Here is a 57,671-nt window from a genome sequence, read left to right as displayed (position 1 = left end):
ATATCTATAGCAATGTTGCAAATCAAACACAATATTTGTCATTACGGAGGAATAACTTGATGTTATAAACGGAGTGGTAAGTATCTTTTGGAGCGGTAAATTGGAAGTTCTTGGCTTGTGTGAGACGCTTTCAGCGTGACAAACTTTGAGGAAAACGATATTTTGGAAAAGAGAGAGTTGTTATTTACCACGAGTCCGCATGAGGGATAGGAGCAAGCTACCGAAGTAGCGCGGATAGCCCGACGGCAGAAAGGATAAGGGGCTTATAGCACGGCTGTATGTTGCCCCTTATCGTTACTGGCGGCATGCCCAAATAAAAATCGAAAACCCCAATTCAAATACATGAATTGGGGCTTTCTATAAATAAACCTTTAGTAAACTAAGATCTGATTACTCTTTTCTTTCCTCACGTGGAGGTCTTGGCATAAGTGCTTTTCTTGACACTTTTTCTTTTCTTGTTTTTGGATCCATACCTAAGTATTTCACTTGGAAAACATCGCCCATGTTCACAACGTCAGAAACATTTTCAGTACGTTCCCATGCAAGCTCAGATACGTGAAGCAATACTTCATTTCCTGGAGCTTCTAGGTATTCAACTACTGCACCAAAATCTAACATTTTGATTACTTTCACTTCATACGACTCATTCATTTGAGGTTTGAAAGTGATGGATTTGATTTTAGCCAATACAGCTTCAATTCCAGCAGGATCAGTTCCTAAAATTTCGATAACTCCTTCTTCCGTAGTTGGATCTTCATTGATAACAATTGTCGTTCCTGTTGTTTTTTGTAATTCTTGAATCACTTTTCCACCAGGTCCGATCAATGCGCCAATAAACGCATTAGGAATTCTTCTTGTAATAATTTTTGGAGCGTACGCTTTAACGTCTTCTTTAGGTGATGCTAAAGTTTCGATTAATTTTCCAAGGATATGCAAACGACCATCACGAGCTTGCGCCAATGCTGCTTCCATAATCTCGTATTTCAATCCATCAATTTTGATGTCCATTTGACAAGCTGTAATTCCTTCTGCAGTTCCAGTTACTTTAAAATCCATATCGCCTAAATGATCTTCATCACCAAGAATATCAGACAATACAGCATAACGATCTCCGTCAGTAATTAATCCCATTGCAATTCCAGAAACGGGACGAATCATTTGGATACCAGCATCCATTAATGCTAATGTTCCAGCACAAACGGTTGCCATAGAAGAAGAACCGTTAGATTCTAATACTTCAGAAACCACACGGATTGTATAAGGACAATCAGTAGGAATCATGTTTTTCAACGCTCTTTGCGCTAAGTTTCCGTGACCTACTTCTCTTCTTGAAGTTCCTCTTAAAGGACGAGCTTCACCAGTTGAGAAAGGAGGGAAGTTATAGTGTAGATAGAAACGCTCTTCTCCTTGTTGAGATGGAGAATCAATTTGGTTTGCTTCTCTAGAGGTTCCTAAAGTAGCTGTTGCCAAGGCTTGAGTTTCTCCACGAGTAAACAATGCAGATCCGTGTACCGATGGAAGATAATCTACTTCACACCAGATATCTCTAATTTCTGTAGTTTTTCTTCCGTCTAAACGTGTTCCTAAATCTAGGGTTACGTTCCGAACTGCTTCTTTGTTAGTTTTGTAAAAATATTTAGAAACTAAATCACCATTTTCAGCTAATTCTTCTTCTGTGAATAATGTTTTTACTTCTTCTTTTACTTCTGCAAATGCAGCTGTACGCTCTTGTTTAGAAGAACCTTTGCTAGCAATAGCGTAAATTTTATCGTAAGAGGCGTCTTTTACTTTTGTGTAAATAGCTTCATCTTCTCTTTCTCCTTCGTAAGTACGAGTTTCTTTTTTACCAAAAGCAGCTTGTAAACGCAGTTGAGCAGCAATTTGATTTTTGATGTGTTCGTGTGCGAATTTAATTGCTTCCAACATTTCTGCTTCTGAAATCTCTTTCATTTCACCTTCTACCATGGCAATAGAATCCATAGAGGCGCCAATCATCATATCGATATCTGATACTTCTAATTGAGCACGTGATGGGTTGATGATGAATTTTCCGTCAACTCTTCCAACTCTAGCCTCAGAAATTAATGTTTCGAAAGGAATGTCAGACAAAGCTAAAGCTGCTGATGCTGCTAAACCTGCTAATGCATCTGGCATTACGTCTTCGTCGTGAGACATCAATTGAATCATCACCTGAACTTCAGCGTGGTAATCATCTGGGAACAGCGGACGCAATACTCGGTCAACTAAACGCATGGTTAATACTTCGTTATCACTTGGTCTTGCTTCTCTTTTGAAGAAACCACCAGGAAAACGTCCTGCTGCAGCAAATTTTTCACGATAATCTACCGTAAGTGGAAGAAAATCGATCCCTGGACTTGCTTTTCTTGAAGATACAACCGTACCTAAAATAACAGTTTTACCTATTCTTACTACTACAGATCCATCCGCTTGTTTGGCTAAACGACCTGTCTCGATTGTGATGTTTCTGCCATCACCTAAATCGATACTTTCTACAAATAATTGTGGAATCATAAATTTAATTTATTAGTTAAACATGGGTTCTAGTTGTGTTGTAGTTGTTGTTTTGCGTAGTTAATGCCTAAAACCCAATGAAAAACCAAACTTTTTTTTATTTGTCATTTACGAAATGGTAAAGACTTTGTGGAGGAGTATTGATTCTAATCCCTTTTGTGTCAGGATCGAAATAGAATTTTTAGACTCTAAATTATAAAATAAAAAAGAGGCACTTTCGCACCTCTTTTCTATTGATTATTTTCTGATATTCAATACTTTGATAATTTCACGGTATCTGTTGATTTCTGTTTTCTTCAAGTAATCCAACAAAGACCTTCTTTTACCTACTAGCAATACTAATGAACGCTCTGTATTGTAATCATGACGATTTTTTTTCAAGTGCTCCGTTAAATGGCTAATTCTGAAAGTGAACAAAGCAATTTGAGCTTCTGATTTTCCAGTGTTTGTTTTTTCTCCGTGTTTAGCGAAGATTTCTTCTTTAATCTCTTTAGTTAAATACATTCCAATATTTGTTTAATGATTTTTATGTATGTCATACATCTATTGTACGACGGGTGCAAAAGTACCATTTATTTTCTAAATCTAAAATTAAACTTTGATAAACTTTTAAAAACTTTATTCTCAAGTATTTAATATTATATTGCTTTAACTGTAATGGGCAATGAGTATAGAAATCGAACAGGAATTCCCCTTATTTTGCCGGGAATCCAATTTTTAGCTTCCCTTATAACTCGCAAAGCCTCAGAACCCGTTCCAAAACCTAGATCACGTAGTACCTTAGGCTCTACTAGTTTTCCATCTTTATCCACAACAAAAGTCAAATAAATTTTGCCAATAAGACCTTGTTTTTTTGGTGTTTTAAAGTTTCTACCCACGTATTTATAAAAATCATTTATTCCATTTTTAGGAGCTGCTTTTTGGCTTACTTCGGTATAACTATATTGGGTGTTATTTTTATCAGTACTGGTTCCCGTGATCAATTTACCATTTTCGTATTCTTCAATAAATGTAATTTTTGGATGGGAAGAATTTCCTTTCCAAACTCCATGTCTAAATCCATTCTTGATTTCTCCTTTCTCATAGAGTGTATCTTTTTCGGTATTACCTTTATTATAATTTTCAATTAATGCATCATATTTTCCACTGCCATCAATAACTTGCTGTAATTTATTTGTATCCCAATACTGCATCAGCTTTTCATTGCTTTCCATTTTTATTTTGTCAAATGTAAAATCTTTTTCAAATTGCATTACTCCATTTTCATACCATTGAAATTGTTTTCCTTCTAAACGGGAATCAACATAATTTGAAATTTGCTTTTTATTGCCATTTTCATAATATGACACCGCAGTTCCATCTAATATTATCCTGTCTCGGTCTTTGGTTGTTCCCGTTAATGCCACTATACCAGATTTGTAGTAATCTGAAAATTCATACTCTTTTTTAGGTAGGTAGTATTCTTTTACTGATCTTATGAATTTGTAATTAAATTCTTCACCTATATTGCCTAAAGAGTCAATATAGAATGCGGCATCTTTATTGTCTTGCGCAAATGAAGGAGTTAAAAGTAATAAAAGGAGCAAAGAAAAAAGTAATATTTCATATTAGGATGGTTGTACTGATGTTTAATACCAATAGTTTTAATACAATTTCGCTATTGTCGCACAAACAAATTCTAAGAATAATTCATCCTCTTTAGTAAAGGGATCTAGTACATGACTGTCAATATCTATTTGCCCTATGTTTTCGCCATTTACAAATAGAGGGACAACAATTTCAGATTTTACGGTAAAACTACAAGCAATATAATTGTCTTGTGCAGCAACATCAGGCACGACAAAGTTCTCATTTGAAACTGCCACTTGTCCGCAAATTCCTTTTCCAAAAGGAATTACAGTATGATCCGTTTCGGCTCCTACATAAGGGCCTAGATGTAACGTTTTCTCTTGGTGATTGGCAAAATAAAATCCAACCCAGTTGTAGTACGAGATGGAGTCGCTAAGCAGTTGACAAATTGACAATAGTTTTTCGTCTCTCGATTGTGTTGTATTCAACGTTATTTCGGTTACTTTTGGATGTAATTCTTGAAATGTCATGGTTTTATGTTTATTTCTACAAAAGTATTAAAGCCAGTTTTAAAATTTGTATAAATTTGTTAAAAAAATAGACGTTGAAAAAATATTTAATTCTGTACAAACCTTTTTTGCTTTTTCTGGCAGTCTTTTTTTTGACTTACATCGTTCTTACCTTTTTGTATCAAAACTATTTGAACAGTTTTGAGGAAAATAAAACGGATTCCATCACAAAAATGGTAGGTAAAAATACAGAACAAGTACTATTGTTGTTTGTTGATGATGCGGCAATTGAAGAGAGTACGGCGCACCCTTACATGAAGCTGTTTTATAACACTAAATATGTAGCGCGAATTGTTGAAGGCTGTAATGCAGTTAGTGTGATAATTTTATTCCTTTCATTTGTGATTGCTTTTTCAGGAAAGCTTATAACGACAGTGCTTTATATAGTTGGCGGAAGCCTGGTTATTTATCTATTAAATGTTTTGAGGATAGCGGCTTTAAGTGCGCTTATTTTTTATTTTCCAAAACAGGAGGCATTATTGCATGAAGTTCTTTTTCCATTGTATATTTATGGTGTGGTATTTATTTTATGGTTGATTTGGGTTCGTAAATTCTCACGATATGCTTCAAACGGTAATTAAAAATAAAGTTCGACTGATGCAACTCCTTTTTTTGGTGTTGTTGCTAATACTAATCCGTGCTTTTGAAAACCAGTTGTTTTATGATCCTTTTTTGGATTTTTTTAAAAAAGATTTTACTAGCCTGAGATTGCCAGCTCTAAACTCCTTTTCTTTATTTTTAAGCTTGCTTCTGCGATATACCTTAAATACTTCTATATCACTCGGTATTATTTACGTGCTTTTTAAAGAGCCAGCTATGGTGAAATTTGCTTTTGTCTTGTATTATTTTTTCTTTTTGATCTTGATAGTTGCTTTTTTCTACATTGTTCACTTCACTAGTGAAAATCACAACTGGATTCTTTTTTATATTCGTCGTTTTTTAATTCAGCCTATTTTTCTGTTGTTATTCGTTCCTGGATTTTATTACCAAAAGCAACATCAATAGTTTTTTTTGCGTATCTTTAATTTACTAACTATCAGTATTGTAAAGGCATGAAAATCATCAAGCATTCTGGGGATATTGTCGAATTTAGTTCGGAGAAACTTAAAAAATCACTACTGAAATCAGGGGCAAATACCGGTACAGTAGATGAGATTTTGGAAACCATAAAAAAACAGATGTATGAGGGCATCTCTACAAAGCAAATCTATAAAATGGCTTTTTCATTATTAAAAAAAACAGCTAATGCTCATGCGGCTCGTTACAATCTAAGAGAAGCCATTCGCTTGTTGGGTCCAGCAGGTTTTTTCTTTGAAAGATACGTTGCGCGACTTTTTGCCTCTGAACATTATACGACCATTATTAATTTAACATTGCTTGGGAAGTGTGTATCTCATGAAATTGATGTTTTAGTGAAAAAAAATGAAGTGATAGCAATGGTGGAATGCAAGTATCATGCGGGTAGGGAAGCAGCGTCTGATGTCAAAGTTCCCTTGTATATCTTGTCTCGATTTAATGATTTGAAAGATAGAAATCATCCCATTTTTAATGTAAAAGATATTGTTTCCAGTTGTTGGATTGTCACTAATAATCGGTTCACTTCTGATGCGATCAAATTTGCAAAATGTTCTGGATTAAATTTGTTGAGTTGGAATTATCCTGAAGATAACAATTTGAAAACTAAGAATGATAGCAATTCCCTTTATCCCGTAACCTGCTTAACGACATTGTCTATCGCTGAAAAAGATAAATTATTAATCTTGGATGTTATTTTAGTAAAAGAAATTATAAACAATTCAGAATGTTTAAATAGAATCGGATTGAGTCCAAATCGGATGAAAAACGTTTTAAAAGAAGCGTCAGAATTATGCAGGTATATTTAGAAGAAATGATTATTGAGAGTGTTAAATTTTAAATTCAAATCAAATGAAAGTTAAATTTATAGGTGGAGCGGGAACCGTAACTGGTTCTAAAACATTAATAGAAAGCAATGGGATTCGGATTTTGATTGATTGTGGATTATTCCAAGGATTAAAACCTCTACGGGAGCTTAATTGGGATCCGTTGCCAGTTTTACCTTCCACCATAGATTTTGTCTTGTTGACTCATGGTCATTTAGATCATTGTGGGTGGTTGCCTAGGCTAGTCAATCAGGGTTTTAAGGGGAAGATATATTGCACCAGTCCCACAAAAGACATAACGAAATTAATCCTTTTAGATAGCGCTAAAATTCAGGAAGAAGAAGCCAGTAAAGCCAATGAGGGCAAATATTCTAAACATGAAGTTGCCGAGCCACTTTATACAGTTGAACAAGCCGAAAAAGTTTTTCCGTTGTTTAGAGTGATCAAAATTCAGGAGCCTATCGCTTTAGATGCTGAAATTGAAGCTATTTTTACTAATGCGGGACATATTTTAGGTGCTTGCAGTATTGCTTTGACGCTTGAAAATAAAACATTAGTTTTCTCGGGAGATATTGGTCGGGATGATGATGTGTTGATGTATCCGCCAACTAAACCTAATAATGCCAATTATGTTTTTCTTGAAAGCACCTATGGCAATCGGATTCATCCTAAAACGGACACTAAATTAGAACTAGAAATGTATATCAATAATACGGTTAATAAAGGCGGAACGATTATTATTCCGAGTTTTGCCGTAGAGCGTGCCCAAACCATCATGTATTTGTTATGGCAACTCAGGGAGGAAGATAGAATTCCAAATATCCCCTATATCATTGATACACCAATGGGTATTAATGCCCTAAATATCTTTTCCAATAATCCAAAATGGCATAAATTATCGTTAGAGGAATGTGCTGAAATGAGTAAAATGTTTTCTTTAGTTTCTGATTATCAAGAAACAATGGAGTTAATACTAGATGATCGTCCTAAGGTGGTTATTGCTGCTAGTGGAATGGTTACCGGTGGAAGAGTTTTGAGTTATCTGGAACATTATATTGGTCTTCCGGAAACTACGTTGATTATTGTAGGGTATCAAGCCGAAGGAACACGTGGAAGAAAATTACTCGAAGGGGCAAAAGAAATTAAAATTCATGGGCAATATTATCCGGTAAAAGCAAAAATATTAGAAATACAGGGGTTGTCAGCACATGGAGATCAAAAAGATTTGTTGAATTGGTTGTCAGAATTGGAGAATAAACCAACCAGAGTGTTTTTAGTTCATGGTGAAAATGAGCCATTAGATGAACTCCGCATAAAAGTACAGGAAAAATATGGTTTTGATTGTAAAGTTCCATTGATGGGGCAAGAATTTGAATTGTGATATTGCTTGCTTAAAGAAGTATGCCTGTCAGTAGAAGTAGTTTTGTGAAAAAAGAGGCAATTTTGTAGGTGTATTTTACAAATTTAAATTTCTTGTACATTTCTAAAATTGAGTTACAGTATTAACCGTTAATAAAACTTTAAAATAGCGACATAAATTGTGGTTAAGATATATTATCCGTACTTTCACACACGAATAATTTTAGCATAAAACACCGTAGAATGAACGATTTTGATTGGAAGAATTTAATTGACCCACTTTTTTATATTCATTTTGATGTTAATGGAATTAAGTTGGGGATTTATATAGTTTTATTTATTGTATTTGCTGAAACAGGTCTTTTTGCGGGTTTCTTTTTACCAGGAGATAGTTTGTTGTTTTTAGCAGGAATTTATAGCCGGGAATTAATAGAAAATATTTTATTTATTAATAATGACTTTCTTAATGTTGTCCTTTTATCAACATTTGTAGCGTTGTCTGGAATTTTAGGAAACGTTGTTGGGTATTGGTTTGGTTCAAAAAGTGGATACTATTTGTATAATAAACAGGATAGTTTTTGGTTCAAGAGAAAGTACTTAGTTCAATCCAAAGATTTTTTCGAAAAATACGGTGGAAAAGCAATCATCTTTGCTCGTTTTCTTCCAATATTTAGAACTTTTGCACCTATTGTAGCTGGAATTGTATCCATGGACAAACAAAAATTTATGTTCTATAATGTTCTAAGTTCATTCATCTGGTCTTTTACGTTAATTTTTGCCGGACATTATTTATATGGTTTCTTGCTTGATAATTATCAAATTGATTTGAAAGAGCATATTGAATTAATTGTATTAGCTTTAGTAGGAATTACTGTTTTACCCGTAATTTACAAGTTTAGTAAAAAATCGAAAGTTCAAGAATAAATCTAATTTAAAAATCAAAAATGCCCCCAATTAGTGTAGAGAACTATTTGGGGGCATTTTAGTGTTGCTTAGTTTTACTGTAATTGAGCCACCTTTTCTTCATGGAAAATTTGTCCGTCTGTAGTCATACCTTCAATGATAATTTTGCAGTTTTTTTTGTTATAATCTAGAATATCAAATGTGAAATTACCATTTGAATCTGAAATTGTTTTTGTAAACCAACTAATTATGCCAAAATTATTAAAACCATTACTAGAAGCACCGGCGTAATCTAAATTTTGAAAAGTACTACTTTTTGAAAACGCATCTTTTACAAAAAACGAATTTGGATTTGGTTTTTTGGAGTAAGCATTTTGTTGTTTTTTGGTGTAAATTCTAATTATTCCAAGATTATTGTTAATGCTAGGCACTATAGCTAGAGAATTAATATAGATTTCATCAAGTTCATCCATTTTTATAAATTCAAGTTCTTGATAATCAAAGTAGAGTTGCCTATTATCAATATAAACAATAGGTGTGGGTAGTTGTGCTACACCAGGCAATCTAGTATATATATTTATCTTGCCAATGGTTCGATCTACCTTGAACCCATTTGCTTCTATAAAATTTAAAATACTTGAAAAGTTGTTGGTACTATCAATTTTATGACCACGAAGCATTCTGTTTGAAAGAATTTTGTTATATCTTAATTGTTTTTTTTTATTTTTTGATACAACTTCTTGAAGTTGAATTATTTTTTCCTTAAAGTCTGGTAAATCAAGATTTACGGTTTTAATAGTGTCATTTTCTGAATTGCAGTTCTCTTTATTAAGACCAGTAAATGCCTTATTATAGGGTTTTTTTCTATTGACAATTTGTATCGCTAATTTTGCATCAACATATTCAAAATTTGGTAGTTTATGTAAGGATAAATTAACATAAGTAGAATCTGTTAAAAGTAGATTTTGGAATTCGAAAGTACCATTTTCTGTGACATCTGCTGATGCCATTATGAATTCTTTACTGCTTACTAGTTTTACTTTATGAAATGATTTACTTTTAAGTGGGTTAGCCATTGTTCCTTTTAAATTAATTCCAATGTCAAAAGAATAATCTGCAGTAGGTGGTTGCAGTTTCATGTATTCCCAATCATATTTTAGGCTTTCTTGATTCAGTAGAGCCAAATCTAATTCGTAATATTTTAATCTATTTAAATCATTTAAATAATAATTAGAATTTAGAAGAGTTGTCTTTATATAAGGGTTGATAGTCAATCCTGCAATGATAGAATTGTTGTCGTCGATACTTTTCGTTTCTGTAGGTAAAACAGAAATACTGATCATATTATTAGCTGCATTGGAGAATGCGGCAAGTTTTATAGTGTCTTCCTGTTGGTTATTTTTTATAACATCATAATTATTTTTTGCAATGGGACTAATGTATATTTGTCTTTCAGACCATTGTTTTAATTCATTATCAATTATTCTGATGGTATTAATTCCTGGATTTAGATCTGTATTATTGACAACAATTATTTGCTCTAAGTCATTAGGATTAATGTTTAACGGTTGAACGATGTAATTTTGGTCTTGATGAATGACTAAATTTAATCCACTTGATTGTAAACTATTGAAACTAGATTTATTTGTTTTTACTTTGATTGTAGTTTTGTTTTCTAGCATGAAGGAACTTGCTTCAATAGCTACGCCTATTAAATTAGCAGAGGGCATATTATTTTCGATAATTTTGTCTTCATATTTCACTACTACTTTTAGTACTTCTGTAGTTGGGATTGTGAAAAATTTCCCGAAGCCAAAATTATTTAATTTGACGGTTTGCAAAGCCTCTCCTTTGCTATTTTGTATAGTTGCTTCAAGATTTATAGGTGTATTATTATTGCAGTCTTTTACTTGTATCCCAATGGTAGTTGAAACTCCGCTAATAAGATTTTTTCCTTCTGGATTTAGGTAAATTTTAAGTGTTTCTTTAACTATTTTTTTTGTGTTGCGAATGCCTTGGTCTGGATTGATTATGTTTACTTTTACCAAAGTAGATTCGTTTTCTGTAAAGTTATTCATCCAGTTAGTATATACTTGTATGTAATAGTTTCCAGAATCCAGATTGGGGTCAAGTTTAATTTGACCCGAAAAAACACCATTATCAGCAAATACTAATTTTTCAGAGAGTTGTTTTCCATTCTCGTCAAATAGTAGTACAAAAACATTGGAAGTGTAAAATGGTTTAGTAGTCTTTCTATTAACTATGTATCCTTGATACCATATAGTCTCTTCGCTTAAGAATGTTGTTTTATTTAGATGAATATGGATTGCTTCTCTATCTAATTTAAAATAATGTTCAAGAACAGCACCAATCTTTGATTTGACGGTTTCTTCATTAGGCTGGCTAAAAATAACCGAAGAAACTAATAAAGTAACGAGTAGAAAAAAATGCTTTGGTTTTGTCATAAAAACAGGTTGTCTTAGTTGCTAATTTAGTAGTAAAAGTATGAAATTAATTCACTAATCCAATTTTAATTGTACAGGCAAAAAAAAATGAGCCCGAAATACAATCGAGCTCATTTTCTTTAAAAAATCTAAATATTTTTGGTTTATTTTAAATTTTAATCTAAAGGAAGTGATATTACATCATTCCTGGCATACCGCCACCCATTGGGTTTCCGCCACCATTATCTTCTTTGATATCAATCAATGCACATTCAGTAGTCAAGATCATTCCAGCCACCGAAGCAGCATTTTCTAATGCTACACGAGTTACTTTCTTCGGATCTATGATTCCTGCAGCAAGCATATCTACATATTCATCTGTTTTAGCATTGTATCCAAAATCTCCTGAACCTTCAGCCACCTTTGCAACAACAACAGAACCCTCAAGACCTGCATTTTCAACAATAGTTCTCAATGGAGATTCAATGGCACGAGATACAATTTGAATTCCTGTTGCTTCGTCAGCATTGTCTGCTTTAATTGCGCTAAGTGCAAGTTTAGCTCTTAAAAGTGCAACACCACCACCAGCAACAATTCCTTCTTCTACAGCAGCGCGAGTAGCGTGAAGTGCATCGTCAACTCTGTCTTTTTTCTCTTTCATTTCCACTTCAGAAGCAGCTCCAACATAAAGTACAGCAACTCCACCAGCTAATTTAGCCAAACGCTCTTGTAACTTTTCTTTGTCATAATCAGAAGTAGTAGCTTCCATTTGACCTTTAATTTGGTTGACACGGTTTTTGATGATATCTGCTTCGCCAGCACCACTTACAATTGTCGTGTTGTCTTTATTGATAGTCACTTTTTTAGCTGTTCCTAACATTTCGATAGTGGTATTCTCCAAAGTATATCCTCTTTCTTCTGAAATTACCGTTCCTCCAGTTAAAATAGCGATATCCTCCAACATAGCTTTTCTTCTATCGCCAAAACCAGGTGCTTTTACAGCAGCGATTTTCAAGGCTCCACGTAATTTGTTTACTACTAATGTAGACAATGCTTCACCATCTACGTCTTCAGCGATAATCAATAATGGTTTTCCGGATTGTGCAACTGGTTCTAAAACAGGTAACAACTCTTTTAAAGAAGAAACTTTTTTATCGTACAAAAGGATGTAAGGGTTTTCCAACTCTACTTCCATTTTTTCTGAATTGGTAACAAAATAAGGAGAAAGATATCCTCTGTCAAACTGCATACCTTCTACAACATCAACATAAGTATCTGTTCCTTTAGCTTCTTCAACGGTGATTACTCCTTCTTTTCCTACTTTTGCGAAAGCAGTAGCAATTAGTTCTCCAATTACTTCGTCATTATTAGCTGAAATAGAGGCGATTTGTTTGATTTTTTCAGAATCACTTCCTACTACTTTAGCTTGTTTCGCTAAATCAGCAACAATAGCTTCAACTGCTTTGTCAATACCACGTTTTAAATCCATAGGATTTGCTCCAGCAGCAACGTTTTTCAAACCTTCTTTTACTATAGCTTGCGCCAAAACAGTTGCAGTTGTGGTTCCGTCTCCAGCTAAATCATTGGTTTTAGAAGCAACTTCCTTTACCATTTGAGCACCCATATTTTCCAATGGATCCTTTAATTCTATTTCTTTTGCGACAGTAACACCATCTTTAGTAACCGTTGGTCCACCAAAAGCTTTTCCAATAATTACATTACGACCTTTTGGTCCAAGAGTTACTTTTACTGCATTTGCTAATGCATCTACACCGCGTTTTAATCCGTCACGTGCCTCAATATCAAATTTTATATCTTTTGCCATTTTAATTTTTGTTTAATGTTTAAAATTGTTTTTGTTCAACGATTAGGATTCTAACTTAAAACCCGAAACTTGAAACAAAATTTAAATAATTGCAAGAATATCGTCTTCACGCATGATCAAATAATCTTTTCCTTCTAGTTTCAATTCAGTTCCAGCATATTTTCCGTAAAGTACAGAATCTCCAATTTTCACTGTCATCGTATGTTCTTTTGTACCATTTCCAACTGCCACAACAGTTCCTTTTTGTGGTTTTTCTTTGGCTGTATCTGGAATAAAAATCCCTGACGCAGTTTTTGTCTCAGCTGCGACTGGTTCGATAAGAACTCTGTCTGAAAGTGGTTTGATGTTTAAAGCCATGATTTTATGTTTTTAGTATTATTTAATATATTAAAAGAATAAGATTTCAGAAATTATGCCAGCCTATGATAACTGACACATTTTCTTATAAAAAATGCCAGCTTTGACAAGCTGGCATTTTTAAAATAGGAAATGTATTTTTATTTTGCTGGATTTGTTGCAGCTGGTGTGTTTTGAATTGGGGCTACTGGTGCAGTTGTAGTTGTATTGTCAATGATTTTAGAATCAGTATCACTCAAAGTTCCAGTAAAGCTTAAGCTAGAAAGAAGAATAAGTGCTATAAGTATAGTTGCTAATGTCCAAGTGCTTTTGTCTAAAAAGTCAGTTGTTTTTTGTACGCCACCTAACATCTGAGAACCACCTATTGTAGAGGATAATCCACCACCTTTAGGGTTTTGAACCATGATAACTACGATTAATAGAAAACAAACGATAGTTATTAAAACTAAAAAAATTGAAAATGTGCTCATTGTTTAATTATTATTATGTTGTAAAATCTTAATATCCGATATGCGGTCCGCAAAGAAACTACTTTTTTCTGGATATTTCAAAATTAATATTTCATATGCTTGAATCGCTTTTTGATATTTTTTTTGTTCCAAGTAGACACGGGCTAAAGTCTCTGTCATCAAATAAGAATTATCAGCCGCATTTAGATCAAAAGTAACGGTAGAAGGCACGCCGTGCTTTACAGGTGAAATTTTCGGACTTGTTTCGATAAACTTATCTATTAATTCTATTTTTTTTCTTTTATCAGCATCTATAATAGGAGCTAGTTGATTTTTAGGGTCCTCAATTTCTCTATTGATAGGTTCCGTGCGGGACAGTTGTAGCCATTCTTGAAAGGAATGTTGTTCCTTTTTCGAAAAGTCTAATGGTTTTCCAATAGCGAGTTTTTCTTCAACTGATTTTGAATAAACTTCAGTTTCTACTGGTGCAGCTTCTTTTATTGAAGTCAGAATAGAGTGTTCTAACGAGTTTATTTTAATTTCTGATTTTCCTTCCGGAATAAGAATTTCGCTATCTACCACTTGGATTTCTAGAATTTCTAGTGCTTTTCTATCGTATAAACTTTTATGTATAGAAGTAAAGGTATCCGAAGTGATGAAGTCAAATAATATGGATCTGTCCGTGGTATGCGCTGCTGTTCTTTTTAAAGCAGTATTGTATCTGTAACTGTTTTGATTGTACAATCCTTTTAATTGAATCGCCCTAGCACTTTGAAAATAAGGAAATTCATTTAATACTATTTCTAAAGCTTCCGTTTGCTTTTCATGGATTGCATCGGGTTTGTTAATCAAATAGGTATAATCGGTTACATTCATTGTTTTGTATTTAATTGCCGTCTTATTTAACTGCTTAATTGAGTGAACAAAAAAACAGTTAAACAAACGAACTTCAATTTACCATTTAGCTAATGATTCATTAAAAATATCTTGTGTTATTCGTTCAAAAATTTCTTTTAAAGCAGCATTTAATGTGGCTCCCGTTAATTGCTGTTCTGCTGGATAATCAAAGAAAAAGGTAAATGGTTTTTCAAAATCATCAGTTTCTTTTTTCTTATTGGTGAAACGTACGTTTATCCGAATCGTTAATCTATTTTGAGCGGCCCTTTGATCTGCCGTTGCCGTCATTGGACTAACTCTATAATCTATGATTTCTCCCTCATAAGTTAAATCAGCACCGTTTTTGACTAAATTTAAATTCGTTTGATTCTGGATTAAATCTTGTAATTCTAATGTGAATGTTCGATCAATTCCAGGCTCAATTAACTCCGCATTATTTTGAAAAAATCCAACTTGAAAAGTTTCTGCGTCAATTTTTCCAGTTCCGGTAAAGTTATAAACCGAGCAACTATTGATGCTCAAAATAATTATTGAAAGGAGAATTAGTTTTATATGTTTCATTTTCTAATTTAAAAATTTCTTGGTCAGTTCTAAAGGTTGGGTCAAATATATTCATTTTCAATCAAACCACTTCCCACTTCGTGTCTTTATGAAAAAGCTACAAATCAAATTGCTTTATTTTACGATACAACGTCCTTTCTGAAATACCTAGTTCATCGGCGGCAGCTTTTCGTTTTCCTTTATTTTTTTCTAATGATTTTTTTATCATTTCAATTTCTTTTTGCTCTAAACGCAAGGTTTCTTCTTCCTCAATTGTTTCTGCAAAAAGATAATTATCATCATTCTCTTGGTATGCGTCTTCAGTATTTTGGGAAGCGATTAAGGCAGATCTTGGCTCTTCTTCAAAATCGATTTCACTATCATTTTCTTTGGAGCCGTATATTTTTTTAATCAAATTCTGATTGGTCTCTTGTACTTTTGAACTTCCGTTTTGAATCAGTTCCAGCGTTAGTTTTTTTAAATCATTCAAGTCACTTTTCATGTCAAAAAGAACTTTGTATAAGATTTCCCTTTCGGTGCTAAAATCACTTTCACTCTTTTTGTCTTTAATGACAGAAGGTAAATTACTTCCTTGTACTGGCAAATAGGATTGCAGGGTTACTGAGGAGATGTCTCTATTGGTTTCTAAAACCGAAATCTGTTCTGCAACATTTCGTAATTGTCTAATGTTTCCGCTCCAACGAAATTTCTGCAATAATTGAACTGCATTTTCGTCTAGTTTCAAAGGAGGCATTTTATATTTATGTGCAAAATCAGCAACAAATTTTCGAAACAATAAATGAATGTCATCTTTACGATCGCGTAATGGTGGTAAAGTAATGTCTACCGTACTTAAACGATAATACAAATCCTCACGAAACTTTCCTTTTTCAATGGCATCGAATAAATTAACATTGGTAGCAGCCACAATTCGGACATCTGTTTTTTGAACCTGTGAAGAACCCACTTTTATAAATTCTCCATTTTCGAGAACACGTAACAAACGCACTTGCGTAGTAAGGGGTAGTTCGCCTACTTCATCTAGAAATATAGTTCCGCCGTCAGCTACTTCAAAATAGCCTTCGCGCGTATTTGTTGCACCAGTAAAAGCGCCTTTTTCATGTCCAAAAAGCTCACTGTCAATCGTTCCTTCAGGAATGGCGCCGCAGTTTACGGCAATATATTTCCCGTGTTTTCTATGGGAAAGCGAGTGAATAATTCTAGGGATATTTTCTTTCCCTACACCGCTTTCTCCCGCTACTAATACCGTAATGTCAGTAGGAGCAACCTGAATTGCTTTTTCTATTGCACGATTAAGTTTTGGGTCATTCCCAATAATCTCAAATCGTTGTTTTATAGCTTGAACTGTATCCATGTTTTATTTCTCAACCACAAATTACACAAATTTTCGCAAATTTATAATTTTATGTATTTATTAATCTTTTGTGAACTAACGATTTATTTTGAAAGTTTGCTATTATTCCAATGGGAGTGTCGGCTAATTTCATATAATTTAATGTTTGTGCAAGATGATCATTATTGATTTCTTTTATTGATTTTACTTCTAAAATAATATCACTATAAATGACAAAGTCGGCATAAAATTTATGAGGCAAAATAATTCCTTTGTATTCCACATTGTACTCTTTTTCTCTTTCATATGGAATATTATGGTTTCTGAATTCTATTTCTAAGGCATCTTTATAAACAATTTCAAGTAAACCAGGTCCGAGTATTCTGTGTACTTCCATACAAAGGCCAACTATTTCATAGTTTTCATTTTTTTTATAATAATACTCATTAGACTCGGTCATGTTCGATGTTTTAGTTGAATTAATTTGTAAAAATTTGCGTAATTTGTGGTTAAAAAATCAATTCATTTCACTCAAACCAACTGCTTCTCCTTTCAAAGTTCCGCTGGTACAGGAAGTAATTCTCACATTCACAAAATTACCAATCTTGTAATTCTCCTTTGGAAAAACCACTGTGATACTTTGGGAATTTCTTCCTGAAAACTCTTCCGTTGATTTTTTGGAAACTTTCTCTACTAATACTTCTACGGTTTGACCAATGAATTCTTCACTGCGGAACCAAGCGTGTTTTTGTTGTAAATCGACAATTTCTTGTAATCTTCTGGCTTTCGTTTCTTCGGGTACATCGTCTTCCATTTTTCGTCCTGCTAAAGTTCCCGGACGTTCCGAATACGAATACATATAACCAAAATTATACTTCACATAGTCCATCAAACTCAAGGTGTCTTGATGATCTTCCTCTGTTTCTGTTGGAAAACCTGAAATCATATCTTGCGAAATCGACCCGTTTGGGATAATTCTTCTTATTTTATCGATCAAAGTCATGTATTCTTCACGCGTATGCAAACGATTCATCTCCTTCAGAATTCTGTTACTACCTGATTGTACTGGTAAATGAATGTGTTTGCAAATATTGGGATGTTTGGCAATCACATGCAAAACACTTTCGTGCATGTCCTGCGGATTAGAGGTTGAAAATCGAATTCTCATTTTAGGAAAACCAACGGCTACCATTTCGAGTAATTGGTCAAAATCTACTGCTGTGGCTTTTTGCATTTCTGATGCTGTTGCAAAATCTTTTTTCAAACCGCCCCCATACCAGAGGAAACTATCTACGTTTTGTCCCAAAAGCGTAATTTCTTTAAAGCCTTTGTTCCACAAATCTTGAATTTCGGACATGATACTTTGCGGTTCACGGCTGCGTTCACGTCCGCGAGTAAAAGGCACCACGCAAAAAGTACACATATTATCACAACCACGCGTGATAGAAACCAAAGCCGTAATTCCGTTGCTCATCAATCGAACTGGCGAAATATCCCCGTAGGTTTCGTCTTTTGATAAAATTACGTTTATTGCATCACGTCCTTCCTCGACTTCAGCGAGTAAATTTGGTAAATCTTTATACGCATCTGGCCCCACAACGAGATCCACTATTTTTTCTTCTTCCAGGAATTTGTCTTTCAATCGTTCAGCCATACAGCCCAAAACGCCGACTTTCATTTTTGGATTAATGCGTTTCACCGCATTGTATTTTTCTAAACGTTTTCGAATAGTTTGCTCTGCCTTGTCCCGAATAGAACACGTATTGACCAGAACTAAATCGGCTTCTTCTAGAATTTGTGTCGTATTGTATCCATTCCCTGATAAAATAGAAGCTACAATTTCACTATCCGAAAAATTCATCGCACAGCCGTAACTTTCTATAAAAAGTTTTTTAGTATTCTCGGGTTTATTCTCTAAAATTAAGCTTTCGCCTTGTTTGCTTTCTTCAATAATCTTCTCCATGGGGTAATTTAAAGTGCAAAGATAAGTGAATTCCAATAAATATGACAAGATGTCAGACTAAGAATTAACATTGTTTTAAAGTTTTAGTTACCCAACTCAGTGCAGTCGAAGTAAGGAGCTATTTCCCGCTTTCCGTTACAATCTTTTTGTTTTTTAAGAAAAAAATAAAAAGGATTTCCACTACAATCGGGGCTAAGCAGTTGTGTATTTCAGCTATTTTTTATGGGTATTAAATATTTTAATGTCTCATTTGGATATAGCTTTTTCTATTGATTTGAAAAAGATTGAGGAAAATTATAAACAAGAACTTGAGTACACCGTTGGACGTAGCATTATTTTTAAACATTATCTTCAAAATTATAGAAGCTTACATAAAAGTTGATTGTAAGCGTTAGTTGTCGCATTATTCAACCTTTTTTTTATCCTTAAATAGGATGGATTGAAAGTTACCTAAAGCCTTGGAGCCTCATTGTTAAAATGAGTGCTCAGTTATAAATTTTCACTATCTTATCGGTCGCAATTGTAACTCGATTAAACAATATAATTGTGAAAATGGAATTCAATTGCAATCATCTAGAGGCTGTATTTCAACGAGGAATTTGACTTTTAAAATTTAAAAAACTTAAAATTTAAAAAAATCATATACTTTTGCCGACATAAACAATCGGGATATGGCAAAGAATTTAGTTATAGTGGAGTCACCTGCAAAGGCGAAAACAATCGAAAAATTTTTAGGAAGTGATTTTCAGGTAGAGTCAAGTTATGGACATATTGCCGATTTACCATCCAAAGAAATTGGAGTAGATGTCGAAAATGGTTTCAAACCTAAATACGAAGTTTCTGCTGATAAAAAAGCGTTGGTTACTAAATTAAAAGGACTAGCTAAAAAAGCTGAAATGGTTTGGTTAGCAAGTGATGAGGATCGCGAGGGTGAGGCTATTTCTTGGCATTTAGCCGAAGAATTAAAATTAGATAAAACTAAAACAAAGCGTATTGTTTTTCATGAAATTACCAAAACCGCAATCCTAAAAGCGATTGATAATCCACGAGAAATCGATTATAATTTAGTCAATGCGCAACAAGCCCGTCGGGTTTTAGACCGATTAGTGGGTTATGAATTATCGCCTGTATTGTGGAGAAAAATAAAAGGAGGGCTTTCTGCTGGTCGTGTACAATCGGTTTCAGTACGTTTGATTGTAGAGCGAGAAAGAGAAATTCAAAACTTCAAGGCTATCGCGAGTTATTCTGTTATTGCCGAGTTTACTAACGAAGGTGGAAAGTCATTCAAAGCAAAATTGCCTAAAAATTTCAATACTAAAAAAGAAGCTGAAGATTTTTTAAATAAAAATATAGGTTCCACATATAAGGTAGCCGACTTAGAAACTAAGCCTACCAAAAAAACACCAACAGGCCCTTTTACCACTTCGACTTTACAACAAGAAGCAGCCAGAAAATTGTATTTACCTGTTGGAATTACCATGCAATTAGCACAACGTTTGTACGAAGCGGGACTCATTACATATATGAGAACGGATAGTGTGAATTTATCTAAAGATGCGATGGAAGCTGCTCAAGCAGAAATCATCAAATCCTACGGAAAAGAATTTTCTAAGCCTCGAACTTTTGTCAATAAAAGTAAAGGAGCTCAAGAAGCGCACGAGGCCATTCGTCCAACGGATATGTCCCGTCATACCGTTGATATTGATAGAGATCAAGCGCGATTGTATGATTTGATATGGAAAAGAACCTTGGCTTCGCAAATGAGTGATGCACAATTAGAGCGTACTAACGTGAAAATTGAAGCAAATAATCACGGGGAAATTTTTACGGCCTCAGGAGAAGTTTTGCTTTTTGAAGGATTTTTAAAAGTATACTTAGAAGGTCATGATGACGATGAAGAAGAGCAAGAAGGTATGTTACCAGCGATGAAAGTCAATGAAAAATTGCAGAATAATTACATCACAGCTACGGAGCGATATTCTCGAGCTGCAGCAAGATATACTGAAGCTTCTTTGGTAAAAAAACTAGAGGAATTAGGAATTGGCCGTCCGTCTACCTATGCTCCAACGATTTCTACCATTATAAACAGGAATTATGTGGAGAAAGGAAATCTTGATGGACAAGAAAGAAATTATACACAACTGACATTGCAGTCTGGAAAAGTAGGTGAAAAGTTGCTTAAAGAAAATACGGGTTCAGACAAAGGAAAATTAGTTCCAACAGATATCGGAACCATCGTAACGGATTTCTTGGTTAAAAATTTTGGAAACATCTTGGACTATAATTTCACTGCTAAAGTGGAACAGGATTTTGATGAAATTGCCGATGGAAATATCGTTTGGACAACAATGATGAAGGAATTCTATGATAAGTTTCATCCAAATGTAAAAGACGTAGAGGCTAATGCAGAGCGAGAAAGTGGAGAGAGAATTTTAGGAACAGATCCAAAAACAGGAAAGCCGGTTTCGGTACGTTTAGGAAAATTTGGACCAATGGCTCAAATTGGAGCTCCAGATGATGAAGAGAAAAAATTTGCCAGCTTAATGAGCGATCAAAATATTGGGAACATTACTTTGGAGGAAACGCTGAATTTATTTTTGTTGCCAAAAAATCTTGGAAACTATCAAGAAGAAGAAGTAGAGGTAAGCAATGGCCGTTATGGTCCTTACATTCGTCATGGTGCAGCCTTTGTTTCCTTGCCTAAGGGAGAAAATCCCTTAGACGTAGATTTTGATAGAGCCAAACAATTAATTGATGAAAAAGCACTTGCTGATGCTCCAATTGCGGTTTACAAAGGCGAAGGAGTTCAAAAAGGAGTAGGTCGTTTTGGTCCTTTTATCAAATGGGACGGTGTGTTTATCAATGTGAGTAAAAAATATGATTTTGATAATTTGTCGCAGCAGGATATTGAAGCTTTGATTGAAGACAAATTGCAGAAAAATATTGATAAGGTTTTACATAATTGGGAGGAAGAAGGAATTTTGGTGGAAAAAGCTCGCTGGGGACGCTCCGTCATTACCAAAGGCAAAATCAAAATTGAATTGAGTAAAGAGGTAGATGCAACAAAGTTGACCCTAGCCGAAGTTCAGGAAATGATAGCTAAGAAAACTCCAGCTAAAAAAGTGGCGGCAAAAAAGGCTCCAGTTAAGAAAGCAGTTGCTAAGAAAGCAGTCGTAAAGAAAGCAGTTGCAAAAAAGAAATAACACACTCTTAATTCATAACAACCTTGACTGCTGAAATTTTGCAATGTCCCGAAATTTGAGCAGGAGAGAGGAAAAAAATAATACAATGGAATTTGATTTTCTAAAACCGATAGCGAATGAAGTCTTAGAATATCTAGACGGATTAACTTCTCAGCAATTAGGGAGTAAAATAGTTTTGCATACCACGGAACAATTCCCAGATTTAAACAAAATTAAAATTGCAATAATTGGTGTTTTGGAAAATCGAGGTTCGAATAACGCTATTTCCGATAGTGATTTGACGCCGGTGCGAAAGGAATTATACGGACTTTTTCCAGGAAATTGGAATGCGTCCATTGCTGATCTAGGGGACATTCTGCCTGGCAATTCCGTTGAAGACACTTATTTTGCTCTAAAAAAAGTAGTTGCGAGCTTAATCAAAAAGAAAATTACTCCCATAGTAATTGGAGGTTCACAGGATTTAACGTACGCCATTTATAGAGGATATGATGATCTTGAACAGATGGTTAACCTAGTTTCCATCGATTCTAAATTTGATTTTGGGAAAGAAAATGAAGATGTTTCAGCTTCTTCTTATTTGACTAAAATAATCATTGATGAGCCTAACAATCTTTTTAACTATTGCAATATAGGGTATCAAACGTATTTTAATTCACAGGAGGAAATTGATTTAATAGAGAAATTGTTTTTTGACGCCTACAGGTTAGGGGAAGTGTCAAATAATATCTCTATTTCGGAGCCTGTGTTTAGAGATGCAGATGTTGTAAGCATAGATTTACATTCCATTAAATCAGCTGATTCTGGTAATTTCATTTCGTTTCAACCTAATGGTTTTAACGGAAAAGAAATTTGTTCATTGGCCCGTTATGCAGGAATAAGCGACAAGGTTTCTTCGTTTGGGATTTTCAACCATAATAATTCGGCACAAGAATCAGTCCTTATTGCACAGATTATTTGGTATTTTATAGAAGGATTTCATTATCGTTCTAATGAGTATCCATTTGGAAGCAAAGAAAATTATATAAAGTACAATGTACCGCTAGAAGAAGAAGAACTTGTTTTTTATAAAAGTGATAAAACAGATCGCTGGTGGATAGAAATTCCATTTATTTCAAATGTTAATAATAAATTAAAAAGAAACACGTTATTACCCTGTTCTTATGATGAATATTTGTTGGCTTGCAATCAGGAATTACCTGAAAGATGGTGGAAAGCCCAAAGAAAAAACATCGTTTAGAATCTTTTTTTACTTATTTATGATTTTTTTATAAAAAACAGTTTGTTTAGTGTAAAAAAATTGTTTTTCTAAAAAATAATAAATAGGTTTACACACTTAAAAATAATGAATAGATAACCAAATTTATATGAAGAAGTTCATAGCTTTTACGACAATTTTGACCCTTTTAATTGGCTGTGGTAAATCAAGCGACAAAGGAGAATTAGTTGGTATTAATGGAGGAAAATGGCATCCTGAGAAGCCGTATGGAATGGCGTTAATTCCAGGCGGTGCTTTTATCATGGGTAAATCAGATGCTGATTTAGCTAATGTTGAAGATGCTCCTACAAAAACGGTTACCGTTCGTTCCTTCTACATGGATGAAACGGAAATTACCAATAGTGAATACCGTCAATTTGTAGAATGGGTAAAAGATTCTACAATGAGAGTTCGTTTGGCTATTCTAGCTGATGAAAGCGGTCAAACAGCTGGAACAGGTAAAGGAAAAAATGCTGGAAGTATTGGTGATTTTGCCTTTAACGACTCAGATCCTGAGAAAATGACAGCGTATGATAAGTACATGTATGACAATTATTATAGTGTAGGAACTGCTGATGATCCTTACGCTGGTAGAAAACTAAATAAAAAAGTAAAATTAATTAAAGATACTAAATTGTATCCTGATGCGTATTACGCTGAAGTGATGGACTCTATGTATTTGCCTATAGAGGAGTCATACAATGGTCTAAGAACTATCGATGTTAATAAATTAAAATTCCGCTACTCTTGGATGGATATTCAGGCTGCTGCCAAAGCAAAAGTAGGACGAAGAAAAGATTTTATCAAAACAGAAGAAGTTAATGTTTATCCTGATACAACTGTTTGGATTAAGGATTTTGCCTACTCTTACAATGAGCCAATGCACAATGATTATTTTTGGCACAAAGCCTATGGTGATTATCCTGTTGTTGGAGTGAAATGGACACAAGCAAAAGCATTTTGTGCTTGGAGAACATTAAATAAAAATAGTTATGTTAAATCAAAAAAGAAAGGTCAAGATTTGATCAATTCTTTCCGATTGCCTACAGAAGCAGAATGGGAATATTCCGCAAGAGGGGGTCTTGAGTCTGCGACTTATCCTTGGGGTGGTCCTTACACAAAAAATGATAGAGGTTGTTTTTTAGCTAATTTTAAACCAAATAGAGGTGATTATGCTGCTGATGAAGCGTTGTATACTGTTGAAGCTAAATCATACGAGCCAAATGGATATAATCTTTATAACATGGCAGGTAACGTATCGGAGTGGACGGATTCTTCTTATGATCCAAATGCTTATGAATATGTTTCCTCAATGAATCCAAATGTACTTGATGCTTCCAATAAGCGTAAGGTACTTCGTGGTGGTTCTTGGAAAGATGTTGCTTATTTCCTACAAGTAAGTACTAGAGATTATGAATATGCTGATTCAGCCAGAAGTTACATTGGTTTTAGAACCGTTCAAGATTACATGGGAATTCAAACCACCGGCAACGGGAAAAAGAAAAAATAAACAAAAAAACCAAATCTATTAAATTTTAAATTACATTTTTATGGCATTATTAGGCAAAAAGGCGATGAATTTCGCATACGGTATGGGAGCAGCGGTTGTAATCATTGGCGCATTGTTCAAAATTACCCATATTGAATTTGGTCCAATTACGGGTAATCTTATGCTTACGATTGGTCTTGTTGTAGAGGCAGCTATTTTTGCGCTTTCTGCTTTTGAGCCAGTTGATGACGAATATAAATGGGAAATGGTTTACCCACAGCTTAAAGATAAAAATGCTATTGCTATTGCTAAACCAGTAGTAGCTGAACACGATGCACAAGGAATGTTATCTCAAAAATTAGACGCCATGTTAAAAGACGCTAAAATTGATGGGGAATTAATGGCTAGTTTAGGAAGTAGTATTAAAAATTTCGAATCAGCGGCTAAGGGAATTGCTCCTACTGTGGATTCTATTAATTCTACTAAAAAATACAGTGAAGAATTAACTTTGGCTGCAGCCCAAATGGAATCTTTAAATAGTTTATATAAAATACAGTTGCAAAGTGCTTCTAGAAATGCCCAAATAAATGAAGAAGTTGCTGAAAATAACTTAAAATTAAAAGATCAAATGCAATCATTGACTTCTAATCTTTCGTCTTTAAACAACGTATATGGAGGAATGCTTTCTGCAATGAGTAACAAAGGATAATTAGTTTCGAACTATACAAAAACAATAAACTAATTATTTAGAAAATATGGCAGGAGGAAAACTAACCCCTAGACAGAAGATGATTAACCTAATGTACTTGGTTTTTATCGCAATGTTAGCATTAAATATGTCCAAAGAAGTATTATCTGCATTTGGATTAATGAACGAAAAATTTGAAGGCTCTAACTCTTCCGCTGTGCAGTCAAATGCTCAAATGTTAGCAGGATTAGATGCAAAAGCGGCTGAAGCAGGTGGAGAATTTAAAATAGCGGCAGTCACAGCTCACAAAGTAGAGGTTATAACAAAGAACTTTTACGATTATATTGAATCAATAAAATCACAGGTTTTAGTAGGCACAGAAGTAGATCCTGAAACGGGGAAGTTACCTTACGAGGAAATGGACAAAGGAGATAATATTGATAATTTATGGTTTAGCCCCGCGGGTTATTCTGCTAAAGGGAAAGAAGTTATTGCCACAATTGAAAAGTATAAAGCGGATATGAAATTGGCTTTAGGGGATAATAAAAAATTAGCACCAATTTTATCTGAAGTTCAAACTAAGTTTAGTTTGGCAGATGTGAAAAATAAAGATGGAATAGCGATACCTTATTTAGATTATCATTTTAAAGGTTTTCCAGCTGTAGCATCATTGGCAAAATTATCTGCATGGCAGAATGATGTTAAAAAAGCAGAATCAGATGTTTATAGTACTGCATTGGGTAAAGCGGCTGTTGCTGCTGCCTCTTATAGTAATTATCAAGCTATCGTGGTATTAGATAAAAATGCTTACTTTCAAGGAGAGAAAGTTACAGGAAAAGTAGTATTGGGTCGTTATGACGAGAATACTAAACCTACCAATGTTACTGGTGCAAGATTGGATCCAGCTACAGGTCAGGCTAAAATAGCTTTAACCGCAGGAGGAGTAGGTGAGCAAAATATTTCGGGAAAATTTACTTTTGTTGAAGATGGTAAAACAATTCCTTTACCATTCGCTGGAAAATATGTTGTTGTACCAAGACCTAATTCTGCTACAATTTCAGCAGACAAAATGAACGTAGTCTATAGAGGTGTATCTAATCCAATGACGATTTCATTTGCTGGTATTCCGGATAATGCTGTTAATGCTTCTGCTCCAGGTTTATCAAAGGTGGGTAATGGCAAGTACGTTATGAATCCTGGTGGAGGTAATGAAGTTGTAGTAAGCGTTTCTGGTAAAATGTCTGACGGAAAAGTTGCGAATGATAAAAAAGTATTTAGAATCAAAGGAATTCCAGGTCCAACAGGAACAATTAGAGGAGAAACAGGTGTGGTTAAAGGACCTAAATCTAATCTTGAAATTGCTACTATTGGAGCAAAATTAGAGGATTTTGATTTTGAAGTTGGTTTAAATGTTGTTGGATTTAATTTAAAAGTAACTGGTCAACCTACAGTTGTTGTTCAAGGAAATAGATTGAATGCGCAATGTAAAGCGGTTCTTTCAAAAGCAGGAAGAGGAGATCAAGTAACAATCTCTGAAATTAAAACTAAACTTGTCGGAGCAGGTAGTTATTTATTGCCAAGAACTGCTCCAGTAATTTTTGAAATACAATAATAAGTAGGTTTTGGTAACCTATTTCAATATCTTATAAGGATAACATGATGAATGTAAGAAATTTTTTAATCGCCATTATCTCTATTTCCGGAAGTTTTGCGTCAGTAGCGCAATCCAATCTGCTTAATGCAAAAATTCCAGAAGAAATAGGGCTGAAAACTGCTGCTCAACTTGATTCAGATAACGATAAGCCTTTAGCTTACGGTTATGTGCATGATAGAGATGTTCTGATGGGAAAGACTACTTGGGAAATTATAGACTTGAGCGAAAAAATTAATTTTGCCTTGTACTTTCCAATTGATACTGCAAACATAGGATCAGATAGAAGGTCTTTGTATGATTTGTTGACCAAAGCAATGAAAAATGGTGAAATCACGGAAGTGTATACCGACAGCTATTTTAACACTAAGAAATCGTTGCAAGACATTCAGGGGTCGCTAACACGAATTGATACGACGGATGCGGGTAGAGAACAAATTAACGCTGGAAATCAAATTTCTGATGAGTATATTTTGAGAACAGATTTATCAGCACAAGATGTAACACAATATAAAATTAAAGGATATTGGTATTTTGACAAGCGTCAAAGTGAATTGAAATATCGTTTGTTAGGATTGTGTCCTGTTACTCCAGATGTTTACACGGTCAACAGTGATGAAAAAGATTATATTGAACTATTTTGGATCTTTTTTCCTGCTGCTAGAGAGGTTTTGCATGAAGCAAAAGCTTTCAATGATAAAAATTCAGCAATGCCCGTTTCATTTGACCAAATATTAAATTCAAGACGTTTTAACGCGGTTATTTATAAAGAAGAAAATGTGTATGGAGATAGATCTATTGAAGAATACATGAAAGATAATGCACAAAATCAGCTGTTAGAATCCGAGAGAGTGAAGGATAAAATTCGCAATTTTGAATCAGACATGTGGAACTATTAGTTTTTCTTAAAAAATTATTTAAAAACTCTTACTGTAATGGTAAGAGTTTTTTGTTTTAAAGGGTTTTCTTTGTATTTCGTTTTTTAAAGAGTTTTTATATGATTGATTATTTAATTATAGGTAGTGGATTAGCAGGGATTTCTTTTGCAGAAAAGGCCTTGCAAAATGGTAAATCTATTTTTGTCATGGATAATAATTCCCAAAATTCCTCTAAAATTGCTGGTGGGCTATACAATCCAGTTATTTTAAAGCGCTTTAGTGAAGTTTGGAAAGCGAAGGAACAATTAGAATTAATGGAACAGTTTTATGCTGTTTTAGAGGAAAAATTAAAATGTACCGTTGATTTCAAAAGGCCCATCTTACGGAAATTCTTTTCTGTTGAAGAACAGAATAATTGGTTTGCGGCTTCTGATAAGCTAACATTAGCTCCCTTTTTATCCACTCAATTAATTTCTAAAAAATATCCTGGAATTGATTCTCCTTATGGATATGGTGAAGTTTTACAGACAGGCTATGTGGATACTGCTTTGTTAATAGAAAAGTATAGAGCCTACCTGATCGACCATACGCTTTTTCAAGAAGAATCTTTTGATTATGACGCTTTACAGCTTGAAACAAGTGGTATTCGCTATAAAGATATTCAGGCGAAGCATATTATTTTTGCTGAGGGTTTTGGTATGCATGCAAATCCTTTTTTTAAGGATTTACCATTAGACGGTACAAAAGGAGAGCTTTTTATAATCAAAGCACCCAAATTAGATTTAGATGTAATAGTTAATACGAGCGTCTTTATTTTACCGCTTGGCAATGATTTATTCAAGGTAGGTGCAACTTACAATTGGAAAGATAAAACAAATTTGCCTTCAGAAGAAGGTAAAACCGAATTGGTAGAAAGAATACAAGAAATAATAACCTGTGATTTTGAGATTATAGCCCATTTTGCGGGAGTTCGCCCTACGGTAAAAGACAGACGGCCGTTAGTAGGAACGCTACAAAATCACCAAGCTATTCATATTTTGAACGGCTTGGGGACTAGAGGTGTGATGCTGGGGCCAGCAATGGCAAAAGAACTGTTTGACTCTATTGAATACCAAGTTCCTTTAGATGCTGCTATTGATATTAGACGATTTAAAACTAAAGAAAAGAAGTAAAACTATTTCAGTTTATTCTTTGAATCGTAGGAAACAAACATGTTAATGTAGATGTTCCTAGCCCAACGTAAAACGAATGGGAATGATATAAGAAGTGAAACGATAATTACTATAAAAGCTACTTTAAGACTAGATCCTAAAAATAAAAATGAGATAATGAAGGCTGCAACTCCTATGCCAACATTTAAGCCGTAACTAACGTACATCGCACCATAAAAAAAGGAAGGCTCAATTTGATAATGTAAGCCGCAATGACTACAATTTTCATGCATTTTTAATATTTTATTTAAATGAAGTGGATTTTTATCTAAATACATACTCTCATTCTGACATTTTGGACAAGTTCCTGTTAAAATGCTATATAATTTGGATCCTTTTTTTAACATTTGCAAAAAATTTAATTTTTCCTTTTTTGGAGTTACAAATTTACGCATTCGAAAAGGAATAAAATCACAATACATGCTTAATATACACAATTTATCTGTTTCTTTTGGTGGTACTTATTTATTTGAAGAAGTTACCTTTCGATTGGGTGCCGGAGACAGAGTTGGTCTTGTTGGGAAAAATGGAGCCGGAAAATCTACCATGCTTAAAATGTTGGCTAGAGATTTTGCACCTGATTCAGGGGTTATATCTCAAGAGAAAGATATCCGTATGGGGTTTCTGCGTCAGGACATTGATTTTGAACAAGGTAGAACAGTTCTTGAAGAAGCCTATGAAGCTTTTACGGAAATAAAAATTGTAGAAAAAAAGCTGGAGGAGATTAATCATTTGTTAGTGACCCGTACCGATTATGAAAGTGATGAATACAGTCAAATTATAGAGGATCTATCTGATTATACCCATCGATTTGAATTATTAGGAGGCTATAATTATGTAGGAGATACAGAGAAAATTCTTCTGGGATTGGGTTTTAAAAGAGAAGTTTTTGATAACCAAACCGAAACTTTTTCTGGTGGCTGGAGAATGCGGATCGAATTAGCCAAATTGCTGTTGCAAGCCAATGATGTTTTGTTACTGGATGAGCCAACGAATCACTTGGATATAGAAAGTATAATCTGGCTAGAAAGTTTTTTGCGTAATTATCCAGGTGTGGTAGTAATCGTGTCTCACGATAAAATGTTTTTGGATAATGTCACCAACAGGACCATTGAAATTTCGCTGGGAAAAGCTTATGATTTTAATAAACCCTATTCTCAATATTTAGAATTACGTCATGAAATCCGTGAAAAACAATTGGCAACGCAAAAAAATCAAGCCAAAAAAATTGAAGAGACGGAGAAATTAATTGAAAAATTTCGTGCCAAAGCTTCCAAAGCTTCGATGGCTCAATCTTTAATTAAAAAACTAGATAAAGTAGAACGTATCGAAGTCGATGAAGATGATAACTCAGTGATGAATATTTCTTTTCCTGTTTCTAAAGAGCCAGGAAGAGTTGTTATCGAAGCGGAGCATGTGACTAAAAGCTACGGTGCTGTTACGATTTTGAAAGATATTAACTTGTTAGTAGAGCGAGGCAGCAAGATTGCATTTGTTGGACAAAACGGACAAGGAAAATCTACCTTTATCAAAGCTATAGTTGATGAATTTGAGTATCAAGGAAACATTAAATTAGGTCATAATGTACAACTAGGCTATTTTGCTCAGAATCAAGCCGAATATTTGGATGGTGAAATTACTTTATTGCAAACTATGGAGGACGCGGCAGCAGATACAAACCGGATGAAGGTGCGTGATATGCTGGGTTCTTTTTTGTTTAGAGGTGATGATGTAGATAAAAAAGTAAAAGTGCTTTCAGGAGGCGAAAGAAATCGCTTAGCGTTGTGTAAATTATTATTACAACCTATTAACGTGTTGTTGATGGATGAGCCTACAAATCACTTAGACATTAAATCAAAAAATGTTTTGAAAGCTGCACTTCAAAAATTTGGTGGGACTTTATTACTGGTTTCACATGATAGGGATTTCTTGCAAGGAATGTCAAATTTGGTATATGAATTTAAAGACCAAAAAATCAAAGAATATTTAGGCGACATCAACTATTTCTTAGAACAACGCAATATGGAAAACATGCGCGAAGTGGAGAAGAAAGATGCTGAGAAAGCTGCCGCACCTAAAGAAAGTAATAAGGCTTCCTATGAAGATCAGAAAAAGGGAAAAGCATTGCAAAACAAACTAAGCAAAGTGGAGAGCCAAATTAAGCAATTAGAAAAAGACATACAGCAGGACGATAAAATGTTGGCTTCAAATTATGATAAGCATGTTGAAGACGCAAAATTTTTTACAGCCTACAACAAGAAAAAAGCAGAATTAGACAAACTCCTGCTGGATTGGGAAGTTGTTCAAGAAGAAATTGATCAATTATAATAACAAAGAGTTCCGTAATGGAGCTCTTTTTTTATGTAATAATTCCTATTGATTGGGAATGTGCGATGGCCTCACTACTATTTTTAAAATAACAAATAGAAACATTTAATGTCTCTAAATTTTTCATAACAGTCATTATTTTTTCTTTTTTAGTGGAGCCAGTTTGTCGTATGTAAACCGCTTTTACCGTTACGGGGAAAATCTTGCAAATCGCTTCATATAGAAAAGGATCGTGTTGCGAATCATCCCCAAGGAGTACATATTCTAAATTGGGGTAAAATTCTAAGATATGTTTTATTTTATCAAATTTATGATTGTGGTTTCCTCTGCCAGTCATGAAGAAATCGGTTAGACTCGTTTTAATATCTTTTAGCAATAAAACAGCTTTTGGAAGTTTATGGATTTCGGTGAATTTTGTTATAAAACGATACAAATTCCATTCACTGCTGGAAACATAAAAAAAAGCATTAAACTCTTCTTTATTGTCTCTTCCTGCAGTACTTAAAGCTTGATAATGGGTGACAACGTCCTCATATATTTTTCTCTTATTTACATTTTTAAACAACAGCACATATAATTTTTTCAACGGATTTAGCGTATGTGACACTAAAAAAGTATCATCTATATCAGATATAATTCCTAAATTTCCTTTGTGTGGCCTAATGTAACTATCCTTCGTAGTAATGGTTCCATTTTTATAAACAATACTAACTTCATAATCAATCCAGCCGTAGTTTTTGTCTTGATCTAAAGGCACACAAAATTTGAAATAACCGTCCGCTAATGTTTTGGTATGAATTTTGGAATTGTTGTGTTTTAGATAGACATCAGCATTAGCTTGAGTTTTTATTTGGAACATTTTGATTACAGAAGTAGCGTTTTTTAGATTCTTTTTTTGAAAATTATACTCCTCAATCGATGTGGGTTTGAACACATGTCCCATGACAATTAATTCTTGTTCATTAGCATAACCTCGATATAATTTTAAAATTGGTTTCATATATTGTAGTACTTTTGATAAAAGATGAATTTAACGGTTTTAAATCAATAAAACAGAATAAAATTTGAAAAATAACGTAATCCTAGTTGTTAATCCCATTTCGGGAGACGTTGATAAGTCTGATCTTATTGATGAGGTCGCTTTTTTTGCGGAAAAGGAAAATTTGAATTTAGTGATTTATAATACATCTGGAGTTTCAGATAGTGACAATATAAAAGCGCTTTATGCAACCTACGCGCCAAAGCGAATTATTGTAGCGGGAGGTGACGGCACAATAAAAATGGTGGCGGAAGCCATGGAAACTCTTGATGTGATCATTGGTATTTTGCCAGCCGGTTCCGCCAATGGTTTAGCTGTAGATTTAAATTTACCCTCTGGGATTTCAGAAAATTTGGAAATCGCTTTTCAAAATGGTTATATGGAAATTGACATGGTTTCCATTAACGGAAAAAAAAGCATTCATTTAAGCGATTTGGGAATCAATGCAGAAATGATTAAGAACTATGAAAACAGCAGTATTCGTGGAAAATGGGGGTACGCACTGCAAACAGTAAACACTTTGATTGATTTAGAAGATCCATTTATCGCGACCATTACTGGTGATTTTCCCACGATAGAATGTGAGGCGAGAATGATCGTAATCGCTAATTCTCAAAAATATGGTACTGGGGTTTCCATAAATCCAAATGGTATAATGGATGATGGGAAATTTGAATTGGTTATTTTGAAAAATATGGATTTGGTGGTACTAGGCAAAATCATAACCGGTAATATGCCAATCGATGTGAATGATGTAGAGATTATTTCGACTGATAAAGCATTTATAACAACAAACATTCCGGTTAGTTTTCAGATTGATGGAGAATATTGCGGAACAGAAACCAAGCTAGTTATTGAAATTCTACCCAAACAAATGAAAGTGGCAATTCCTAATCCTCCAATTCAAATTATTTAAACGGATTTCGTTCTTGCCAGATGCTTTCGGGTTCTAGATATTTGAATATTTTTGACATGTAAGGATTTACCAATCTATTGTTGTGCGCTATAAGTCCATACATTTTTAGGGGTTTAGCACCAACAGAACTTTTTATTTCCAAAGCTGTTCTAGCAAAAACTATTTCATTGAAGCCTTTGTTTATGGAGTAAGCAATCATATCATATAACATGTTTAAATAAAGCATCTTTTCTCGTTGAATGCTGTCGTCATAGCCAAGAAAATACGTATCCATGATTGCTCCATTTTTTATTAAAGTATTGAAGCCAATTAGTTTTTCGCCAATAAAATAACCATAAAAAAGGAATTTGTCTTTAAAGATTTCTTTAAAAATTCTAAAATGGTTTTTTGGTAGAAAAAAAGTATTAAAAGGAGCATTTTTAGCAACATGAAAATACAGCTCATAAATGGTGTCTTCCAGTGAAATAATGTCTTCCAGATTTAATTTTCGTTTCTGTATGTCAGTTGCCCTTTTACGCGCTCTTTTATACTGATCTCTGTATTTTTTTGAAAGAGAATCAATGTAATCTTGCTCTGATTTCCAATTTTCATTTATGGAAAAAATCATGTTGGGTTGTGTCGAAAATTGATAATCATTTTCGAATTCTGGAATGGCGAAGTTTTTAATTTCTTCCTCGCCAAAATCTTTATAGGTCGTAATATGAATAGTAACACCTTTAGATTTAAATATTTTTTTTAATTCCGTTGTAGCGAAATATAAGGCTTTCATCGCTTTTTTCTTATCGATTGAATCGGATAAAGCATAGCAATTTTGTCCTGTTAGCATGTTGTTTCCAAGGACCAAAACTTGTGATCCGAAATTTCTAAAAACAATATTGCGGACGGCAGTTTTTATACATTGGTCTCTTTCTCCAAAAGAGGCTAATTTATTCAAATTTAGAAATTGAGAAAGGGAAATGCCAACTAAAGTCTCCTTTTCAAAAATGCCAATAAAATGACAAATCATGTTTTCAGGAGACGATTTTTCTAAAACTTCTAAGTATTTTTTAGATAAAAAAATAGTTGAAATTGCTACATCATCCCAATTTAAAGGAAGTTGCGCTGTTGAAGTATAAATTTTAAAGGAATAATCGGTGTTCAAATTGAGTAGAAATGTTTTTTCCAAAATTAGTTAATAAAGTTAAAGTATCATTGATTGTCTAGAAATTAAGTAACTTTATATGATAAAATAAATAAATTATGAAAACTTATTCAGAGGAATCCATTCAAACCCATTTGGAAGAGCTAAAAGGCTGGACATTTAACAATAGCGGAATTGAGAAAAAATTTAAATTTGCTGATTTTACTCAAGCTTTGGGTTTCATTGTACAAGTAGGAGTGATGGCAGAGAAAAGAAGCCACCATCCGGAATTATTTAATGTCTATAATAAGGTGACTATTCGATTGACCACTCATGATGCTGGTGGAGTCACGGATAAGGATATTGATTTGGCGCAGGCCATAGAAAAAATTTAGAAAAAAATCGTCTTGATTGTCTCAAGACGATTTTTTTTATTTAAAACCTTTGCTCCTTGCGCTAGTTTTGTTCAATTATAATAAAAAAGGGGCACAGATTGCTTCCAGTAATTAGTTGCATTAAAATCTGAATATCAAGGTCTTATAAAATGATTTCTATAATTTTATGTCGCTTGTGTAAACAGCATTAGAAAGTTAAAGTGAGAATAAATTAGAAATTAAAAGTAAGCTATTTCTGTAAATAAAGTGAAATATTGTGTTGTTTGTCGATTTTATTTGCTGATTAACTATTTTGTAGGTAGTTTTAGATGTGCAAATTAAAATTCCAGTCATGAAAATTATACCTACGCTACTTTTATCCATTTTATTTTCTTTTTCAATGCTTGCAAATGTTTCTCAGTCAGAGAAAGAGGCCTTGGTGAAATTATATGAAGCTACAAATGGAAAGCAATGGATTAATAAGTGGGATTTGTCATTGCCAGTTTCTACATGGTATGGCGTTAAACTTCAAGATGATAAAGTGATCTCAATACGATTAGCGGATAACAATTTAGTAGGTGAAATTCCAACGGAGATATTAAATTTGACTGGTCTTCAAGAATTAGACTTACATAAAAATAAGATATCGGGAATGATACCTGTTTTTATTGGAAATCTAAAAGAAATGAAAGTATTGAATCTTTCTTTTAATAATTTATCTGGATCAATTCCTGCTTCAGTTTGTGATATGGCTAATTTGAAAGATTTAGAATTGTATATGAATGCACTCACTGGAGAATTGCCAATGCAAATTGGTGCGTTGAAGCAATTAGAAGTTTTATCTTTATTCAACAATGAAATTGTTGGAGAAATTCCAAATTCTCTTTATGATGTAAAAACGATGAAGGTATTGTTGCTAAACAGTAATAAACTGGTAGGCGGATTGAGCAGAGATGTTGAAAATATGACTGCATTAGAAAATTTCAGTTTGTTTGATAACAAGATGGATGGTCAAGTTCCATTTGAATTAGAAAACTTAAACAATCTTAAAGAAATGAATATTTCCTATAATAGATTTAAGGGTTTAGTTTCTAAAAATTTAGCTGTTTTGGATACCTTGAACATGACGATGTTGAACGAGCAAGGAATAACCGTTTTATTAGATGTAACAACGAATAGAAATTCAGCTATTGTTTCAGAGGATTAATTTAGAATTACGTTAGATACTATTTTTCAAATAAAGATTTTAGTTGGTTTCGGATATTTAATTATAATAAACTTAGTTGGTTGAAAACCTGTATGACTTGTCGTATAGGTTTTTTTATTTAGTTAAATGTGGTAATCAATGCCTAATTTAGTTTTCTTAGGTTCGATAGAACCCTTTATTAAGTAGCTATTTTTTTGAGTTAGTAGGTATTCAGTAATATAGCGATAATATGAAAAGAATCGAATTCAAGGGTAATTGTTTCTCCAGGCTTTACCTGAATTCTTAAGCTGTGAGCATCTTTACCTTTTTGCTATTTCCAATACTTACCTTTTTTCAATATACATACTGCCGTTTTATTGTGCTATAAATCGGTTTTGATACGTAGTCCAAAGTAATTTTTTAAGTATTATTTTCAATACCTATAATTCTGGAAGATAATCTATGTGCTAAAAAGGTAAAGAGTAGACATAGATATAAGCAAAAATAGAGATGGCGAGTAGGTTTTTCAATCCTATTTGTTCAAGCAAAGTTCATTTTAATGGTTATGATAGAAAGCAAGAAATTTAAGAAGTTGGGATTGATATAGATTTAGCTTTTAATTTTTTTGATCCATGGAAGAATTTATTTATTTAAAATTAAATAGTCATAGCTATTTTGAAAAAAAAGCTTCAGATTTCTCTGAAGCTTTTTAGGAACGGTTAATCTTGAAAATTCCAACGCACTTATTGATGGTTCTTATAAAATTGTTTGTGTTAATAAAAATGTTGGAAATATACTTTTAGGAACCGTTATTGAGGCATTTTTGGTGTTGCAATTCGGCCGTTTGGAGTGCTTAGTGTTTCAATAAAAGCTAAAAGCGCATTGATTTCGGCTCTGTTTAAATCTAGTTTTTTAAGAATTGGTGAAGTTACCGGAATCAAAGAATCGCGAGCTGTTCCTAAATATCTCTTCTGAATAGCGGAAGGATTTCCTAAATTATAAAATTCCACCACATCTAGTAAACTTGGAAAATGTCCGTGATGCATCCAAGGTCTTGTATTGACAACCTCTCTTAAAGTTGGCGTTCTAAATTTTCCAAGATCTTTTTTATCTCCAGTAACATTGTAACGACCAAAATCTTCATCTTTGGTCCCAAACAATGTTTGTCCGTCATTATGGAATTGATTATCGCTAAAATAAGGGGTATTGTGACAGTTGATGCATTGCGCTTTAGTTCTGAACAAATGCAATCCTGTTACTTGTTGGTCTGTAAACGCCTCCGATTTTCCACTGACAAACTGATCAAATTTACTTTTTGGGCTTTTTATTGTACGTTCAAAAGTAGCAATAGCATATTGAATTCTTTGCAAAGTAACTTTCTCGTCACCAAAAGCCTCTGTAAACAATTTGCCATAGCCTTTTACACCAACGATTTTATCTACGGCAATGGTCAGTTTTTCATTCATTTCTAAAGGATCTGCAATAGGAAACTGGGCTTGATCTTCTAGGCTGGAAGCACGACCATCCCAGAACAATGATTTGGCATACCCTGAATTTAAAATAGTCATGGAATTTCGTTTTCCGTTTTGTCTGTTATGACCAAAAGAACGTGTCAGATTATCCGTCCAGCCCAATTCCGGATTGTGGCAGGAGGCACACGCTATTTGTCCGCTTACTGATAATCGAGGATCAAAAAATAATGTTTTACCCAAAAAGGCCTTTTCTTTAGAGTATTTATTGTACTCTGGGTAAGTCATCTCTGGTAGTGGCCCAATATCTTGAAAAGTGGTTTTGTCAACATTCTTGTCCAAATTAGGTTTTGGCCATAACGCTGGATTTCCGCTGGAATACAGTTGCCTTAAATCTTGTATGTCAATATATTCGTTTTCGTCATCTGTTTTATAAGCGGACAAAAAAATCAATAAAGCGACTGGAAGTATGATGTGTTTTATTTTCATTTGTAACTACTATTAATAATTTTATAGACTAATTTCTTTGAGACAACTCTCAGTTATTGGAGCCGGTTTTGGATATACTCTGTTATTAAAAATTCGGTATTGTGCGGAAACAGGTCCGCCAAAAAGGGCTGTATTGTTTGCTTTTAATTCGAATGAAATTTCAAATAATCCAGTACTAATTTCTTTGTACGTTCCACCGCCAGAAATTCCTATGCTGTAACTTTTACCATTTGTTCCTGCAATAGTGATGTATTGCGGAATCACTAAAACAGCACCTTTAGTTTTACTATTTCCATTTTCAGGGAAAAATTCAAGCGCCGAAGTAATATTAAATCCTGGAGAATTTGCAGCGGAAACACTTTCATTAGAAAACCATCGTTTCAAACCGAAAGAATTAGTTGTATTAGTCCCGGTAGCAACATTAAACCCAATTTTAAAAGCATGATGATACACATCATCTGTAGTGCTTGGGGTTCCTTTATCGCTATATAAGATAGCGTTTTCTGAACCAGCAGGAACGACCACTGGAAAGGTAAATGCATTAAAAGTCTGCCATGCACAAATTCCGTTTCTATCAAACCAATGCTCTCCATAAGTCAGGTAAAATGGATTTGATAAATCATAGAAATTTGCTGCTGTATTAGTAGCAATATCTCGGAAGGATTTAATAGGTTTCACGATTTGGAGCACGGTATTTCCTGTAGTCGTATACGTATCCGAATTTACTAATGCAATATTCGTTTGATAAAAAACATCATCATTATTTATGTTTTCCAATAGTTTCAAACGGTAGGTTATGCTGTTTCTATTGTCTCCAAAATCATCGTGAGTCAACGTATAATTGAAACCATTTAAAAACTCAAAAATCCTATCGGTGTTGATTTCCGAAGGTATAAAACCATTTGGAAAATCAACTTTAAAAACAATTTCTTCTCCTATTTCGCCTTTTATCTCAAACCTGTTTATCGGAAAAGTGTAGGTGGTTTTTACCTCATCGAGATTGACTTCAAAACTATTATTGGGAGCAACAGTATTCAAATTTCCAAGAGTGATGGCTGGATCTGAACTTTCTTCTAGTTTTAAAGTAATCTTTTGTTTTGTATTCCATCTTTTGTCGAAAGACAAAAATATAGTATCCGTAAGTTGATTTCCCGCAAAAGAGATTTGGTTCAACGGTTTTACGCTATAATTGTTGCTCTCTCCAGTTCCTGTTATGCTGTAGGTTACAAAAACAGGTTTTTTCAAGGTGGAAGAGGTCAACGTAACTGGAATTTTCAATGGTTTCACTGATCTGTTCGTGTAACTGATCACTGGAACTAATGCGCTGTTCAATGCGGGATATGCCAAGGGGACATTATTGCTGCTTACTAATATATTGAAACGTACAAAGGGATCAACAGCATTAGTACTTAATTGATAATCATCCTTTGAGCAAGCGGTAAACAGGCTTAGGATCAAAACGGCTATCGATATAATTTTAATAGGATTCATTTTGCTGTAAGTTTGAATTAAGATTAATATTTTTGCTTGGAATTGGCAACACAAATTTTGGAGACGGAAAATCCAAACTACAGTTTTGCGACAAGCATCCGTCGATTCTTGCTACAGACTTATTTCTTCTGGCCAAATCAAAAAACAAATGCCCTTCAAAACAAAGTTCTTTTCTACGTTCCAGTAACAAGGCTTGTTCTAAATTATCAGTTGTGGTCAATAAAATCGCTTTTGCTCTAGCTCTTATAGTATTGATATCGTTTTTGGCAGTTTCTAGATCTCCAAGTTCCAAGGCTGCTTCGGCACGAATAAGATAGAGTTCACTTAACCTGAAGGCTGAATATCCCGGATTATCCTGAAACTTTTTGGTAAAAGAATAATTTACATTTACAAAAACCCCATTTATCAATGTAGGAAGTGCTTTTTCTAGAAATAATTGCTTTCTTATGTCAGTAGATTCGTAAAGTCCTAATAAATCTTGAGAAGCCACATATTTATTGTAATTTGTATTTGAAAAATACCCAAAATAACTGGACAAAGAACCTCCAACGTCGCCACCGCTGTCTCTGGGAACTGAGAATTCTAGCAGGTTTTCAGCAAGTGGAACATTTGTTTGCTCCCATTGCGAAACATAATTTTCACTTGGGGTTAATGAAACTCCAGCATTTAAAATAACATCGTTTGCCGTTTCAAAAGCATTCTGCCAATCGTTTTTAGACAAATAAACGCGCGCCAATAAGGCTTTCGCATTTACACGGTTGAAATAGGAGTACGATGGTCCGGTTAACAAAGAATTATCCGAAAAATGATCCAAAGCCACTTTGATATCCTCAATAATTAAAGAATAAGTGCTTGTCAAAGTTTCTCGTTTTGGATACGTAATGCCTCCCGATAAACTTGTTTTGTTATAGATAATTCCTAATTGCATCTCTAGGCCCGTATTTCCTATAGCCTGACTGTAAATTAAAGTTAGTAAATAATGGGAATAGGCTCTTATTGCTAAAGCCTCGGCTTTAATCTGCTTTTTTTCAACATCGGTGGCATCGGGCAAAGCATCTACATATTCTAAAATTAAATTGGTTTGATTGATGACATCATAACTTGCATCATAGAAGGTCGTGAAGTCACTTTCTTGTGCCAGATCTTGGAACGAGTACACATTTTCTAAGTTGATAGGAACAGTAATCTGACCCCTATTATTACCAGTTATTGTGGGTGTAAATTTAAGATTTCCGCCTTGTAAATCAGCATAAACTGCAAATCGCTCACCTCTTACATTTGCTTCAAGCGATCCATAAGTGCCATTCAAAGCGCTCAACATTCCTTTTTTTGTTGCTAATTGTTCCGTAATCGATGTTTGAGAACCGGGTTCTTGTTCTAAAAAATCACTGCAACTCTGCAATGAAAAAAGAACAAATAAAACGGTTAATAATCTATAAAAATATGTTGTTTTAAAGTATTTCATCGCATTAAAATTTAGTGTTAAAACCTAAAGAAATTGTTCGTGCTTGCGGATAGGTAAAATTAAATTCACGTATGCCGTTCCTTCCAGACGGACTTTTATCTTTATACCAATAGACTACATTCGAAACATCGACAAAAACAGATAATGCATCCAAAAAGGTTTTTTTGAAAGGAACATTATAGCTTAGATTAATGTTGCTGATCTTTAAATAAGTAGCGTCATATAGAAATTTACTCAAATTTGGAATCAAGGTTGTATTACTGATAACCAAAGGTTGTGAAACTACATCACCTTGATTTCTCCAATAATCATAAGCATTAACAGAAAGGTTTCTATTAGAGGTAATGTTATATTTTGAGATCAGGCTGTTATCCACTAAATAATCTCCCCCCAATTGAAAGGCTCCTCTTATTGATAAAACAATTGCATTATTGATAGTGAAATTATTATTAAAACCACCGTAAGCTTTGGGTTGGTTGTCGCCAATAGGAACCCAATCAGCCGCAGTAAATAAGTTTGTATAAGTAGCTGCATCATATATTTGTCCGTCTTTCTCTACCAGATCTCTTCCGGTTGCGGGATCAACGCCCGCCCATTTTACTCCCCAAATTTTGGAGGTGCTGTATCCTACTTTTTGAGCAAGAGCAACTTCTGAAGTAGAAAATTCACTTCCTAAACCTACAAGTTGCGTTACTTTATTTTCAACAGTAGAAATATTAAAGGATGTTGTCCATTTAAATTGATCGCTTTGCAACCATTTAATACGAGTTGAAAATTCCAGTCCTTTATTATACATGCTAGCTGCGTTTAATTGAATGGAATTGTAACCGGTTTCGGTTGGTATATCTCTGCTGGTTATCAAATCTTTTAAATCGTCATAAAAATATTCCAAGGACAATTCTACTCTTCCCAAGAAATTAAAATCGATACCTGCGTTAAATTTTGTGTTTTTTTCCCAACTCAGTTGCCCGTTTGGAGCTTCGCTAGGAGAGGAACCTTCTGCGCCATTGTACCCGTTTTGATTTAAGATATAAAGTCCTTTTGAACGATACGATCCTATTCTTGAATTCCCAGTTGTTCCATAACTGATTTTAAATTTTAGCAAATCAATACCGCTGTTCGATTTCAAAAAATCTTCATTACTGACAATCCAACTCAATCCGGCTCCACCATTTAAAGCTACATTAGTATCATCCCCAAAAACCGAGCTTTCATCTCTCCTAAAATTACCTAAAAAGTAATACCTCTTTTTATAATTGTAGTTAAACTGAGAAAAAAACGAGACTCTTGAACTGTAACTGATGTCATCCCCATACGTTTGATTTAATAATGATTCATCAACGGTTGTCAACGGATCATCATCTCGAATTGCGTCTTGAACATTATTTACACCATTGGGATTTACAAAACCTCTACCAGATGAATAATTAAAATTTGCTTTGTCGCTAGACAATTCAAAACCAAAAATCCCATCAATGTTATGGTCTATATTCACTGTTTTATTGAATAAAGCTTGTCCCTGCCAGTTCCATTTAGTTGAGTTTCTTTCATTCAAAAGACGTCTTCCCCAATTTGGATATTGCATTCCTTCTAAAGTAAATGAACCATTGTATTGTCCGCTTTCATTGGCACCGGAAAAATATCTGTCCTGCGTTTTGTCTTTGTAATCTATTCCAAAAAGCGTTGAGAAACTTAAAAATTTATTGAATTCATACGAGGCATTCAAGCTTGCTAAAATACCATAACTATCGGTTATGTTTTTGTTTTGCTCAATAGCTGCTAATGGATTTCCTAAGCCTAAAACACCAACAGTTGCATACGTTCCGTCCGCATTATAAGGCGAAATAGTAGGGACAAAGGCATAACTATAATAAATATTTGGGGCATCCTTTTGAATGTAACTAGGGTTCATAGACAAACTGAAATCAAATTTATCCAAGCGGTAACCTAGATTTATACCGGCGTTAAATTGTTTGGTTTTATTCCCTTTTTGTGGCTCATCAATAGTAAGATAACTTAAACTGCTGCGATACGACAATTTAGAATTTGCTCCTGAAACATTAAAATTATATTTATTATAAATTCCCGCTACATTTAGTAAATCAAACCAGTCCGTGTTTATTCCATTATAGGGAACGGGTACATAATTTGTCTGACTATTTTTAAGATATTCATTTCTCAAATCATTGTACTGGAAACCACTTAGATATTTGATTGGATTAATGGCTGAGGAAACTCCAAGTTGGTTAGAAAATCCAAATTTTGCTTTTCCTTTTTTTCCTTTTTTAGTTGTGATAAGAATGACACCATTGGCACCGTCAGCGCCATAAATACTTACTGCAGCAGCATCTTTCAATACTGTAAAACTTTCAATATTCTCCGGTGAAATTTGGGCAAGAGGATTGGATAGATTTTCAGAGAAAGTTCCATTTGCATCAAAAAACTGACTATCAATACCCACTTCTTCACTCATTATTACACCATCAACAATAATCAAAGGCTGTGTCGACGTTCCTAAATTAGAATTTGTCAACGAACTCAAACTTCCTTGGCCTCTAATATTTATTTTAACAGGGCCTCCTATTCCCGAAGTATTTTCTATTAAGACACCTGCAATTTGTCCTACCACCATTTTATCAATACTTTCTGAAGCTTGCTCTACTGCAATATCCTTTGCGTTAAGGGTAGAAATACTTCCTACGATTTCCTCTTTTAATTTTTTAGTTCCGTAGGATGACGTAATTACAACTTGGTCTAATTCATCTGTGGCTTGTTCCATATTGAAAACAAAATCAAATGCGTTTCCCACACGAACGGATTGCGTTTTCATTCCTAAATAAGACACTTCTAAAACCGTATTTGGAATAGCATCTCCTCTTAATAAATAGACAAATTTTCCTTTGCTGTCACTAATAGCTCCAGTTGAGGTTCCTTTTATCAAAATAGTTGCACCTGGAACAGGGAGTTTGTCTTTGCTGTCTAGGACAATACCTTTGATGAAACGTTCTTTTTCCTGTGAAGCTGCTTTATCTGAAATTTCCAGTAATAATATTTGTTCTTTTTGTATAAAAAATGATATTTTCCTGTCTTTTAAGAGTTTAGTTAAAGCATTTTCTAGTGTACTATTTTTAACCGATACAGTTACTTTTTGATTGATGTCAATTTTATTAACGTTGTAAATGATTCGGTAATTCGTTTGTTGTTCAATAAATTTGATAACCTGGCTTAAAGGTTCTTCTTTAAAATTTAAAGTAATGGTCTTCTCTTTTGTTTGGGAAAAAGTAGTGATACTCATTAAGACTATCCCAAAAGTCAGTAAGAGTTTTTGCCAATAGGGGTACGCTGTAAACATCATTTAATTGTAAGTTTTGGTTAGTTAGTTGTTATTTAGTTATTGTTAATGGGTTATTTTTATAATGCCTTCTTTTTTAGTATATTTAAATGGAGTATCCAGCTTTAACAAATCTAGAATATCTTCCACTTTAGATTCTTTAATTTTAATTGTTCCTGAGAATTTCTGTGCCACTAAATTGCTGTTTGAGTTAACAATCGTGACATCAAATGCTCGTTCTAATCTTTTGCAAATGGATCCAAAAGTAGCGTCTTTCAAAACAAGTTCGCCTTGAACCCAAGCTGTAAATAAATCGACTTCTACTGTTTGAGTTGTAAATTTTTTAGAGGAACCATCCCACGTTGCTAAATGATTTGGTGATAAGATTGAATTATTTTTACGATTAGCATTCTCTGATAATCGCACACTTCCTGCTACTAAAACAGTTTGTATTTGTTTATCATCCGGATAAGCTGTCAGATTAAACTTTGTACCAAGGACTTCGATACTTACCTGATTAGCCTCTACTATAAATGGATGGAGTTGGTCTTTGGTAACATCAAAAAAAGCTTCTCCGGTTAAATACACTTTTCTATTGGTGTTTATTCCAAATTGTTGTGGATATTTCAGTGTACTTCCCGCATTCAAATGAACCGTCGTGCCATCTGAAAGGATTACTTTGAATGTCTGGCCATATGGAACTTTAAGTGTATTGTAAACCATTTTGTCATTCATGGCATGACCGTAATAAACAATGGAATCCTGACTTTGTTTCGCTATTGCTTTGCCTTTCTCATCAATAACGTTTTTCGTTTTATCTTTCGAAATATATTCTAAAGTGCCGTTGCTTAATTCCAAAACAATTTCTTTGGAAGGATTTGATTTTGGAACAAACAACTGTGTGGCTGTTTTTCCCAAACCAATAAATACAAGAACGATAGCTGCATATCGTAAAAACCTGTACCATTTACGGCTACTTTTCTTTTGTTTTTTCTTGTAAAATTCCTGAAGCGCTTTTGCTGGTATTTCATTTGATATTGCTGTGAAAGCCCACGCTTTTTTCAAAGCCATAAACTGCTTTTTGTTCTCTTCAGAAGTTTCAATCCATTTAAAAACAGTAAGAACTTCTTCTTCAGAAGCTTCATTGTCTAAATATTTATAAATCAATTCCAAAATCATATTGTTTTTTATTTAATCAAATACTCTTGTAAGTACCTTTTAGAAAGTGCGACAATCATTATTATTTATAAAAAAATTAAAAAATAGCGCAAGTCGTACTCCAATCGTTTAAGTAAGTACACTTAACAATTGAAATACCCTATGTTAAAATTTAATTATTTTTTAACTATTTAATAAAGTGATAATAATAAAGGAAGGCAAATAGTCTGATAATTGCTCTTTCAAAATTTTTAAAGCTTTTGTCATATGGGCTTCAACCGCTTTTTGGCTTACTCCCATTTCAGTAGCAATTTCTTCGTTTTTTTTATTCTCAAAACGTTTTTTTAGGTAAACTTGTTTTGTTTTTTCAGGAAGTTCAGCAATTACTTTATTTATTAAAACTTCTAATTCTGTTAATTCTAAGGAATCAAAATGCATCGAATTCAAAATTTGAGTATCTAATTCTTTCTCTTTTTGATTCAGTAACTCATTTTTAAATTTATTTTTTACTTCATTATGCCTTAAAAGATTTAAGCAAATCGATTTGGCATACGTGTAGAGAAAGGGTAGAATCCCATTTGCAGTTTCAATTTTGTCCTTGTTGATCCATAATTTCAAAAAAGCTTCTTGGGTTACATTTTTAGCTTCGTCCTTATCGTATAAAAATTGAATACTAAAACCTAAAACACGATTATAGTACTTGTTGAAATAAAAGTTGAAAGCGTCATTGTCCCCTTCCTTAAATGCTTTGAAGTAGTTTAATTCATTATGATTTATTTCTTTCATTAAATAAAAAATGATCGGTTGCTGTAAAAAGCTAAATTAGAAAAATAATTGAACTAATTGTAACTGTTCAGTACCTAATACGTTTATTAATTTGAATCACTCTGGTAAAAGGAGTATTATATAATTACATCAACAGAGGATGTTTTAACAAGGAAGCTGATTTAAAATAAGTGGATTAGTAGACCCATTATTTATTTTGATTGTAGTCGTTAAAAGAATTAATAATCTTTTAGTTAATTTTATACCATGTATTGTGATTGTTCTTTAACAAAAAAAAGTTCCAGATTTCTCTGAAGCTTTCTAGTAGTCCGCCACATCGGAGAGTCGTATCAGTGTCCGCCGCGGCGGATATGCGCTATCTTAAAGCTATATGTCAGCGATTATTTTATAAATAAACGCTCTTCCAACTCCAGTTTTAAGCTGTTTTTCTCTTTGCATAGCATGTGATTTAGAATGATAAAATTCAACATGAATGACAATCCAAGGTCTATATTTTAATGTATGCCCTTTTGTCCCTAGAAAGTTATGGGATTTGAATCGCTCAATTAAGTTGGAAGTATATCCGGTATAGTTTTGCTTATACTTAGAGGAATATAGAATGTAAACTACAAATTCATCCATCAGTTATTTTTGATAAATGTAAATAAAAAAAGCTCCAGATTTCTCTGAAGCTTTCTAGTAGCGGGAACAGGACTCGAACCTGTGACCTTCGGGTTATGAGCCCGACGAGCTGCCTACTGCTCTATCCCGCGATGTGCGTTTTGTAATCTCAATAAGGCTACTCTAGTAGCGGGAACAGGACTCGAACCTGTGACCTTCGGGTTATGAGCCCGACGAGCTGCCTACTGCTCTATCCCGCGTTGTTTCGGGTGCAAATGTACAACGAATTTCCGTATTTCCAATAAAAATTTTTAAAAATGTTTTATTTCATCTATTGACTTGATATGTCTACCTTTGCAAAATAAATTATAATAGAAATGTCACATAAAGCAGGTTTTGTAAACATCATCGGGAATCCAAATGTTGGGAAATCAACACTAATGAATGCCTTTGTTGGAGAAAGATTATCCATAATCACATCAAAAGCACAAACAACACGTCATAGAATTCTAGGAATTGTAAATGGGGAAGATTTTCAATTGATCTTATCTGATACACCGGGAATTATCAAACCAGCCTACGAAATGCAGGCATCGATGATGAATTTTGTAAAGTCGGCTTTTGAAGATGCTGACATCTTAATTTATATGGTAGAAATTGGTGAACAAGATTTGAAAGACGAAGCGTTTTTTAACAAAATCATTTATGCTACAATTCCAGTTCTTCTTTTATTGAATAAAATAGATAATTCTAACCAAGAACAACTCGAAGAGCAAGTGGCTTTCTGGACTGCGAAAGTTCCCAATGCAGAAATTTTTCCAATATCAGCTTTGCAGAATTTTAATGTGCCAGAAGTATTTGGACGAATCATTGAATTGTTACCGGAATCTCCAGCGTATTATCCAAAAGATCAGCTTACGGACAAACCAGAACGTTTCTTTGTGAATGAAACGATTCGTGAAAAAATATTGTTGAATTACAGCAAAGAAATTCCATACGCAGTCGAAATTGTTACTGAAGAGTTTTTTGAAGATGAAAATATCATTAGAATCCGTTCTTTGATTATGGTGGAACGTGAAACTCAAAAAGGAATTATAATAGGGCATAAAGGTGCTGCTTTGAAAAAAGTAGGAATGGAAGCCCGTGTCGATTTAGAGAAGTTTTTTGGAAAACAAATTCATATCGAATTGGTAGTGAAAGTAAATAAAAATTGGCGAAGTAACGTTAATATGTTGAAACGTTTTGGTTATAACCAGTAATTTTTTCTGGTCCTTTTTTTTAAAATCAATATTGGAATTCAATTTTCGATATTGATTTTTTTTTAGCCCAGATAGCAGCGGCATCCTTTTATGCAGTCCCGAAACTTCGGGACTGCATAAAAGATATAGCGGAGAGCTGGAATTGCTCCAAATAAAAACTAAGATGCTATAATCTCCAAAAATAAATTTTCCAAATCATTCATTTGGTAGTGACCGTTACTTCGGATTTGTTTGGCTACGAAATAGAGCAAAAACCAGGCGAAAACCATTAATCCCATAACGATCAGATCGAATGTTACGGGATTTTTCAGGATATAATCAGAATAAGCAATCCCCGAAAAAATCAAAAATATTCCCGCTATAACAAAATGGAAGAACATAAAAAGTGTCCATAAGGTTGGGTCAGGTCCAAATAGTGCTCTGATATGCGTTTCGTTTTGGTCTTTTGATTCCATTTCTATATGTAAATGAGGCGACCAATACGCTTTTTTAGGTCCTTTTATGTTTAACCAAATGTGATAACCACGAATTTTAACGAAGTAATCTTTGGACTTGATTTGGGTGTAATTTGCAAATTTAACGCGCAAAGCATCTATGTTTTGCGGAACATCTTTGTAAAATCGTAAGCGAAGTCTGAGTTCATTATTAGTGTCCATAGCAGTAAACTTGTAAGTGTTAAAAGGATAAGGTCTTGCTAATATATTAAAAATATTGATATTCATGGTTTTAAACACTACCTTTGCAAAATATTTGAATTTATATTATGAATAACATTGTTGCGATAGTAGGAAGACCTAATGTAGGGAAATCAACCCTTTTTAATAGGCTGATACAAAGAAGAGAAGCTATTGTAGATTCAGTATCGGGGGTGACCCGTGATAGAAACTATGGTAAAAGCGAGTGGAACGGAAAAGAGTTTTCTGTAATTGATACCGGCGGATACGTACGTGGTTCTGATGATGTTTTTGAAGCAGAAATCCGTAAACAAGTAGAATTGGCTATTGATGAAGCTGACGTTATCATTTTTGTAGTTGATGTAGAAGAGGGGATTACTCCAATGGATGATGCCGTTGCGAGATTGTTGCGAAAAGTGACGAAACCAGTTTTACTTGCTGTAAATAAGGTGGATAATGCGATGCGTGAGAAAGATGCAATTGAGTTTTATAACCTTGGTTTAGGAGAATATTACACGTTTGCCAGTATTTCTGGAAGTGGAACAGGCGATTTATTGGATGCATTGATTGATGCTTTTCCTATAAAACCAGAACCAACTCAAGAAGAAGTGGTATTGCCTCGTTTTGCAGTGGTTGGTCGTCCTAATGCTGGAAAATCAAGTTTTATCAACGCTTTAATTGGTAAAGAGCGTTACATTGTTACTGATATTGCGGGAACAACCCGTGATTCAATTGATACAAAATTTGACCGTTTTGGTTTCGAATTCAACTTAGTGGACACTGCGGGAATCCGTCGTAAAGCAAAAGTGAAGGAAGATTTAGAATTTTACTCAGTAATGCGTTCCGTGCGTGCGATTGAACATGCCGATATTTGTATCTTGATTATTGATGCCACACGAGGATTTGAAGGCCAGGATCAAAGTATTTTTTGGTTGGCTGAGAAAAACCGTAAAGGAGTTGTAATCTTAGTAAACAAATGGGATTTAGTCGAAAAAGAAACGATGTCAACCCGCAATTATGAAGAAAAAATTAGAGAAGAATTAATGCCGTTTACGGATGTGCCTATTCTTTTTGTTTCTGCTTTAACCAAACAACGTTTGTTGAAAGCATTAGAAGCAACGGTAAAAGTTTTTGAAAACAGGCAACAACGCATTGCGACTTCAAAATTCAATGAGTTTATGTTGAAAGTGATTGAAGCGTATCCGCCACCAGCAACAAAAGGGAAATATGTAAAAATTAAATATTGCATGCAGTTGCCAACACCAACACCACAATTTGTGTTTTTTGCCAATATGCCGCAATATGTAAAAGAACCGTACAAACGTTATCTGGAAAATAAAATTAGAGAAAACTGGGACTTTTCAGGAGTGCCAATCGATATTTATATTAGAGAGAAATAATCTTTATTTCCATAATTATACTAGAAAGTTTATTGAGTTTGTAAAAGCTCGGTAAACTTTTTTTATTTTTAGGAAAAAATATGAATGCAATAAATGGCAAAATAGTTTGGATTACAGGCGCTTCAAGCGGAATAGGAGAGGCTCTTGCCTATGAATTAGCAACTAAAAATTGCAAACTAATTCTTTCGGCTCGAAATAGAGATGCTTTAGAAACTGTGAAATCGAAGTGTTCAAACACAGAAGTTATGATTTTGCCTTTTGATCTGGTTGATTTTGACAACGCCAAAAATCATGCAGAAAAAGCTATTGCTGCCTTTGGAAAAATTGATATTCTAGTGAATAACGGTGGAGTAAGCCAACGCTCACTGATTGTAGAAACTGATTTTGAGGTGGATAAAAAACTCATTGAAGTAGATTATCTTGGCACGGTTGCGCTAACAAAAGCTTTGTTGCCTCATTTTATCAAAAATAAGAAAGGACATTTTGTTACTGTAACGAGTTTGATGGGGAAATTTGGTTCGCCATATCGTTCTGGCTATTGTGGCGCAAAACATGCTTTACATGGTTTTTTTGATGTTTTGAGAATGGAACATCAACGGGACAATATAAATGTCACCTTAATTTGTCCGGGATTTATTCAAACGGATGTGGCCAAAAATGCACTTACTGCTGATGGATCGAAACAAAATATAGATGATGAAGCTACTCAAAATGGAATGCCAACAAGTATGTTTGCCAAAAAATTTGTGAAAGCAGTTGAATCGAATGCTTTTGAAGTTTACATTGGTGGCAAAGAAACTATGGGCGTTTATTTGAAACGATTTTTTCCAAAATGGCTGCATCATTTTGTTTTAAAAAGCAAAGTAAGATAAATTTCAGTAGTAACTAATCAAAATTTAAATCAGAAATTCATAAGAATAGAAAATCCCGATTGCTCGGGATTTTTTGAGTTAAAATGGATTCGAATGATTAGCTTTCTTCTTTTTCTTCTTCCAAAGTCTCCATTGGATGATCTCCATACCAATCTTTAAAAGTTTTTGTAGTTGTATAATCATCAGTAAGGACGGTATAAACCATTAATAATATTAACGGTATACCTACGCAATAAAGGGTCATTATTACTGGTAAAGCAACGTTAGTTTGACACATACCGGCAAATACAAAAACATAAATGGTGGTAAACCACACGAGTTTAATTGCAAAATTTTTCATGGCTATATCTTTTTATTAAAGTTACACCATGAATTGTAAATATTAAGTTAACGTATTGGTAATCAATGTTTAAAATATTTATTAGTTACTAATTACAAATGCTCTTTATACTTTTTTTGAGCTTTTAATTTTATGAAAAATACTGATTCGGATAATATCTCTGTTGAAATAATCGGTTCCATTAGCTCGTCGTTGAAGACTGTTTAGGTAGCCGAGTTCAAATGCGACATTGCTATTGAGTCCATAATGTATGGCAGCATAAATTCTATTTTGATCAAATGTATTTTTAATTATATTTTTTCCAAAATTGAACATTATTTCATCGGATAGTACAGCTTTTAACAGCTGCTTTTCTTTTTTCCAAAAAGTGTATTCTGTTTGAAAGCGGTACCTGAAGCGCCATGAAAATAGGGTTCCTGGCAGTAGCATTTCCTTGTTTGCCTTGTGAATGAATCGCTCCTCTAACTGAAAACGCTGGTTAATCCCAAATTTCCCAAAAGTTTCTTTCCACGTAAGATCCTGTTGTCCTCGATATTCCGGTGTAGTGTAATCAGGATTAATTTCAGGGATTTGTGTATCGACTGAGAAGTAGGCAAAGCCAGCGCCTGTCTCTAAATGCGCATTGATTTTATAGCGACCTTGAACTCGGATGACAAATAAATTTTCTTGTGTTGGTTTTAGAAAAAGTCGGTTGTCAAATTCAGAATGCAAAGACCATTTTTCGCTTAGCAATAATTGATTGTAATAACGCGTCCAAAGAATGCTTTGATGATCTATCTTTTTCTCTGATTGAGCAATTGCTATTCCATTTGTCAAAAGAATCAATGGGAGCAAATAATATAACTTCATTTTTTTAATTTTCACCAAATATAAAAAAAATACCCTATCGTTTTGATAGGGTATTAATATTTTTAAAATCAAATTGTTACCAGCCTCCGCTAGATCCGCCACCAGAGAAACCTCCGCCACCAAATCCACCGCCGAAACCGCCTCCACCAAATCCACCACCAGAGGAACCGCCACCAAATCCACCGCCACCGCTGTTTCTTCCAAGGCTGCTGAGTATAATAACATCCAATAAACTAGGTCCAATGCCACCGCCTCTGTTTCCAGAATTACCGCCGCCGCCTTTGTTTCTTGAAATAAGTACCAGTATAATGATGACAATAACAATTAAGGGTAAAATGGGGAATCCTGTATCTTTGGTTTTTTTAACTCGTTCTCCTTTGTATTTTCCCTTGAAAACATCAATAAGTGCGTCTGTGCCTTTGTCTAATCCGTTGTAAAAACTTCCGGCTTTAAATTCAGGAATAATAATATTCCGAATTATTTCTCCACCTATTCCAGCAGTTAGTCGATCTTCTAATCCATAACCGGGATTGATTGCTATTTTTTTTTCGGCTTTAGCCAATAAAACAATAACACCATTATCGTCTTTCTCCGTACCGCCAATTCCCCACGTTTGTCCCCATTTGGTTGCCAGTTGACTGACATCTTCGTTTTGAAGGCTTTCAATCGTAATGACGACAATCTGAGTTGTGGTAGAATCAGAATATTTAATCAGTTTTTCTTCTAATTGTGCTTTTTCTGTTGCGCTGAGCACATTCGCATAATCATAAACTGAAGTTTGAAGAGTTGGTTTTTCAGGAATGGTAAATTGCGCAAAGCCAATTTGTGTGAATAATAAACAGACAAAAAGCTTTAGTGCAATTAGAGTACTCTTTTTTTGTAATAGCATTATCCTTTAGATATTTCGTTTGATAATTCGTTTGTGTCGCCTTCTAGCCAAGGAAAATAGTGTTGTAATTGTTCCCCTGCTCTGGCAATTCCATCAATAAGACCTTGCTTGAAATCACCTTTTTTGAACTCCGCTACCATAATATCTCGGGTGCAATTCCAAAAATCATTTGGTACAACATCATTAATTCCTTTATCTCCGCAAATTACAAAATGATGATCTTCAACTGCTAGGTAAATCAAGACACCATTTTGCAACTCGGTTTCATCCATTTTCAATTCATGAAAAACTTCCAAAGCGCGATCATACGCATCCATGGAAGTTGTTTTCTCTATATGAACTCTAATCTCGCCAGAAGTGTTCTTTTCAGCCATACGAATAGCTTCAACAATTTCTTGTTCATCTTCTTTGGTTAAAAAATCTTCTACTTTTGACATGGGATAAATTTTTGAATGATGATTAGCGATTTTTGACTGTAGAATGTCCTACAATCAAAAATCATTAATCGAAAATCTGAAATCGTTTTTAGAATTTTACTTCAACTGGTTTATCTGCACCTTCAACTGCATTAAAGTATGCTTTCTCTTTGAATCCGAATAATCCAGCAAATAAGCTGTTTGGGAACGTTTTGATATGTGAGTTATATGGTTTTACCGCTTCGTTGAAACGCGTTCTAGCCGTTAGAATTTGATTTTCTGTACTGGCCAATTCGTCTTGTAATTTCAAGAAGTTTTGGTTGGCTTTCAATTCTGGATACGCTTCAACAGTTACTAATAATCGAGACAATGAACTGCTCACGCCACTTTGTGCTTTGTTGAATTCAGCTAATTGTTCAGGAGTAATATTTGCAGGATCAATTTTTACAGAAGTAGCTTTAGAACGCGCTTCGATAACTGCTGTCAAGGTGCTTTTTTCAAAATCAGCGGCACCTTTTACGGTATTTACTAAATTCCCAATAAGGTCATTTCTTCTTTGATACGCCGTTTGAACATCACCCCAAGATTGTTCTACATTTTGGTTTAACGTCACAGCAGTATTGTTAATTCCTTTAACCCAGCTGTAAATTACAAAAATTACAACCGCTCCGATAATCCAAGGCAAAAATCTTCTCATGTTTATTTATTTTAGTGTTTAGTATTTAATTATTTAAAATTTTAATAGGGATGTAGTCGTGCTGACTACAATTCGTTTTTAATAGTTGTTAATTGTGTGCGTATTGTTTCTAATTTTCGAATAATATCAAACTTATCTAAGGTTTTCTTTTGTCCTTCTTTCAAATGGGTTTTGGCACCTTCCAGTGTAAAACCTCTTTCTTTGACTAAGTGATAGATCAATTGTAAATTAGTAATATCTTCTGGGGTAAACATTCGATTGCCTTTAGCATTCTTTTTTGGTTTCAGAATATCAAATTCATTGTCCCAAAAACGAATCAGCGAGGCATTAACATCAAATGCTTTGGCTACTTCGCCAATGCTGTAATATCTTTTGTCTTTAAATAATTCAATATGCATATCTGTTTTTTATTTTTTTGTCCAGCTGAATTGTCACTGAACACTATTTTTTATCTTTTATTTGAACACTGCAAACCGAACACTGAATACTATTTTGCATTAGTCTAATGATTGATTCTCCTGGTTTGCCAGTTGCGCGATGACAACATATTCCACTGCCGAAATATTTCCGTAATAAAAATTAAGAGGATTCACTACTTTTTTATCCTTGTGAACTTCATAATGCAAATGCGGAGCTTCTGATCTTCCTGTGCTTCCCACATAACCAATAACATCACCTCGTTTTACGCGTTGTCCTGCTCTGGTATTGTATTTACTCAAATGGGCGTACAACGTTTCGTATCCAAATCCATGCCGAATAACAATATGATTTCCGTATCCTGAAGCCGTATTGTCTGCTTGTGCAACTACTCCGTCACCAGTGGCATAAATAGGCGTTCCACTTTTTGCCGTAAAATCCATGCCTTCATGCATTTTTCTTGCTTTAGTAAAAGGATCTGTGCGGTATCCAAAACCAGAAGCCATTTGTTTTAAATTTTCATTTTGTACTGGCTGAATGGCAGGGATGGCTGACAAAAAATCACTTTTAGCTTCTGCCAATTTCAAAATAACGTCTAATGATTTGGACTGAATCGCTAATTCTTTAGTCAAAACATCCATTCTTTTTGTGGTATTCATAACCAACTGCGAATTGTTATACCCTTCCAGCACTTTATACCTATTTTTCCCCTGAAATCCTGCCTCGCGAACTGAATCTGGAATGGCCGCTTTATTAAAATAGACCCGATACAAATTGTTGTCTCGATCTTCAATAGCTTCAAGAACACCATTTATCTGATCCATTTTTTTGTTCAGTAGCGCGTAATTCAGTCTCAAGTTTTCAATTTCACGGGCTTGCAAACGGTCTTTTGGTGTTTCAAAATAAGGAGTGTTCAATAAAATAATAAAACTTAAAAAACCAAACAACGCCGCTGCCAATAAAAACAAGATAACAACACCAAATTTTGTTCTTTTTTGTGTTTTTATTTTTCTATAGGCTAGATTTTCGGAATCGTAATAATATTTTACTTTCGACATATTTTAAAATACCCTATTTTTGCACACTGTAAAAGGTTAGACGAACAAATTTAAGAAATGTTTCATTTGTTACATCCTTTTTTCAGGAATAAATAAAATAATGTGCCTATTCCAGCTATTCGTTGCAAGTTCTCGTCTTGAAATTTTTTTTTCTATTGAGTCAGCAGGAGCTTCCTCCGGTCGCTCTGCCAACCCAAGAAAAAATAGATTTCAAAACTTCAAAGCTTTCCACTGCAAACACTAAGTGTTCAGTGAACTCCGTTGAAAATAAGAGCATGTGAGATAATCTGAGGCAAAAAAAGAATAGTAAAAAGATATAGTTTCGGGATTAATTAACTTTAAACCTTAAACTTTAAACTAAAATTAAAAATGACATCACAAGACGTACGCAAGCAATTTCTGGAATTTTTCGCATCAAAAGGACACTTAATCGTTCCATCGGCTCCCATTGTTCTTAAGGATGATCCAACCTTGATGTTCAACAATTCAGGAATGGCTCAGTTCAAAGAATATTTTCTAGGGAACGGAACGCCAAAAAGCAACAGAATAGCCGATACGCAAAAATGTCTTCGTGTTTCAGGAAAACATAACGATCTAGAAGATGTAGGTTTTGATACCTACCACCACACGATGTTTGAAATGTTGGGGAACTGGTCATTTGGTGATTATTTCAAGAAAGAAGCCATCAATTGGGCGTGGGAACTTTTGACGGAAGTCTATAAAATCCCAAAAGAAAACTTATACATTTCCGTATTTGAAGGAAATCCCGCTGAAAATGTACCTTTCGATCAAGAAGCTTGGCATATTTGGGCAGCATTAATTGACGAAGACCGAATCATTCTTGGAAACAAGAAAGACAATTTCTGGGAAATGGGAGATCAAGGTCCGTGTGGTCCATGTTCCGAAATTCACGTTGATATTCGTTCTGCAGAAGAGAAAGCGTTAGTTTCAGGAAAGAGTTTGGTAAACAATGACCATCCGCAAGTAGTGGAAATCTGGAACAATGTATTCATGGAATTCAACCGTAAAGCAGATGGTTCTTTGGAAAAATTACCTGCGAAACACGTTGATACCGGAATGGGATTTGAGCGTTTGTGTATGGCGTTGCAAGGAAAAACTTCCAATTATGACACGGATGTTTTTACGCCACTTATTGAAAAAGTAGAGCAAATTACAGGATTCAAATATGTAGACAATGCTGTCACTCCGAGCGCAGTCGAGGAGAAAACGAATATTGCTATCCGTGTTGTGGTTGATCACGTTCGTGCTGTTGCTTTCGCTATTGCCGACGGACAATTGCCGTCAAACACAGGTGCTGGTTATGTAATTCGTAGAATTTTGCGTCGTGCGATTCGTTACGGATTTACGTTCTTGAATACCAAGGAACCTTTCATAAATCAATTGGTTAGCGTTTTAGCGAATCAAATGGGGGAATTTTTTCCAGAAATCAAATTGCAACAACAATTGGTTACGAATGTGATTCGGGAAGAAGAAGCTTCTTTCTTGAGAACATTAGATCAAGGATTGCAATTGTTAGATAAAGTTATTGAAGAAGAAAAAGGAACAATAATAGCAGGTGCAAAAGCATTCGAATTATACGATACTTTTGGATTTCCAATTGACTTAACAGCATTAATTCTGAGAGAAAAAGGATTCGAACTAGACGAAGCTGGTTTTAACGCTGCAATGCAAGAACAAAAAAAACGTTCCCGCGCCGCATCAGAAGTTTCTACCGAAGACTGGTCTGTGTTGATTCCTGGAAATGTAGAAACATTTGTAGGCTACGATCAATCAGAAAGTGATGTGAAAATCACTCGTATCCGTAAAGTGGACAGTAAAAAAGATGGTGTTTTGTACCAGATCGTTTTAGATAACACACCTTTTTATCCTGAAGGTGGTGGTCAAGTAGGTGATAAAGGAATGTTGGTTTCAGCAAATGAAACGATTGAAATCATCGACACGAAAAAAGAAAACAACCTGATTTTGCATTTTGCAAAACAATTACCAGAGA

The 57,671-nt window shown here is 34.2% G+C and carries 51 protein-coding genes and 2 tRNA genes (1 of these 53 only partly in view); 20 read left to right on the top strand and 33 right to left on the bottom strand.

The window, feature by feature from the left end; all coding sequences use genetic code 11:
• Positions 1 to 390 precede the first annotated feature (390 nt).
• The 4 genes from BUC11_RS05810 to BUC11_RS05795 form a co-directional block, all read right to left on the bottom strand.
• A complete protein-coding gene (locus tag BUC11_RS05810) occupies positions 391 to 2,532 on the bottom strand; it encodes a polyribonucleotide nucleotidyltransferase (protein ID WP_073352728.1) in 2,142 nt (713 codons plus the stop codon).
• A 237-nt stretch (positions 2,533 to 2,769) separates the two neighbouring features.
• Positions 2,770 to 3,036: a 30S ribosomal protein S15 gene (gene rpsO, locus BUC11_RS05805; RefSeq protein WP_066079886.1), complete on the bottom strand. Its 267-nt coding sequence runs from the start codon at positions 3,034 to 3,036 to the stop codon at positions 2,770 to 2,772.
• Positions 3,037 to 3,170: 134 nt separating this feature from the next.
• Positions 3,171 to 4,118, bottom strand: a complete 948-nt coding sequence (locus BUC11_RS05800; RefSeq protein WP_084129533.1) for an energy transducer TonB — start codon at positions 4,116 to 4,118, stop codon at positions 3,171 to 3,173.
• A gap of 57 nt (positions 4,119 to 4,175) precedes the next feature.
• Positions 4,176 to 4,631, bottom strand: a complete 456-nt coding sequence (locus tag BUC11_RS05795; RefSeq protein ID WP_073352726.1) for a GAF domain-containing protein — start codon at positions 4,629 to 4,631, stop codon at positions 4,176 to 4,178.
• Positions 4,632 to 4,705: 74 nt separating this feature from the next.
• On the opposite strand from BUC11_RS05795, the gene xrtF reads away from it, so the two are divergent.
• From xrtF to BUC11_RS05770, 5 genes are all read left to right on the top strand, one after another.
• Complete coding sequence (gene xrtF / locus BUC11_RS05790; RefSeq protein ID WP_073352725.1) at positions 4,706 to 5,251, top strand: exosortase family protein XrtF; 546 nt, start codon at positions 4,706 to 4,708, stop codon at positions 5,249 to 5,251.
• On the top strand, positions 5,232 to 5,675 hold the full coding sequence (locus tag BUC11_RS05785; RefSeq protein ID WP_073352724.1) for an exosortase F system-associated membrane protein: 444 nt from the start codon (positions 5,232 to 5,234) through the stop codon (positions 5,673 to 5,675). Before xrtF ends, BUC11_RS05785 begins: the two co-directional genes overlap by 20 nt.
• Before the next feature lie 47 nt (positions 5,676 to 5,722).
• A complete protein-coding gene (locus tag BUC11_RS05780) occupies positions 5,723 to 6,553 on the top strand; it encodes an ATP cone domain-containing protein (RefSeq protein WP_073352723.1) in 831 nt (276 codons plus the stop codon).
• 43 nt (positions 6,554 to 6,596) lie between these two features.
• The gene (locus tag BUC11_RS05775; protein WP_073352722.1) at positions 6,597 to 7,952 is read left to right on the top strand and encodes an MBL fold metallo-hydrolase RNA specificity domain-containing protein; all 1,356 of its coding nucleotides are present in this window, start codon (positions 6,597 to 6,599) and stop codon (positions 7,950 to 7,952) included.
• A 221-nt stretch (positions 7,953 to 8,173) separates the two neighbouring features.
• Positions 8,174 to 8,854: a DedA family protein gene (locus tag BUC11_RS05770; protein WP_073352721.1), complete on the top strand. Its 681-nt coding sequence runs from the start codon at positions 8,174 to 8,176 to the stop codon at positions 8,852 to 8,854.
• Between the two features lie 74 nt (positions 8,855 to 8,928).
• Here BUC11_RS05770 and BUC11_RS05765 read toward each other — a convergent pair whose 3' ends face one another.
• The 9 genes from BUC11_RS05765 to miaB all read right to left on the bottom strand — a co-directional run bounded on the left by BUC11_RS05765 (position 8,929) and on the right by miaB (position 18,662).
• A complete protein-coding gene (locus BUC11_RS05765) occupies positions 8,929 to 11,298 on the bottom strand; it encodes a hypothetical protein (RefSeq protein ID WP_073352720.1) in 2,370 nt (789 codons plus the stop codon).
• 175 nt (positions 11,299 to 11,473) lie between these two features.
• Positions 11,474 to 13,102, bottom strand: coding sequence for a chaperonin GroEL (gene groL / locus BUC11_RS05760; protein WP_073352719.1), 1,629 nt, complete (start codon positions 13,100 to 13,102; stop codon positions 11,474 to 11,476).
• Between the two features lie 81 nt (positions 13,103 to 13,183).
• Positions 13,184 to 13,459: a co-chaperone GroES gene (locus BUC11_RS05755; protein WP_007137725.1), complete on the bottom strand. Its 276-nt coding sequence runs from the start codon at positions 13,457 to 13,459 to the stop codon at positions 13,184 to 13,186.
• A gap of 140 nt (positions 13,460 to 13,599) precedes the next feature.
• Positions 13,600 to 13,929 (bottom strand): preprotein translocase subunit SecG, encoded by a 330-nt coding sequence (gene secG, locus BUC11_RS05750; RefSeq protein WP_073352718.1) that lies wholly within the window; start codon positions 13,927 to 13,929, stop codon positions 13,600 to 13,602.
• A gap of 3 nt (positions 13,930 to 13,932) precedes the next feature.
• Complete coding sequence (locus BUC11_RS05745) at positions 13,933 to 14,784, bottom strand: tetratricopeptide repeat protein (RefSeq protein WP_073352717.1); 852 nt, start codon at positions 14,782 to 14,784, stop codon at positions 13,933 to 13,935.
• A 78-nt stretch (positions 14,785 to 14,862) separates the two neighbouring features.
• Positions 14,863 to 15,366, bottom strand: a complete 504-nt coding sequence (locus BUC11_RS05740) for an LptE family protein (protein ID WP_073352716.1) — start codon at positions 15,364 to 15,366, stop codon at positions 14,863 to 14,865.
• Positions 15,367 to 15,463: 97 nt separating this feature from the next.
• Entirely contained in the window at positions 15,464 to 16,720 is a 1,257-nt protein-coding gene (locus BUC11_RS05735) for a sigma-54 interaction domain-containing protein (RefSeq protein ID WP_073352715.1), read from the bottom strand.
• 49 nt (positions 16,721 to 16,769) lie between these two features.
• Positions 16,770 to 17,159, bottom strand: a complete 390-nt coding sequence (locus BUC11_RS05730) for a GxxExxY protein (protein WP_073352714.1) — start codon at positions 17,157 to 17,159, stop codon at positions 16,770 to 16,772.
• A 57-nt stretch (positions 17,160 to 17,216) separates the two neighbouring features.
• Entirely contained in the window at positions 17,217 to 18,662 is a 1,446-nt protein-coding gene (gene miaB, locus BUC11_RS05725; RefSeq protein WP_073352713.1) for a tRNA (N6-isopentenyl adenosine(37)-C2)-methylthiotransferase MiaB, read from the bottom strand.
• Positions 18,663 to 19,333: 671 nt separating this feature from the next.
• Between miaB and topA the strand changes: the two genes are divergently transcribed.
• From topA to BUC11_RS05690, 7 genes are all read left to right on the top strand, one after another.
• The gene (gene topA / locus BUC11_RS05720; RefSeq protein ID WP_073352712.1) at positions 19,334 to 21,865 is read left to right on the top strand and encodes a type I DNA topoisomerase; all 2,532 of its coding nucleotides are present in this window, start codon (positions 19,334 to 19,336) and stop codon (positions 21,863 to 21,865) included.
• Positions 21,866 to 21,950: 85 nt separating this feature from the next.
• The gene (locus BUC11_RS05715; RefSeq protein WP_073352736.1) at positions 21,951 to 23,102 is read left to right on the top strand and encodes a formimidoylglutamase; all 1,152 of its coding nucleotides are present in this window, start codon (positions 21,951 to 21,953) and stop codon (positions 23,100 to 23,102) included.
• 127 nt (positions 23,103 to 23,229) lie between these two features.
• Positions 23,230 to 24,630, top strand: coding sequence for a T9SS ring complex lipoprotein PorK/GldK (gene porK / locus BUC11_RS05710; RefSeq protein ID WP_073352711.1), 1,401 nt, complete (start codon positions 23,230 to 23,232; stop codon positions 24,628 to 24,630).
• 40 nt (positions 24,631 to 24,670) lie between these two features.
• Positions 24,671 to 25,318, top strand: coding sequence for a type IX secretion system motor protein PorL/GldL (porL, locus tag BUC11_RS05705; protein ID WP_073352710.1), 648 nt, complete (start codon positions 24,671 to 24,673; stop codon positions 25,316 to 25,318).
• A 46-nt stretch (positions 25,319 to 25,364) separates the two neighbouring features.
• Positions 25,365 to 26,909: a type IX secretion system motor protein PorM/GldM gene (gene porM, locus BUC11_RS05700; RefSeq protein ID WP_073352709.1), complete on the top strand. Its 1,545-nt coding sequence runs from the start codon at positions 25,365 to 25,367 to the stop codon at positions 26,907 to 26,909.
• A gap of 47 nt (positions 26,910 to 26,956) precedes the next feature.
• Complete coding sequence (porN, locus tag BUC11_RS05695; protein WP_073352735.1) at positions 26,957 to 27,847, top strand: type IX secretion system ring subunit PorN/GldN; 891 nt, start codon at positions 26,957 to 26,959, stop codon at positions 27,845 to 27,847.
• Positions 27,848 to 27,945: 98 nt separating this feature from the next.
• Positions 27,946 to 28,998 carry an NAD(P)/FAD-dependent oxidoreductase gene (locus BUC11_RS05690; RefSeq protein WP_073352708.1) on the top strand — a complete coding sequence of 351 codons (1,053 nt, stop codon included), beginning with the start codon at positions 27,946 to 27,948 and terminating at the stop codon, positions 28,996 to 28,998.
• Positions 28,999 to 29,000: 2 nt separating this feature from the next.
• On the opposite strand, the gene BUC11_RS05685 is transcribed toward BUC11_RS05690, so the two are convergent.
• On the bottom strand, positions 29,001 to 29,384 hold the full coding sequence (locus BUC11_RS05685; RefSeq protein ID WP_073352734.1) for a DUF983 domain-containing protein: 384 nt from the start codon (positions 29,382 to 29,384) through the stop codon (positions 29,001 to 29,003).
• A 73-nt stretch (positions 29,385 to 29,457) separates the two neighbouring features.
• Here BUC11_RS05685 and BUC11_RS05680 point away from each other — a divergent pair, with 73 nt between their 5' ends.
• The gene (locus BUC11_RS05680; RefSeq protein ID WP_073352733.1) at positions 29,458 to 31,365 is read left to right on the top strand and encodes an ABC transporter ATP-binding protein; all 1,908 of its coding nucleotides are present in this window, start codon (positions 29,458 to 29,460) and stop codon (positions 31,363 to 31,365) included.
• 31 nt (positions 31,366 to 31,396) lie between these two features.
• Here BUC11_RS05680 and BUC11_RS05675 read toward each other — a convergent pair whose 3' ends face one another.
• Complete coding sequence (locus tag BUC11_RS05675) at positions 31,397 to 32,365, bottom strand: App1 family protein (RefSeq protein WP_073352707.1); 969 nt, start codon at positions 32,363 to 32,365, stop codon at positions 31,397 to 31,399.
• Positions 32,366 to 32,429: 64 nt separating this feature from the next.
• Here BUC11_RS05675 and BUC11_RS05670 point away from each other — a divergent pair, with 64 nt between their 5' ends.
• Positions 32,430 to 33,320: a diacylglycerol/lipid kinase family protein gene (locus tag BUC11_RS05670; RefSeq protein ID WP_073352706.1), complete on the top strand. Its 891-nt coding sequence runs from the start codon at positions 32,430 to 32,432 to the stop codon at positions 33,318 to 33,320.
• Here BUC11_RS05670 and BUC11_RS05665 read toward each other — a convergent pair.
• Complete coding sequence (locus BUC11_RS05665; RefSeq protein ID WP_073352705.1) at positions 33,313 to 34,461, bottom strand: 8-amino-7-oxononanoate synthase; 1,149 nt, start codon at positions 34,459 to 34,461, stop codon at positions 33,313 to 33,315. The two genes, BUC11_RS05670 and BUC11_RS05665, sit on opposite strands and share 8 nt — an antisense overlap.
• 98 nt (positions 34,462 to 34,559) lie before the next feature.
• On the opposite strand from BUC11_RS05665, the gene BUC11_RS05660 reads away from it, so the two are divergent.
• Entirely contained in the window at positions 34,560 to 34,835 is a 276-nt protein-coding gene (locus BUC11_RS05660; RefSeq protein WP_073352704.1) for a 4a-hydroxytetrahydrobiopterin dehydratase, read from the top strand.
• A gap of 331 nt (positions 34,836 to 35,166) precedes the next feature.
• Positions 35,167 to 36,021, top strand: a complete 855-nt coding sequence (locus BUC11_RS05655; RefSeq protein ID WP_073352703.1) for a leucine-rich repeat domain-containing protein — start codon at positions 35,167 to 35,169, stop codon at positions 36,019 to 36,021.
• A gap of 788 nt (positions 36,022 to 36,809) precedes the next feature.
• Here the strand turns inward: BUC11_RS05655 and BUC11_RS05650 are convergent.
• The 9 genes from BUC11_RS05650 to BUC11_RS05610 all read right to left on the bottom strand — a co-directional run bounded on the left by BUC11_RS05650 (position 36,810) and on the right by BUC11_RS05610 (position 47,049).
• Entirely contained in the window at positions 36,810 to 37,958 is a 1,149-nt protein-coding gene (locus BUC11_RS05650; RefSeq protein WP_073352702.1) for a cytochrome-c peroxidase, read from the bottom strand.
• Positions 37,959 to 37,979: 21 nt separating this feature from the next.
• Entirely contained in the window at positions 37,980 to 39,449 is a 1,470-nt protein-coding gene (locus BUC11_RS05645) for a hypothetical protein (protein ID WP_073352701.1), read from the bottom strand.
• The gene (locus BUC11_RS05640; RefSeq protein WP_073352700.1) at positions 39,436 to 40,914 is read right to left on the bottom strand and encodes a RagB/SusD family nutrient uptake outer membrane protein; all 1,479 of its coding nucleotides are present in this window, start codon (positions 40,912 to 40,914) and stop codon (positions 39,436 to 39,438) included. Before BUC11_RS05640 ends, BUC11_RS05645 begins: the two co-directional genes overlap by 14 nt.
• Positions 40,915 to 40,918: 4 nt before the next feature.
• A complete protein-coding gene (locus BUC11_RS05635; protein WP_073352699.1) occupies positions 40,919 to 44,269 on the bottom strand; it encodes a SusC/RagA family TonB-linked outer membrane protein in 3,351 nt (1,116 codons plus the stop codon).
• 42 nt (positions 44,270 to 44,311) lie between these two features.
• Positions 44,312 to 45,424 carry a FecR family protein gene (locus BUC11_RS05630; protein ID WP_073352698.1) on the bottom strand — a complete coding sequence of 371 codons (1,113 nt, stop codon included), beginning with the start codon at positions 45,422 to 45,424 and terminating at the stop codon, positions 44,312 to 44,314.
• 162 nt (positions 45,425 to 45,586) lie between these two features.
• The gene (locus BUC11_RS05625) at positions 45,587 to 46,189 is read right to left on the bottom strand and encodes an RNA polymerase sigma-70 factor (protein WP_139259429.1); all 603 of its coding nucleotides are present in this window, start codon (positions 46,187 to 46,189) and stop codon (positions 45,587 to 45,589) included.
• 366 nt (positions 46,190 to 46,555) lie between these two features.
• Positions 46,556 to 46,810, bottom strand: a complete 255-nt coding sequence (locus BUC11_RS05620) for a GIY-YIG nuclease family protein (RefSeq protein ID WP_073352697.1) — start codon at positions 46,808 to 46,810, stop codon at positions 46,556 to 46,558.
• Positions 46,811 to 46,868: 58 nt separating this feature from the next.
• Positions 46,869 to 46,941 (bottom strand) — tRNA-Met (locus tag BUC11_RS05615).
• Between the two features lie 35 nt (positions 46,942 to 46,976).
• Positions 46,977 to 47,049: transfer RNA gene (locus BUC11_RS05610), tRNA-Met, on the bottom strand.
• 117 nt (positions 47,050 to 47,166) lie between these two features.
• Here BUC11_RS05610 and era point away from each other — a divergent pair.
• Positions 47,167 to 48,048 carry a GTPase Era gene (gene era, locus BUC11_RS05605; protein WP_066079794.1) on the top strand — a complete coding sequence of 294 codons (882 nt, stop codon included), beginning with the start codon at positions 47,167 to 47,169 and terminating at the stop codon, positions 48,046 to 48,048.
• A gap of 158 nt (positions 48,049 to 48,206) precedes the next feature.
• On the opposite strand, the gene BUC11_RS05600 is transcribed toward era, so the two are convergent.
• Positions 48,207 to 48,770, bottom strand: coding sequence for a hypothetical protein (locus BUC11_RS05600; protein WP_084129531.1), 564 nt, complete (start codon positions 48,768 to 48,770; stop codon positions 48,207 to 48,209).
• A 41-nt stretch (positions 48,771 to 48,811) separates the two neighbouring features.
• On the opposite strand from BUC11_RS05600, the gene der reads away from it, so the two are divergent.
• On the top strand, positions 48,812 to 50,122 hold the full coding sequence (gene der, locus BUC11_RS05595) for a ribosome biogenesis GTPase Der (RefSeq protein WP_073352696.1): 1,311 nt from the start codon (positions 48,812 to 48,814) through the stop codon (positions 50,120 to 50,122).
• An 80-nt stretch (positions 50,123 to 50,202) separates the two neighbouring features.
• Positions 50,203 to 50,994 (top strand): SDR family oxidoreductase, encoded by a 792-nt coding sequence (locus tag BUC11_RS05590; RefSeq protein WP_073352695.1) that lies wholly within the window; start codon positions 50,203 to 50,205, stop codon positions 50,992 to 50,994.
• Between the two features lie 97 nt (positions 50,995 to 51,091).
• Here the strand turns inward: BUC11_RS05590 and BUC11_RS05585 are convergent, their stop codons facing one another.
• The 7 genes from BUC11_RS05585 to BUC11_RS05555 form a co-directional block, all read right to left on the bottom strand.
• Complete coding sequence (locus tag BUC11_RS05585; protein ID WP_073352694.1) at positions 51,092 to 51,334, bottom strand: hypothetical protein; 243 nt, start codon at positions 51,332 to 51,334, stop codon at positions 51,092 to 51,094.
• A 105-nt stretch (positions 51,335 to 51,439) separates the two neighbouring features.
• A complete protein-coding gene (locus tag BUC11_RS05580; RefSeq protein WP_073352693.1) occupies positions 51,440 to 52,183 on the bottom strand; it encodes a DUF2490 domain-containing protein in 744 nt (247 codons plus the stop codon).
• A gap of 76 nt (positions 52,184 to 52,259) precedes the next feature.
• A complete protein-coding gene (locus BUC11_RS05575; RefSeq protein ID WP_073352692.1) occupies positions 52,260 to 53,072 on the bottom strand; it encodes a TPM domain-containing protein in 813 nt (270 codons plus the stop codon).
• Positions 53,072 to 53,509, bottom strand: coding sequence for a TPM domain-containing protein (locus BUC11_RS05570; protein WP_073352691.1), 438 nt, complete (start codon positions 53,507 to 53,509; stop codon positions 53,072 to 53,074). The genes BUC11_RS05575 and BUC11_RS05570 overlap by 1 nt, the downstream gene beginning before the upstream one ends.
• An 88-nt stretch (positions 53,510 to 53,597) precedes the next feature.
• Positions 53,598 to 54,185 (bottom strand): LemA family protein, encoded by a 588-nt coding sequence (locus tag BUC11_RS05565; RefSeq protein ID WP_073352690.1) that lies wholly within the window; start codon positions 54,183 to 54,185, stop codon positions 53,598 to 53,600.
• 65 nt (positions 54,186 to 54,250) lie between these two features.
• A complete protein-coding gene (locus BUC11_RS05560) occupies positions 54,251 to 54,583 on the bottom strand; it encodes a MerR family transcriptional regulator (RefSeq protein ID WP_073352689.1) in 333 nt (110 codons plus the stop codon).
• A gap of 99 nt (positions 54,584 to 54,682) precedes the next feature.
• Positions 54,683 to 55,660: a M23 family metallopeptidase gene (locus tag BUC11_RS05555; RefSeq protein WP_073352688.1), complete on the bottom strand. Its 978-nt coding sequence runs from the start codon at positions 55,658 to 55,660 to the stop codon at positions 54,683 to 54,685.
• 369 nt (positions 55,661 to 56,029) lie between these two features.
• On the opposite strand from BUC11_RS05555, the gene alaS reads away from it, so the two are divergent.
• A protein-coding gene (gene alaS / locus BUC11_RS05550) for an alanine--tRNA ligase (RefSeq protein WP_073352687.1) crosses the window boundary here: on the top strand, positions 56,030 to 57,671 show its 5' portion. The gene runs 992 nt beyond the window's last position; only the first 1,642 of its 2,634 coding nucleotides appear in the window; it begins with the start codon at positions 56,030 to 56,032; its stop codon lies off the right edge, out of view.

It is taken from the genome of Flavobacterium xanthum, from assembly GCF_900142695.1.
In the GTDB taxonomy this organism is placed as follows: domain Bacteria; phylum Bacteroidota; class Bacteroidia; order Flavobacteriales; family Flavobacteriaceae; genus Flavobacterium; species Flavobacterium xanthum.
This window is presented reverse-complemented; position numbering and strand designations above follow the sequence as displayed.

Excerpts from the sequence above, each read along its gene's own strand:
- BUC11_RS05810 (WP_073352728.1), bottom strand. The coding sequence starts at position 2,532 with ATGATTCCACAATTATTTGTAGAAAGTATCGATTTAGGTGATGGCAGA.
- rpsO (WP_066079886.1), bottom strand. The coding sequence starts at position 3,036 with ATGTATTTAACTAAAGAGATTAAAGAAGAAATCTTCGCTAAACACGGA.
- BUC11_RS05795 (WP_073352726.1), bottom strand. The coding sequence starts at position 4,631 with ATGACATTTCAAGAATTACATCCAAAAGTAACCGAAATAACGTTGAAT.
- BUC11_RS05785 (WP_073352724.1), top strand. The coding sequence starts at position 5,232 with ATGCTTCAAACGGTAATTAAAAATAAAGTTCGACTGATGCAACTCCTT.
- BUC11_RS05780 (WP_073352723.1), top strand. The coding sequence starts at position 5,723 with ATGAAAATCATCAAGCATTCTGGGGATATTGTCGAATTTAGTTCGGAG.
- BUC11_RS05775 (WP_073352722.1), top strand. The coding sequence starts at position 6,597 with ATGAAAGTTAAATTTATAGGTGGAGCGGGAACCGTAACTGGTTCTAAA.
- BUC11_RS05770 (WP_073352721.1), top strand. The coding sequence starts at position 8,174 with ATGAACGATTTTGATTGGAAGAATTTAATTGACCCACTTTTTTATATT.
- BUC11_RS05765 (WP_073352720.1), bottom strand. The coding sequence starts at position 11,298 with ATGACAAAACCAAAGCATTTTTTTCTACTCGTTACTTTATTAGTTTCT.
- groL (WP_073352719.1), bottom strand. The coding sequence starts at position 13,102 with ATGGCAAAAGATATAAAATTTGATATTGAGGCACGTGACGGATTAAAA.
- BUC11_RS05755 (WP_007137725.1), bottom strand. The coding sequence starts at position 13,459 with ATGGCTTTAAACATCAAACCACTTTCAGACAGAGTTCTTATCGAACCA.
- secG (WP_073352718.1), bottom strand. The coding sequence starts at position 13,929 with ATGAGCACATTTTCAATTTTTTTAGTTTTAATAACTATCGTTTGTTTT.
- BUC11_RS05745 (WP_073352717.1), bottom strand. The coding sequence starts at position 14,784 with ATGAATGTAACCGATTATACCTATTTGATTAACAAACCCGATGCAATC.
- BUC11_RS05740 (WP_073352716.1), bottom strand. The coding sequence starts at position 15,366 with ATGAAACATATAAAACTAATTCTCCTTTCAATAATTATTTTGAGCATC.
- BUC11_RS05735 (WP_073352715.1), bottom strand. The coding sequence starts at position 16,720 with ATGGATACAGTTCAAGCTATAAAACAACGATTTGAGATTATTGGGAAT.
- BUC11_RS05730 (WP_073352714.1), bottom strand. The coding sequence starts at position 17,159 with ATGACCGAGTCTAATGAGTATTATTATAAAAAAAATGAAAACTATGAA.
- miaB (WP_073352713.1), bottom strand. The coding sequence starts at position 18,662 with ATGGAGAAGATTATTGAAGAAAGCAAACAAGGCGAAAGCTTAATTTTA.
- topA (WP_073352712.1), top strand. The coding sequence starts at position 19,334 with ATGGCAAAGAATTTAGTTATAGTGGAGTCACCTGCAAAGGCGAAAACA.
- BUC11_RS05715 (WP_073352736.1), top strand. The coding sequence starts at position 21,951 with ATGGAATTTGATTTTCTAAAACCGATAGCGAATGAAGTCTTAGAATAT.
- porK (WP_073352711.1), top strand. The coding sequence starts at position 23,230 with ATGAAGAAGTTCATAGCTTTTACGACAATTTTGACCCTTTTAATTGGC.
- porL (WP_073352710.1), top strand. The coding sequence starts at position 24,671 with ATGGCATTATTAGGCAAAAAGGCGATGAATTTCGCATACGGTATGGGA.
- porM (WP_073352709.1), top strand. The coding sequence starts at position 25,365 with ATGGCAGGAGGAAAACTAACCCCTAGACAGAAGATGATTAACCTAATG.
- porN (WP_073352735.1), top strand. The coding sequence starts at position 26,957 with ATGAATGTAAGAAATTTTTTAATCGCCATTATCTCTATTTCCGGAAGT.
- BUC11_RS05690 (WP_073352708.1), top strand. The coding sequence starts at position 27,946 with ATGATTGATTATTTAATTATAGGTAGTGGATTAGCAGGGATTTCTTTT.
- BUC11_RS05685 (WP_073352734.1), bottom strand. The coding sequence starts at position 29,384 with ATGTTAAAAAAAGGATCCAAATTATATAGCATTTTAACAGGAACTTGT.
- BUC11_RS05680 (WP_073352733.1), top strand. The coding sequence starts at position 29,458 with ATGCTTAATATACACAATTTATCTGTTTCTTTTGGTGGTACTTATTTA.
- BUC11_RS05675 (WP_073352707.1), bottom strand. The coding sequence starts at position 32,365 with ATGAAACCAATTTTAAAATTATATCGAGGTTATGCTAATGAACAAGAA.
- BUC11_RS05660 (WP_073352704.1), top strand. The coding sequence starts at position 34,560 with ATGAAAACTTATTCAGAGGAATCCATTCAAACCCATTTGGAAGAGCTA.
- BUC11_RS05655 (WP_073352703.1), top strand. The coding sequence starts at position 35,167 with ATGAAAATTATACCTACGCTACTTTTATCCATTTTATTTTCTTTTTCA.
- BUC11_RS05650 (WP_073352702.1), bottom strand. The coding sequence starts at position 37,958 with ATGAAAATAAAACACATCATACTTCCAGTCGCTTTATTGATTTTTTTG.
- BUC11_RS05645 (WP_073352701.1), bottom strand. The coding sequence starts at position 39,449 with ATGAATCCTATTAAAATTATATCGATAGCCGTTTTGATCCTAAGCCTG.
- BUC11_RS05640 (WP_073352700.1), bottom strand. The coding sequence starts at position 40,914 with ATGAAATACTTTAAAACAACATATTTTTATAGATTATTAACCGTTTTA.
- BUC11_RS05635 (WP_073352699.1), bottom strand. The coding sequence starts at position 44,269 with ATGATGTTTACAGCGTACCCCTATTGGCAAAAACTCTTACTGACTTTT.
- BUC11_RS05630 (WP_073352698.1), bottom strand. The coding sequence starts at position 45,424 with ATGATTTTGGAATTGATTTATAAATATTTAGACAATGAAGCTTCTGAA.
- BUC11_RS05625 (WP_139259429.1), bottom strand. The coding sequence starts at position 46,189 with ATGAAAGAAATAAATCATAATGAATTAAACTACTTCAAAGCATTTAAG.
- BUC11_RS05620 (WP_073352697.1), bottom strand. The coding sequence starts at position 46,810 with ATGGATGAATTTGTAGTTTACATTCTATATTCCTCTAAGTATAAGCAA.
- era (WP_066079794.1), top strand. The coding sequence starts at position 47,167 with ATGTCACATAAAGCAGGTTTTGTAAACATCATCGGGAATCCAAATGTT.
- BUC11_RS05600 (WP_084129531.1), bottom strand. The coding sequence starts at position 48,770 with ATGAATATCAATATTTTTAATATATTAGCAAGACCTTATCCTTTTAAC.
- der (WP_073352696.1), top strand. The coding sequence starts at position 48,812 with ATGAATAACATTGTTGCGATAGTAGGAAGACCTAATGTAGGGAAATCA.
- BUC11_RS05590 (WP_073352695.1), top strand. The coding sequence starts at position 50,203 with ATGAATGCAATAAATGGCAAAATAGTTTGGATTACAGGCGCTTCAAGC.
- BUC11_RS05585 (WP_073352694.1), bottom strand. The coding sequence starts at position 51,334 with ATGAAAAATTTTGCAATTAAACTCGTGTGGTTTACCACCATTTATGTT.
- BUC11_RS05580 (WP_073352693.1), bottom strand. The coding sequence starts at position 52,183 with ATGAAGTTATATTATTTGCTCCCATTGATTCTTTTGACAAATGGAATA.
- BUC11_RS05575 (WP_073352692.1), bottom strand. The coding sequence starts at position 53,072 with ATGCTATTACAAAAAAAGAGTACTCTAATTGCACTAAAGCTTTTTGTC.
- BUC11_RS05570 (WP_073352691.1), bottom strand. The coding sequence starts at position 53,509 with ATGTCAAAAGTAGAAGATTTTTTAACCAAAGAAGATGAACAAGAAATT.
- BUC11_RS05565 (WP_073352690.1), bottom strand. The coding sequence starts at position 54,185 with ATGAGAAGATTTTTGCCTTGGATTATCGGAGCGGTTGTAATTTTTGTA.
- BUC11_RS05560 (WP_073352689.1), bottom strand. The coding sequence starts at position 54,583 with ATGCATATTGAATTATTTAAAGACAAAAGATATTACAGCATTGGCGAA.
- BUC11_RS05555 (WP_073352688.1), bottom strand. The coding sequence starts at position 55,660 with ATGTCGAAAGTAAAATATTATTACGATTCCGAAAATCTAGCCTATAGA.